This window comes from Sphingorhabdus rigui, from assembly GCF_014196595.1.
Lineage (GTDB): Bacteria > Pseudomonadota > Alphaproteobacteria > Sphingomonadales > Sphingomonadaceae > Sphingorhabdus_B > Sphingorhabdus_B rigui.
Genome location: NZ_JACIEA010000002.1, coordinates 68,538 through 125,085, shown reverse-complemented (window position 1 = coordinate 125,085; position 56,548 = coordinate 68,538). Strand labels below are relative to the sequence as shown.

The following is a 56,548-nucleotide window of genomic DNA, read 5'->3' as shown; positions in this document are numbered from 1 at the left end:
GCGTATCCGTCGCAATGCGCGTCGCACCGAAGTTAATGGCGCACGCGTCAGCCGCATCCGTACCTTCATCAAAAAGGTAGAGTCTGCGATTGAACTCGGTGACAAGTCGGCAGCCGCTGCTGCACTCGCTGCTGCACAGCCTGAATTGGCGCGTGGCGTATCCAAGGGCGTTCTGCATAAGAACACAGCATCGCGCAAATTTGGTCGCCTCACAAAGGCGGTTGGCGGTCTCGCCTAAGCGATGTTTTACAGGCTGGCTGGTCCAGCCTAAAAATTTGAAACCCGCCATAATCCTGGCGGGTTTTTTATTGTCCACTGTCGCAAAGGCAAAGCCGACGGATTTCCCGCGATTCGGAAGATATCCACAGGTATTTTTGGAAAAAATACATTAAAATCAAACGCTTATAAATTAATCAACGGATTTGCTTGGCTGTTGCCGAGTCAATGCCATTTATTTCAGTTTTTTTGCAGCGCTGCACTTGATCGACTCGTTTCGAGCGGTCTAAGAAACTGTTTCCAGCAATGCATGACGACAGTCGGGCAGTGCCTCACATCGAGAATTGGACGGGACGACCGCTGCATTTGGCAACAAATGCACAGGGTTCGTGTGTTCGGTTCGCTTGTGGGCAGATAGCGCGCGGTTGTGTTGATCTGGATGGGGTGGAAAATTGGGGGCAGGCACGTTGGCCGAATATAAATCAGTATCGCAGATCACATTAGATCAACCGCATGGCGAAAATGCCGGCCTGACGTTGAAATCCCGTTTTGATGCCGATTGGCAGACAATATCGTCCGGCTTGCGTCGCGATTTGGGCGCGCAAATATATGGCCAATGGATTCGCTCTATCACCCTTGGCGACTTTTGTGACCTGACGGGTACGCTCGAACTTCTTTTGCCCTCAGATTTTTCTGCAAGCTGGGTGTCTGATCATTATGCCGATCGCCTGCGTTTGGCTTGGTCGAGCACCAATAAAAGCGTTAAGCAGCTTAAGATCCGCACACGCCCCGGTGCACCACGCGTCGAATTGCTCCGTGCTTCGACAAACGCCGAACGCATTGTCGCGCAAGAGGCGAACGATGCTCTGCCGCCACGTTCGGCACTTGATCCGCGGATGACGTTTGCGAATTTCGTTAAAGGCCAAACCAATGTTCTCGCGCTCAGCGCTGCAGAACGCGTCGCGTCGAAAGACAAGCCGCTTTTCAATCCACTGTATCTTCAAGCGGCAACGGGTCAGGGCAAAACCCACCTGATGCATGCCATCGGTCATGCTTATGCCGAAGTGAACCCCGATGCGCAGATCATTTATATGTCTGCAGAAAAATTCATGATGGAATTTGTAACCGCGATGCGGCGCAAGGAAGTCATGGAGTTCAAGGCGCGCTTGCGTGCCGTCGATGTGCTGTTGATTGACGATATCCAGTTCATCATCGGCAAGGTATCGACCCAAGAAGAGTTCCTCCACACCATCGATGCCATCATCGGCGCCGGCAAACGCCTCGTCGTTGCTGCCGACCGCGCGCCGCAAGCGCTTGACGGCGTGGATCAGCGCATCCTGTCGCGTCTGTCGATGGGTCTGGTCGCTGACATTCAACCAGCGGACCTTGAGCTGCGCCGCCTGATCCTCGAACAGCGCCTTGCCAACATGCCTGAAGCGCAAGTTGGTGAAGATGTGATTGAGTTTCTGGCCCGCACCATCAGCCGCAATGTGCGTGAACTCGAAGGTGGCCTGAACAAGCTGCTCGCATATGCCCAGTTGACTGGCAAGCCAGTGACCCGGACCTTGGCGGAAGAGCAGCTGAAAGATATTTTGAGCGCGTGCCGCCGCCGTATCACGATTGACGAAATCCAGCGTGCAGTATGCGAATATTATCGCATCGACCGGAGCGAAATGTCATCGAAGCGCCGTGCGCGCGCCGTTGTCCGCCCGCGTCAGGTCGCCATGTATCTCGCCAAGGTCATGACACCACGCAGCTATCCGGAAATCGGACGCAAATTCGGTGGACGCGATCATTCGACGGTAATTCACGCCGTGCGCTTGGTCGAAGGTTTACGTCAGCAGGACAGCGATATGGACAATGATGTCCGCGCGCTGCTCCGTCAGCTCGAAGCTTAATCCACCCCTTTTCAACCTCCTTTCCAGAGCCTATCCACTGATAGGGAATCGGAAAGGGTGTAATGGGCAATCTTGTGCGTCATGCGGGTCATAAAATGCCTTTCACGCACCATTTTGTGCGCATTGCGGGGCCTCTATGAAAGCGCGACTTGTGTCCCGGGCTGGCGCTAAACGCTCACGGGTGATGCCTGTCGCGGCGCTGTTTATTCTGCTGATTTTCGTTGGTTTGTATTTCTGGCTGTTCGTCCTTGATGACATGCAGAACGGTTCGGCAACGCCAATGGCCGATCAGAGCACAAGCGCGCCTGCCGCAGCCCAGATTTTCTTCACAATGACCGAAGCGAATGTTCGCGACAAGCCGACCACTTCCGACAGCGTGATATTGGGCAAGCTGCCGCGCGGGTCGCAAGTGACGGGTGTCGTTCAGCCGGGTTCACCGCCCGGCGATGGCTGGATTGCATTGAGCGACGGCAATGGCTTCATCGCGATGGTCAATCTTTCACCGTCGAAACCACCCGAGCTTGTCACCTTGTTGAACGATCAATCATGGGTTGTTGATATGCCCGTTGATGTGTGGGCGACGACGGCGCCGGACAGCGCGCTGATCGATCGTGCGCGCGCAGACACCACGCTAAAACTGGTTGGTCTGACCGCCGACAACTTCATTGAGGTGAAGCTTCCCGATAATGGCTATGGCTATCTGGCCGACGGAAAATCCATATTGGCGCGTTTGGGCGGTAAGCCGATTGCCATTGGCTTCAATCCGCAAACATGCGCATTCAGCGGTGAAATTGGCGCGGAATTTACCAAAATTGGCGCGCGGCTTCGGGCGCAATGGCAAGCATTGGAAGCCAAAGAATATGCTGACGAGGCTGCGCGCGAAAAAGCCTATGCCAAGGTCGAAGGCAAAAGCAGCTATGCGCGCATGCGCCGTTCATTTGATGGATTGTCGCTCACGGCGCTTGGCCAGCATTATGAATCGCAGTCGCTGTATTTCGCCGATCCGCCCGCCAAGGTCATCGCCGTTTTCCGCGACAATGGATTTAACATCGGGCCCGATGGCATATTCAAGGCAACTGAACTTTACGCCGGGATATCGGGCACCCGCGGTGAGGGCACGGTCTATGGCCAAACCGAGCTGAGTTGCGGGGTCTGATCCGTAACCTTAGCCGATTTTGCGGCGTGCTTAGTTTAGAAGGTTAGCGCTTTTCCTCTGGCGCAACCGAGATACGGACCGTTTCACCGCCATTGCCGGGGAATCCCGTAAACATCGCCTCAACCAGATTTGGCACCAGATAAGGCAGCTTGTTTGACCGTGACTTGGCTTCCGCCTTGCCTTCAAACAAACGCTTGCCGTCGCCGTTACGGTCAATCTTCATATCGAGATTGGCGGTATACACCGTGAAGCTATCGATTTCATAGGGACGGTTGAAGCCGCTATACAGGAATGGATCATAATAGCCGACGACGTAACGCGCGCCGCGACGGGTGCGCACGACATAGGGCCGATAAAAGCTTCCAAAACCCCAATAAGGGTCATAAAACGGATCTTGGCGAACGATGTCGCGTTCCTTGCCCTGATCAACCGCATAATCGAGCGAGACGGTCATATCTGCATTTGCGCCCGTCGCGGGCACATAACCAATCTCCTGAAGCTCGCTTGCAACCAATGCCGCATATTGGCCAAATTCAATGCCGCCTGCATTGTCTGGGTTGGCCGCGCGGATAACGAATGTCTGGCCCTGCGGCGCGGGCAATTGCTGAAACCGCGAGACATCCGCGTTAAACGGCGTTGCACAGGCACCAAGTGCCAGCAATGCGATGGGGGCAAGAAAAGTTGCGACCTTTTTCATCATTTCACATCCTCAAAGCAGCGACCGAACGCCGTCCATAGCATAACGCGTTTCGTTTAGGATAGTTTCGCTGAACTGTGGTTGAACGGCACCACAGCACAATTTAGCGCAGAAGACCAAGCGCAGCGTAGGCGGCTTTCAACGTTGGTCCGCCAAGTTCACGCGCTTTCGCTGCCCCCTTGGCAAGCGCAGCGTCGATCTGTTCGTGGTCATCCTTCAGAACAGCGAAGCGCTCCGAAATGGGGCGCAGATGTTCAATGACGATTTCTGCCAATGCCGGTTTGAATGCGCCAAAGCCCTGACCACCAAAACGCGATAATGTTGCCTCGACGGTCTCTTCGGCAAAGGCGGCGTAAATGCCGACAAGATTTTTCGCTTCAGGGCGGCCTTCAAGGCCAGCAGGCTCCGACGGAAGTGCTTCAGGATCGGTCTTGGCCTTCTTGATTTTGCTCAGGATGGTGTCGGCATCGTCGATCAGGTTAATCCGGCTCATATCGCTTGGATCGGACTTCGACATTTTCGAACTGCCGTCGCGTAGCGACATGATGCGCGCGGTTTCTTTGGGAATGATGGGATCGGGCAAGGTGAAGATATCGGTGCCGTTTCCGAAGTCCGTGTTGAACTTCTGGGCAATGTCGCGCGCCAGCTCCAAATGCTGCTTTTGATCTTCGCCGACCGGAACATGGGTCGCCTGATACAATAAGACGTCTGCGGCCTGAAGCACGGGGTAGGTGAACAGCGCGATGCTCGCGCCTTCGCGGTTCTTGCCCGATTTGTCCTTGAACTGCGTCATGCGGTTCAGCCAACCCATGCGCGCAGTGCCGGTGAGCAACCACTGAAGCTCCGCATGGGCAGGGACCTGCGCTTGGTTGAACAATATCGCCTTGTCGGTGTCCAGTCCGCACGCGAGCAAGGCCGCGGCCATCTCGCGCGTGTTTGCCGTCAATTCGGCCGGAACATGCGGCATGGAAATCGCGTGTAAATCAGCAAGGAAATACAGGCATTCCATTTCATCCTGCATTTTTACCCAGTTGCGGATCGCACCGAGATAATTACCCAAATGCAGATTGCCGGTGGGTTGAATGCCAGAAACGACGCGCATGATGATTACTCGCTTATATTGGCCGCGGGCGATGCTGCACGCCTGCGGAACAGGGATTTTAATTCTTGAATTCGGTAAGCGCCGAAAAGCAATATGGCCAGCGCATATACAGCGCCGCCAGCGCTGACGAGAACTGACAGCACAGCGATGCGTCGCCACAATCCCGTGCCCAATTGGTCTTCAATGATTTCATTGCCGAAAAACAGTGCGACGCCCATCAATGCTGCGGCCAGAACAATGCGCCATGCCTTTTGCTTGAGCCGCGCATCGACCGCGATATGCCCGCGTTTGCGCAAGGTGAACCATAGCAAGGCGACATTGACCCAGGCTGATATCGCGGTCGCAACGCCAACGCCGATATGTGCGAGCGGCCAAATGAGAATGAGGTTACCGATAAGGTTCACCAACATCGACCACAGCGCCAACCGCAGCGGCGTTTTGGTGTCGCTGCGCGCGTAAAATCCGGGTGTCAGCACCTTAATGAGGACATAAGCCGGTACGCCGGCGGAAAAAGCCATCAGGACAGCGGCTGTCCCCCGCGTGTCGGCCGCGGTGAACGCGCCATGTTCAAATATACCATGGACGATTGGTATCGCCGAAACGATCAGGGCCGCCGTTGCCGGCATGGCAAAGAACAATGCCAGTTCAACGGCACGATTTTGCGTGTCGGACGCTGCCTTGCTATCGGCTCCGGCGATTTGCCGCGAAAGCGCAGGCAGGATCGCGGTACCAATTGCGATGCCAATCAATCCCAATGGCAGCTGGTTCAAACGGTCGGCATAATAGAGCCATGATACCGACCCTTCTGGCAAGAACCGCGCCGCGAGCGATGTTGAGATCAGAAGGTTGAATTGAATAGCGCCTTGGCCAATCGCGGCAGGCGCAATCAAGGCGAGCATCAGTTTTACGTCGGGCGTTAGGCGCGGCCATGCAAGCTTCAGGCTAGCCCCTGCGCGGTGGCACGCCCACATCAGCCACAGCAATTGGAGTGCGCCGGATACCGTAACCGCAATGGCTTGGGTAACCGCCGTTTCAACTTCGCTGTCACCACGGAAGAAGATGAGCGCGATAATCATGCAGATATTCAGCAATATCGGCGCGGCGGCATTGACCCAGAAACGGTTCAGCGAATTCAATATGCCGCCAAGCAGCGACACCAACGAGATGAGCGCGAGATAGGGAAAAGTGATAATCGTCAGATGGCGTGCAAGCGCAAATTTCTCGGGCCCGCCATCGGGAAACCCGCCGGTCATGGCCCAGACAACCGGCCCCGCTGCCAACATCATGACGCCTGTGAACAGCACCAGAAATGGAAACAGCACGGACAGCACTTGGCTCGCGAATGTGCGCGCGGCGGTAAGGCCCGATTGCGCCTTTTCGCGTTCAGCCTCGGTCATTTTCTTGTTGAACAGAGGGACAAAAACGGCAGCAAAGGCGCCTTCGGCGAACAATGCACGAAACAGGTTGGGCAGCCGCCACGCAATCAGAAACGCGTCGGACGCAAGCCCCGCACCGACGTAGCGCGCCATCAACATATCGCGCACAAGACCAAGCACGCGGCTGACCAAAGTCAGCCCCCCAATGGTAATGCTGTTTCGAACCAGGCTCATATGTTCACCTGGTGCCTTCAGCTTCAGGCTTCGCCTGCAGGCTGCGTTTCTGCCATCTGCTGTGCTTGCGTGAGCTGCTGGATATACAATGCGTTGAAATCGATCGGTTCGAGAACGAGCGGCGGATAGCCTGCATCGCGAACGGCATCGGCAACAATCCGGCGTGCAAATGGGAACATCAAACGCGGCGCCTCACCGAAAAGGAACGGGTGCGCTTGCTCGTCGCTGACATTGCGCAAACCAAACAGCGTGCCGTATTCGAGTTCGACCGAGAAATGGACGCCATTGTCGCTTTCGGCTTTGACCGCGAGTTTCAAGGTGATTTCGTGCACTTCATCCGTGATGGCATTGGCCAGAATGTTCACTTGGACGTCGATTTGCGGGGTCACGTCCCAGTTAAAGCTATGCGGGGCATGTGGGTTTTCTACCGACAAGTCCTTGATATACTGGTTCAACATACCCACTGCAGGTGCGGTATCTGCGCCATTGGCTTTTACATTTTCGGAAACGATGGTGCCTGCTTCGTCAGCCATGTGATGTCGTGCTTTCCTATTGATTGTCATAGACGCCAAATGGCGTCCCCTTATGGCCGTCGCGCCTAGCAGGGTGACCGACAAAGGGCAATCATTGTTGCACATGCGGCAAGCCGCACTTTTCTTTGGGTAAAGCCCTTTGAACCCTCGGCATTAGTGCTTATATGGTATTGAGGCGGAGCTGGATGGGCGATATTCCCCAGCATCTAAATTATATGCCGGACTTATTTGGCGCATGGAGGCGTTGTGACGTTCACTATTGTATTGCTTGCTCTTGTTGCAGCGTTCCTCGGCCTTCGGCTTTACTCGGTGCTTGGTAAACGCACGGGTCACGAACAGGAGCCCGTTGCCCGCCGTCCGATTGAAACGACAGCCCAGCCTATGCTGCGCCAGCCTGCGGCAGGCAGTGATGCCGCAGTGGCCATTCCTGTGAATGACATCTCAAATGTCGATATGGCTGCGCAAAGCGGCATCAAGGCAATTGCCAATGCGGACCGGAGCTTTGACCTCGGGCTGTTCGTAGAAGGATCGAAATCCGCCTATAAAATGGTGCTGGAGGCTTATTGGCGTGGTGACAAGGAAGCGCTGCGTTTCCTGTGCGACGATGATGTATTTGACAGCTTTGCGGAGGCCATTGATGGTCGCGAAGCGCGCGGTGAGACATTGGCCAATCGCTTGGTGCGGATCGACGAAGTGCGTGTTGTGGATGCAAGCTACGACCATCCAATGGCACGTGTTACCGTTCGGTTTGATGCAGACATAGCCGCGATGGTGAAGGATGCCGATGGAAACATCATCGGCGGTTCGATGACCGACGCTGTTGAAACGCATGATGTCTGGACCTTTATGCGCGATGTTAAGTCAACCGGCCGCAACTGGAAGCTTGACGAAACCGACTCGGTCTGATTCACCCGGGCGATGAAACGCGCCCTTTTTGCCTTAGGCTTATCCGCTCTTACCCTGTCCGCTTGTTCGGGCGGCCTCATCCCAAATGGGGTGCCGACCGCATCGACGGGCGCATCACGTCCATCGCCTGATGCCCGTCTGCCGGAAAAGGCCGCTAAGCCTATTCCATCCACGCCTGAGGCAACGTTGGCTGCGCCCGTTCCGACAGGCGACGGTTCGACTGCGGCGAGCTTGGGCGTCGTGCGTGGGCCAGAAATTGGATCGCTGCAGGTCGATGCCCGCAAGGCAACGCTTGCCATGGATAGTTTTCGCACCAGCTGCCCCGGCCTCGTTGGGCGGAATGACAGCAGCGGCCTTACGCAAGGTGCCGACTGGGTTCCCGCCTGCGACGCTGTAAAAACATGGACGGGTGACGCGATATCCTTCTTCGCGGCCTATATGGACGCTGTGCAAGTCGGTGACGGCAAGGCGTTCGCCACAGGCTATTATGAACCCGAGATCGCAGGTTGCCGCACGCGGCAGGCCGGTTGTGAAGTGCCGATCTACAAACGGCCATCGGACCTGATTGATGTCGACCTTGGGCTGTTTTCCGATGATTTAAAGGGCAAGAATATCCGGGGTAAAGTCAGTGGCACCAAGTTGGTGCAATATGATGACCGTGCCGCGATTGAAGGTGGCTCTTTGACGGGTCGCGACCTTGAAATCGCATATGCAAATGATGCCATCGAATTTTTCTTCCTGCAAATTCAGGGGTCAGGGCGGCTCAGGCTGCCCGATGGCGGCGTGATGCGTATTGGCTATGAAAGCCAAAACGGGCGTGGTTACACCGGCATTGGCCGGTTGATGAAGGATCGCGGCCTCATCACCGATGGTTCGATGCAGGGTATTGTGGCCTATCTGCGTGCCAATCCCGAAGAGGGCCGCAAAGTCATGCAGGAAAATAAGAGTTTCGTGTTTTTCCGTGAACTGACCGGCGCTGGGCCGCTTGGTGCAATGGGCTATCCGGTCGTGGGCGAAGCAAGCGTCGCCGTCGACGTCAAGTTTATCCCGCTCGGCGCGCCACTGTGGCTGTCGATGGACCGTGCCGAACCAAATGGCATCTGGGTGGCGCAAGATACCGGCGGCGCAATTAAGGGCGCAAACCGGATTGATACATTTTGGGGTGCCGGTGACCGGGCACGTGCCATCGCTGGCGGTATGGCAGCACGCGGCGCGGCGCTGATTTTCCTACCCAAGGCGGCAGTCACCCGGCTTGGACTATAAATTCGCCATGGCGCGGCATTTGGACAGCAATGAAAAGGCGCTGTGGGGGAAAGTTGTCGCCACAGTTAGCCCCATGCACGCAACCAAGCCAAAGGCGCAGCCTGTGGTTGCGGCCGCGTCGGACAAAGCGCTCTTGGCCAAGCATCTGAATGCCAAGCCCAAGCCGATACGTAGCGAACCTGCGAAGATTGCTCCGGCACCGCAAAGCAAGATTGCGCCTGTTCCGCACAATCTGGATGGCCATTGGGACCGACGGATCACGCGCGGCAGTATCATGCCCGATGTCAGTGTGGATTTGCATGACGCGTCATTGTCCGGTGCCTATGCCCGGCTCGACGGGGCGCTTGAACAGGCGATAGCGCAAAGGATGAAGGTCGTCCTGTTGGTGACTGGCAAGCAACGCGCGCATGATCGCGCAAGTGGTCAGGGCAGGGGCGCGATTGCCGCGGTTGTGCGCGATTGGCTGGCGGCGTCACGACACGCAAGGAGCATCTCTGCTGTCCGCAACGCGCATCCCCGGCATGGCGGGGCAGGCGCGCTGTATATCATGCTGAAAAGCTAGGGCCTGACCCTAGCTGCCAAGCATCCGGATCGCGACGCGACGGTAGATTTCCGTAAGCGCGGTGAGGTCCGCAATGGCCACCGCCTCGTCCAACTTATGCATCGTTGCGTTGCACAGCCCGAATTCAACAACTGGGCAGATTTTCGTCAGGAACCGCGCATCGGAAGTTCCGCCCGTGGTCGATGGTTCAGGCGTAATGCCCATAACGCCCTCGACAGCCTCCGAAATGGCCGCGGACAGTTCGCCCGGCGGGGTCAAGAACGCTTCGCCCGAAATCATGGCGGTTAAAGTGCCGCCGCCCTTTTCGACAAGCTCTTGCATCCGCGCAACAAGCGCCTCGCCGTTTTGCAGGTCGTTGAAACGGATCGACAATCGGGCTTCTGCCTTAGCCGGAATGACGTTGGTCGCTTTATTGCCGACAGCCAGGTCCGTGATCTCAATATTGCTTGGCTGGAACCAGTCTGTGCCCGCGTCCAATGAAATCGCTTCGATCTCGGACAATATCGCCACGAGCTTTGGAATGGGGTTATCGGCCAAATGCGGATAGGCGACATGGCCCTGCGTTCCGGCAACCGAAATCCACATATTCACTGACCCACGCCGTCCGATTTTCATCATGTCGCCAAGCCGGTTAACGCTGGTGGGTTCGCCGACAAGGCAGGCATCAGGGATCGTGCCCAGCGCGTGCATATGATCGATTAAGGCCCGGGTGCCGTAAATCGCTGGCCCTTCTTCATCGCCCGTAATGATCAGGCTGATTGTTCCTGCGTCAGCCGGTATCTCGTGCAATGCCGCAACGAATGCGGCGATACTGCCCTTCATATCGACGGCGCCGCGCCCGTGAAGTAAATCGCCCTTTATCTGCGGAACGAAAGGATCGCTTGCCCAGCCAGCGCCCGGCGGCACGACATCAAGATGCCCGGCAAAGGCAAAGTGACGCCCACCGGATTCGCGAATGGCAAACAGATTTTCGACAGGCGCACCATGCGCTGGATTGTCATCACCCGTGCCCGATACAAAACGGTCAACGCGAAAGCCCAACGGCTTTAGCATGTCCTCCAGCGCGTCAAATACGGCGCCCTGCGCTGGTGTCACGCTTTCGCATGATATCAGGCGTTGGGCATAATTAAGGGCAAGGGCGTCAGTCATCTGACCAACGCGTTAAGCATTAATGCCCTGTGAAACAAGTCAGACGTCGGCTTTACGCAATGCCTTTTCGGTGAACATGGCGTCGCCTTGAACTGAGCCGACAATCGCAACGCTACCATCGGCATCGCGGCGGGCAACGAGCAGAACAAATTCGTCGCCTGCGCCCGCAAATTCGCTGAGGTCACGCTTGCGCGCCGAACGCAAACGCCCACGTGGGTCATCGGCTGCCGCCGTGGCCGGTTCGATGCCTGCAGCGATTTTCTTGGCGCGACGTTCGGCGGCGACAATGGCTTTCAAGCCGCCTTCATAGCCAGCGAGAATAGTGGCGAACGTTCCCATCGGAACGGCATTGTGCTGCGCATATTGAAGCGCTGTGGCAAATTCGGTTAAGCGGGTCTTGTCATAGCCTGTGCCAAAAACCAGCTTAACGATTGGCGTAAATGGCGCGCGTTCCTGTGCTTTCAGACCAGCATCATGAAGCAGTTCTGCATAATCGGCAGGGTGATTGGCGGCAATCAAAGCAAAATCGTATGCGCGTCCAATCGCCTGATACAAGGCATCGCGCGTGCGCAGATCCGCATCGCGGGCCTGTTCTGCACATTGCCGTGCGGCATCCAGCCAGTCGGCAAGGCTTGCATTTTCATCGGGCGCTATCGTCTGCAGCAGATAGGGTTCATCGCCCTCAACGTCATCACATGGCGCTGCATCGTCAAGCTGCTCCGCCATCGGGGCATCTGCCCAGATAGGGACATGCCCCTGTCGCGGCGGCAACGCTGCGAGCGCGTGTTCAACTTCGGTCTGCAACGGGCCGCTAATGTCTGCAGGCGCGGCTTCTTTCCAGTTGATGACGCCGTAAATGAAATCAATCGTGTCGTCGTCGGACGAATAGGGCAGCAAAATGCCGCGGTACATGAGGACATTGCCGCTATCGTTCACAAACTCGGCTTCGAAGCCAATGGGCGCGCGGTTGGCAATGATTTGCAGATAATGATCGGTAATGCGCGACAGGAGCGAGCGGCGGGGGACTTCATCCAAATAAGTGATGCCCGCGCTTAAGCCGCATTCGGCGCGCAATTTATCGCCAAGATAGTCAATGGACGGATTTTCGATGCCCGAGGTAAAATCGAGAAGAACGCTATAGTCGCGGAAATCTTCGATGGCCGATGGATCGAGTTCCTCGATGCTTGGGAAATTTCTGTCGTGCAGCTGCGACGTCCAAAAATTATACGCGCGGACCTGCATCCGGCGTTCGTCGCCAGATATGAATGGCGGCGGCTCGATTGCTGCGTCTTCGTCCTCATAGAGGGTGTAAGCGGGCAAATCAGCATCAAGGTCCGATCCAAACGGTTCAAATCCGTGCAAATTATCCATCTTTTCGTCCTGTCGATGTCGTTCGCCACATGGGCGGGTGTACATTGCAGTCAGATGGTTAAGATGTTGTGAACTGCGACTTGGACTATTGAAGAACACGCGCAAGCGCGTTTGACCAACCGGCCAGCCGCGCGTCGCGTGCATGCTTTTCCATATTGGGTATAAAGCGCTGCACGCCGCCGCGCATGACAGCTGCATCCTCAAGCGATTTGTATATTCCGCATCCAACGGCGGCGAGCATTGCGGCGCCAAGTGCCGTCGTTTCGACAAAGGCCGGACGTTCAACATCTATCGCGAGCATGTCGGCGAGGTCTTGTGCCATCCAGTCATTGGCAACCATGCCACCGTCGATGCGCAGTTCCGCCCAATCGGCACCGTCCGCAGCAAATGCTGTTTTCAAGTCATGGGTCTGGTGGGCCATTGCCTCCAGCGCGGCGCGCGCGACATGCGCCTTGGTCGCCGAGAAACTGAGGCCGCTGATGTTTGCCCGCGCATCGGGGCGCCAGTGTGGCGCGCCAAGGCCCGACAATGCGGGTACAAGATATACGCCGCCATTGTCGGCAACGCTGCGCGCCAGTGTTTCGGTGTCCGCCGCGTGTGCAATAAGGCCCAGATCATCGCGCAGCCATTGGACGAGGCTGCCCGCCACAAATACCGATCCTTCCAGCGCGTAATGCCGCTCGCCACCCAATTGATATAAGATCGTCGACAGCAGACGGTTGCGCGACTGGCGCAATGTCGTGCCCGTTTGCGTCAGCACAAACGCGCCTGTGCCAAAAGTTGCCTTGGTCTGGCCAACGGCAAAGCAGCCTTGGCCGATGGTGGCGGCTTGCTGGTCCCCCGCCATACCCGCAATGCGGATGGGTCCGCCAAAATGTTCCGGCAATGTCGTGCCAAGATCGCCTGCGCAGTCGGTTATTTCGGGCAATATGTCGCGCGGCACGCCGAACAGGTCGGTAAGGCCGTCGTCCCATCCGCCGCTGCCAATCGCCATCAACGCTGTGCGCGATGCGTTGGTTGCATCGGTGATATGGCCGCCGCCCGTCAGGCGAAACACAAGATAGCTTTCGACCGTGCCAACCGCGAGATGCGCGCCGACATCCTTTAGCTGTGGCCAGTTTTCCAAGGCCCAGCCGATTTTGGACCCAGAGAAATAGGGATCGAGTAACAGGCCGGTTTTGGCCTGAACAACGGACTCTTCGCCTTGTTCCTTCAGTGCCGCGCATATGTCTGCCGTGCGACGGTCCTGCCATACAATCGCAGGGGCAAGCGGTTTGCCCGTGCGCTTGTCCCAAAACACAATGGTTTCGCGCTGGTTGGTGATGCCAATGCTCGCAATGCGGTCCGCACCGCCTGCTTTTGCAACCATGGTCTGCGCGCATTCCAGCGTCAGTTTCCAGATTTCTTCGGCATCATGCTCCACAAGGCCAGGCGCCGGGTAATGCTGGGTCAGCGGGCGCTGGCAGCTATCCACGGCAGTGCCGTCGGCGGTAAACAGAACGGCGCGGGTTGATGTCGTGCCTTCGTCGATAACAATGATATATTCGCTCATGCCTCAATCGCCGAAAGCCGGCGTCCTTCCTTGCTCCAGATAAATACGGCCCGATTGCCAAAGATGATGCGGTTCACCGTCAATGCGGTCAACACACAGGTCACAAGGACAATCGCCATGACGTCGATATAATGCAGCCAGCCGATTCCCATATGCTGGTAAAATGTTTCGCCAGCATAAAGCGTGTCGGGCACGTACAAAATGAAATTGTGGAACGCATAAAGCGCAACGCCCCAAACCAGTCCGGCAATCGCGGCCCGTGCATCCATATTCCGGAACAGCAGCCCGGTAATGAATGCCGATAGGATTGGCATCGACGACAAGCCGTTGAGCTGCTGCAACAGGTTGATGATGCTTTTTGCATTTTCATAGACCGGAACAAGTAAAACCGAAGTGACGGTCAGGATGATCGACACAATCGCCGCAAGCCGCCAGTGGTTGGCAACAGGGCGGATGAATTTGTCATGAAAATCGACCGCGTATAATGCCACCGAACTGTTCAATATCGCGCTGGTATGCGCGATAACGGCGGCCATCATCATGGCGGCAAACGCGCCGGACATCCAGCCCGGCAACACATGCGCCACAAGCTTTCCATAGGCCGCATCGCCCAAGCTGCCGAACAGCTTATAGGCGACGACACCCGGAATGACGACGATGGCGGGGATGATGAGGATACGGACAATGGCGGCGGCGAGCACGCCCTTTTGCGCTTCCTTGACGGTCGGCGCGGTCATCGCTTTCTGGGTGATATTCTGGTTGGTCGACCAATAGAATATCTGGATGAAAATCATGCCCGTGAACAATGTGTGGAACGGGATGGGGGAATCGATACTGCCAATCATCGATGTGCGCTCGGCCGGCACGGTCGACAGGTCAAACCCGACCGCAGCCAGTGCCAATATGACCACCAAAAACGCAATCGCCAGCACGCCGATACCTGAATACGTGTCCATAACCGCAACTGCGCGTAAGCCGCCGGTGATGGTGTATATGGCCGCGATAATCGCCATGGGCGCGGCAAACCAGATCAGCGACCAGTCCACCCCGAACATCGATTTCAAAAACAGGCTGCCCGAATAGAGCGCAGCGGGAAGGTAGATCAGGATATTGCCCAGCAGAAACAGCGCCGAAATTACGGTGCGTATGCTGCCGCCCTTGTACCGGCGTTCCAGCAATTCTGTCACTGTGGTGCAATTGTTGCGGTAGTAAATCGGTACAAAAACATAGGCCAAGATCAGCAGGCCAACGAAACCCGAAATCTCCCACCATGCGAGCAGCAGCATCTGGTTACCGTTCATACCGACCAGTTGTTCGGTCGACAGGTTGGTCAGCGTAATCGATCCTGCGACGAACAGCCATGTTAGGCCGCCGCCTGCAAGGAACACCTCTTTGGTGGAACCTGCATCCTGCGCCCGCTGGGCACCTTTGCCGTGCACTTTCCAGTATGTGAGGATGGCGATGAGCAGAGTGAGCGACACAAATATGCCAATTTGCGCCGCGCTGTTGGTTGTCTCGAACATCCGCCCCCCGATGATTTTCGTTGCAAAGCTGTGCTTTTGCTTTTTTGATAATATGCCGGTTAAACGGCTATATACAAAACACAAAGTAACAAATGGGTCGCGATGGCCAACGGAATTTCTGGGGAGCATGAGTTGGACCATTTGCGATTTGATGCCCCGGACGCGACATTGATATTGGCCTGTGCCAAGGGCGCGCCGCCGTCGGTGATCTATTGGGGCGCGGCATTGCCCGAAAATGTCGATGCGGCGCAGATGGAAAGCCTGTTTTTTCGGCAGGCTATGCACGGCGTGGCAGATGTTGCGCTGCCGCTCTCCTTCGCCATGGAACCCGGCCTAGGCCACCCCATGGTGCAGGGTTTTGCTGCACATCGCGAGGGCAAGGATTGGTGCAGTCTGTTCGACGTCGGCAAGGTCGAGACGCGACCGCATGGCGCGAAGATCATATGCCGTGATGAACGCACGCGGCTTGGGCTCGTATATGACATTGATTTCGATCCGGCCACCGGCGTTCTGCGTATCCGCACGCATTTGACCAATTACGGCGCGACGGCGCTGGATGTCACTGAGGTGATGACGGCCTGCCTGCCTGTGCCCGAGCACATGACCGAGATTACCGGATTTACCGGCCGCTGGACCCAGGAATTTACCCAAGATCGGGTGAAACGCAGCGCGGGAACATATCTGCGGGAAAATCGTAGCGGCCGCACCTCGCATTTCAGCTATCCCGCCATGCTATTGGCGACGCGCGGCACGAACGAAACTGCGGGTGAAGCTTATGGCTTTCATTTGGCGTGGAGCGGGAACCATCGCCTGCGTGTGGACATGCTCACCGATGGACGGGTGTTGACCAGCCTTGGTGCGCTGTTGCTCCCCGGCGAGGTTCGGCTGGCACCGGGTGAAACATTCGCGAGCCCTGAAATTGTTGCTGCATATAGTGCCGATGGTTTCAGCGCGCTAAGCCGCAAATTCCATGAACATGTGCGGACAAAATTGCTGCGGCCAGCGATGCGCGCCAAGCCGCGGCCGGTGCATTATAACACGTGGGAAGCGGTATATTTCGACCATGATGTCGAGAAGCTGAAAGAGCTGGCAACCCGCGCCGCGGACATTGGCGTTGAACGCTTTGTTCTTGATGACGGATGGTTCGGCGGCAGGCGGCATGACCGCGCCGGGCTTGGTGATTGGACTGTGTCCGCCGATGTGTACCCCGGCGGCCTAAAGCCATTGGTTGATCATGTGACGTCGCTAGGCATGGAATTCGGGCTTTGGTTTGAACCCGAAATGGTCAACCCCGACAGCGAACTATATCGCGCACATCCCGATTGGGTGCTTGGTGTGGAGGGCGTAGATCAGGTGCCGTTCCGATCGCAACTCGCGCTGGACATCAGCCGGACCGAGGTTGCGGACTATATATTCCACGCAATCGATGCGGTGCTGCGCGATCACGATATCAGCTACATAAAATGGGATATGAACCGCGACCTAAGCCATCCGGGGGGTGCATCCGGCACTGCGAAGGCATTCGCACAGGTAACCGCGCTCTACGCGCTGCTGGATCGCGTGCGCGCCGCGCATCCCGATGTCGAAATTGAAAGCTGCTCATCGGGTGGTGCGCGCGCCGATATGGGTGTGCTGGCGCATAGTGACCGCGTCTGGACCTCCGACAGCAATGATGCGCTTGACCGGCAATATATCCAACGCGGCGCAAGCTTCTTCCTGCCGCCCGAAGTGATGGGATGTCATGTCGGGCCAGCGCGATGCCATGTGAGTGGACGCAGGCTGTCGATGGACATGCGCGCTGCGACCGCATGCATGGGGCATATGGGGCTTGAACTCAACCTGTTGACCGAACGGCAGGGCGACCTCGACACGTTAAAGGCTGCCATCGCCTTGCATAAGCGCCACCGTGCGTTGCTGCATGATGGCGATCTGGTCAGGATCGATACGGCACCGCAGATACTGGTAAGCGGCGTGATCGCGCGTGACCGGTCCGAAGCGCTGTATTCCGTCGCTTATGTCTTGAGCGATCCGCAGGTTTTGCCTGAACGCTTGCGGTTTGCGGGTTTGGACCCACACCGAAATTATCTGGTCAAGCTGATCTGGCCGACAATCTGGCAAGCCATTAAGGGACCATCGGCAATCGAGAGGCTTGGGCTAAATCAGGACGGCGCGACGTTGAGCGGTGCCGCGCTGATGCACGGCGGGCTGCAACTGCCGCATGCACATCCCGAAACCTGTTTGCTGTTTTACGTCGACGCCATCTGACGGGCACCGATAGTTTCGTGGGCTTGCGATAGGTCCGCGACGAAGTTGCGGCGTTCGCGGGCCGCCGCTTCGGCATCGGACAGACGCAGCAAATAACTCGGGTGGATGGTGATCAAAACGGGCACGCCTTCCATGCTCTCCAACATTTCCCCCCGGCGTGCGCTAATGGCCACATTCTTGCCCGTAAGGCTGCGCGCGGCCGTAGCGCCGAGTGCGACGATCAGGTCGGGCTGGACCATCTCAATCTCGCGCTTCAGCCACCATCGGCAATGGTTGATCTCCCCGACGTTCGGGCGATCATGAATCCGGCGTTGGCCCTCTTGCTTGAATTTGAAATGTTTGACCGCATTCGTGACGTACGCTTGCGCACGGTCAATTCCGGCCTCGTGCAGCGCGGCGTTGAATATCTGTCCTGCGGGGCCAACAAAGGGGTGGCCCTGCATATCCTCCTGATCACCTGGCTGTTCGCCAACAAACATCAGCTTTGCGCGCTCAGGCCCATCGCCAAAAACGATCTGGGTGGCTGGACCAGATAAGGGGCAGCGACGACACCGTGCCGCCTCTGCCCGCAGCGACTGCAATGTGTCGGCAACGGGGGCAGCGGTCTCTTTTTCGATCATCGCCAGCTCGCGATTTCGGGCGGACTGGATAAGTTCTGACACCAAAGCCGTCTCGGGCATATTGTGCCAATATTTCTTGGGCATTTCTTTCAACATCGCCTTCACCTTCAGGCGGGCGGGATTGAAGGTTGACCCATAATAGGTTTTCCATTGTTCCTCGATGGCGTCTTCGGTGGGCGCATCGTCCTTTTGCGCTGCGGGGCCCTCCAACAATTTGTCTTTGTTCCAATGAATGGACAACTGCGGTGTTAAAATGGACCAGCGCATGCCCGCAAAACGTCGCACAAAGAATGACGCGTTGGCGCGGACAATGTGGTGCTCGGGTTCGAACCACGCGACGAAATGTTCGTCACCATCCTGCTCGATTCTGCGAAAGCGCACGAAGGCGCGCATCTTGTGGATGTCCCGCCGCACGGTTTTGGCCATGACGTCAAGCTTGCGCAGCAAGGGATCTGCGCGGTCGCCCATGTGGCGCTTACCCGCCTTCAGATCGATCAGCAGCTGATACAGCAAGCCAAAACGTTCCGGGTCGGAATGACAGATGACCGAACGCGACAATTCGGCAAAACCCTTTGGAACACCGATGGGTGCAGCCGCAATATTGCTTTCGGGATTTGCAAACAGGTCCGTGCGTTGTTCGCCGATTTGCCACACAATGTCCGCGGGACGCGCGCCGAGACGTAAGAGGCCGCGGCATTGTTCCCGCCAGCCGTCGAAATCATCTTCATGCCCAAGCCGGGCGGTAATCATGCAAACAACTCGAATTGGTGCACCTTGGGCGCAACCGATGCGCGCAGATGCTCCATGTCGGTCAATGCACCGGGGGTCCAGCCTTCAGCGGTGATGAATGGCCGGATTTTCGCGATGGAAACAGTAAGCCTGCCGACATCCTCAAGCCGCAACCGCCGCCAGCGCCGTGCCTTAATAATCGCGTCGACTGCCTTCGTCCCGAGCCCGGGAACCCGCCATAACATGGCCTTTGGCGCGCTGTTCACATCCAATGGAAAGTGCGCGCGATGCTTCAGCGCCCATGCGAGTTTTGGATCAATATCGAGCGGCAGCATGCCATCGGCGTCTGCTGCGTCGACAACCTCCTGCGGGGCAAAGCCATAGAAACGCAGCAGCCAGTCCGATTGATACAGCCGGTGCTCGCGCATCAACGGTGGACGTTGCAGCGGCAACACGGCGCTGGCGTCGGGGATTGGGCTGAACGCCGAATAATAGACACGGCGCAAACCAAAGCGGTCATAAAGGCTGTTGGCGCGCGTTACGATATCGCTGTCGGTCGCGCTGTCGGCGCCTACGATCATCTGCGTGGATTGGCCGGCTGGTGCAAAGTTGGGCGCGCTTCGGTATTTCTTTTTCGCGTCGCGACCATCAAGGATCGATTCTTTCAGGCCCCCCATTGCGCCTTCAATCCGCTCTTCGGATTTTTCCGGCGCAAGCTTTTGCAGGCCAGCGCGCGTCGGCAATTCGACGTTGATCGACAGCCGGTCGGCATGACGTCCAGCTGCCTCCAGCAATTCGGGATCAGCATCGGGAATGGTTTTGAGGTGAATGTAACCGCGAAAGTCATGGTCTTCGCGCAGGCTGCGTGCGACCTCGACAATTTGCTCCATTGTGTAGTTGGAGCTTTTGATGATCCCCGACGAAAGGAACAATCCCTCAATATAATTCCGCTTATAAAAATTCAGCGTGAGGTCGACCACTTCTTTGGGCGTAAACCGCGCGCGGCGAACGTTCGAGCTCTTGCGATTGATGCAATAATGGCAGTCGAAAATACAGCTGTTGGTCAGCAAAATTTTCAGCAGCGAAATGCAGCGGCCATCGGGCGCATAGGCATGGCAAATTCCCATGCCTTCGGTCGATCCGATGCCGCCCGATTTGCTGCTTGACCGTTTCGATGTTCCCGAAGACGCGCAGGAGGCATCATATTTTGCGGCGTCGGCAAGAATCGCGAGCTTTTCTGAAATCTGAAGTTGGGACATTTGTTCTATATATGTTCTTTAAATGTCAGTGTCTATGTGCAATGGTCAAAATCGTTTTTAATTGCGTGTTCGGTTGGCAGGCTTAGCCGCCGGTCGCCATGAACTTTCGCTGATACATGCTGTTTACATCGCGCCTGCCACTGCCCATATCCTGATTACGAAAAGGACAGCCGACATCTCCCGAACCGCCGCCCAACATTGGATAGAGCCGCACGCGCATGGCATTTATGTGAAGCCTGCAGACATGTGGATTGATCCGTCGCGTCCTGCCGAACGCGCGCTTGTCACCCATGGCCATGCGGACCATGCACGCAGCGGTCATGGCGCAGTGTGGGCGACACCTGAAACGCTTGCGATCATGGCGCTGCGATATGGAACCGAAATGGGCACGCCAGTGCCTTATGGCGACGGGTTCGAACATGGCGGCGTGAAGATAAGCTTTCACCCCGCTGGGCATGTGCTTGGATCGGCGCAGATATTGCTTGAACATGCTGGCGAGCGGGTTGTGGTGACCGGCGATTATAAGCGTCGCTTTGACCCGACATGCACCCCGTTTGAGCCCGTTGCCTGCGATGTTTTGATTACCGAAGCAACCTTTGGTCTTCCGGTGTTCACGCATCCGCCGATTGAGGACGAGATTGCTAAGTTACTTGCCGCCCGCGACGCCAATGTTGATGGCTGCATTGTTGTGGGCGCTTATGCGTTGGGTAAGGCGCAGCGCGTTATCGCTGAGCTGCGCAGGGCGGGATACGACGCCCCCATTTATATTCATGGCGCGATGCAGAAAATGTGCGACCTATACGCCGCGCACAATGTGCCGCTGGGCGACCTCATTATGGCAACGGGCCTTGCCAAATCGGAATTGAAAGGCGCGATTGTTATAGCGCCGCCGTCTGCGATGAATGACCGTTGGGCACAGCGCCTGCCCGAACCCATAACCGCCATGGCATCGGGGTGGATGCGCGTGCGCCAACGCGCACGACAGCGCAATGTCGAACTGCCTTTGGTCATTTCAGACCATGCCGACTGGACCGAGTTGACCGATACGTTGCTTGAGCTGCGCCCGTCAGAAACCTGGATTACCCATGGCCGCACCGATGCGCTGGGTCGGTGGTGCGAACTGCATCAGTTAAAGGCGCGCGCGCTGGACCTGATTGGCCGCGAAGACGAGGACGAAGGCTGATGCAAGCATTTGCCGCGCTCATCGATGGCTTGATCTACACGCGGTCGCGCGATTTGAAGATCCGGCTGATCGCGGATTATCTGCGTATAACACCGGACCCCGATCGCGGCTGGGCTTTGGCGGCACTGGCCGGAACGCTGAATATTGCCACGGTCAAATCGGCGGCCATTCGCGCGATGGCAGAGGAACGTTTCGACCCCATGCTGTTCCGCATGAGCCGCGATTATGTTGGCGATACTGCCGAAACTGTCGCGCTGATGTGGCCAGACAAGAGCGGCGGCGATGCCGCGCCCACCGTGTCCGAAGTCATCGACTTGCTGAACAGTACCAGCCGCGCGCGCGCTCCGGCGGTGTTGGCGGAGTTGATGGACCGGTTGGATGCCAATGGCCGCTATGCGCTGCTGAAGCTTGCAACGGGCGGCATGCGGGTTGGCATATCTGCGCGTCTTGCCAAGACCGCTTTCGGGCAAGCCTTTGGCGTGTCCGTCGATGATGTCGAGGAGGTGTGGCACGCGCTTCGCCCGCCATACACCGAGCTTTTTGTATGGGGCGAAGGGCGGACCGAACGGCCCGACCCCGCCGACAGCGCCTTTTTCCGTCCCTTCATGCTCGCCCACCCGCTTGAAGATGGCAGCGTGCATCTTGATGAATTTGCCGCCGAGTGGAAATGGGACGGAATCCGTATCCAGATTGCGTCGACCGGCGGCGAAACGCGGCTATTCAGCCGTGGCGGTGACGAAGTGACGGGGTCGTTCCCCGAAATAGCGGCGGCGTTCAATAATATTGGCGTGGTCGACGGCGAATTGCTGGTGCGCGGCGACGTGCAGGGCGGCGAAGCCGCCAGCTTCAATGCGTTGCAGCAACGGCTGGGCCGCAAGAATGTTACCGCAGCCATGCAGGCGGAATATCCGGTGTTTGTCCGCCTGTACGACATATTGTTCGATGGGTCCGAAGATCTGCGCGGTCAGCCATGGACCGCGCGGCGCGACAGGCTTGAACTGTTCACAGCGAAGCTTGACCCTGCGCGTTTCGATTTGTCTGCGGTCATCGCGGCGCGCGATTTTGAGCATCTGGCCGAAATCCGGGCGGCCGCACGTGAGGCGGCGATTGAAGGCGTGATGCTCAAGCGGCGCGATTCGCTTTATCTGGCGGGGCGTAAGGTCGGTTTGTGGTACAAATGGAAACGCGAACCGCTCGTGGCTGACTGCGTGATGATGTATGCGCAACGGGGCAGCGGAAAACGATCCTCATATTATTCCGATTACACCTTTGGCTGCTGGACCGAAGATGGCAATTTGTTGCCGGTTGGAAAGGCCTATTCCGGGTTCAGCGACGAAGAACTGAAATGGCTCGACCGCTTTGTCCGCAATAACACCGTCGCCCGTTTTGGCCCGGTCCGCGAAGTGGAAAAGTCGCTGGTGCTTGAGGTCGCGTTTGACGCGGTGCACGAATCCAAGCGGCACAAATCAGGTGTGGCCATGCGTTTCCCGCGTATCTCGCGTTTACGCAGGGACAAACCGGCTGAAGAGGCGGACACCATATCCGCGTTGCGCGCGATGTTCGATTAGAGGAACGCCTTTACGTCGGCCATGAAGCGGTCAAACTGGTCATGATGCAACCAATGCCCGGCATTTTCATATTCGACGACTTTTGCCGTGGGAAAATGCGCGATGCGGCCATCTTTTTCGGGATTTGATGCCCAACTGTCGGCACCATACATCATCAACATCGGACAGGTGATCGACTGCCAGATTGCGAGCAAATCTTCGCGTGGCATGTCGAATATTGCCCAGATGTTGAGGTAATTGTCGAACTTCCAGCTCCAGCTGCCATCCTCGTTCCGGCTGATGCCGTGCACGGTCAAATGGCGCGCCTGTTCATCGGTCAAATAGCTGTTTTCCGCCTTCATCCGTTCATAGGCAGCTTCAATATTGGGATAGCGTTTCGGGGTCCGGCCAGCCGCATTGCGCTTATCGTCAATCCACTGCCGGAAACGATTTTGTATGCCAATTGCGTCGCGTTCCGCCTGCATTTTGGGGGAGAGGCCAAGCCCCTCAATATTCACCATCTTGCGGACATTTTCAGGGTAGAGCCCTGCATAACGCGTGGCGATATTGCCGCCCATCGAGTGCGCTATGATGCTCACGGGGGCAAGGTTGAGCTGGTGAATGAGCTGCGCCAGATCATAGACAAAGGCAGACATTTCGTAATTGCCGTCGGGTGACCACGCGCTGTCGCCATGGCCGCGCAGGTCGGGTGCAATAATGTGCCAATCATCGCGCAACTCTTCGGCGACCCAGTCCCAGCTGCGCGCATGGTCGCGACCGCCATGGACCAAAAGCAATGGCGGCGCATCGGGGTTGCCCCAATCGACGTAGTTCAGCCGAAGGCGCTGCGAAATAAAGCTGTTTGTGATCGGGCCATGTAAAGTCATTCGGCAGCCAGTAATTGTTCGGCACCACCAAGGTCAACCGATACCAGCCGGCTGATGCCCTGTTCGACCATCGTGACGCCAAACAGACGGTGCATTCTGCTCATCGTGACGGCGTTGTGCGTGACAATCAGGTAGCGGGTGTCGGTTTCGCGCGTCATCGCTTCCAACAAATCGCAGAAGCGTTCGATATTCGCATCGTCAAGTGGGGCGTCAACTTCGTCAAGGACACATATCGGCGCCGGGTTGGTGAGGAACAATCCAAAGATAAGCGCGACCGCCGTCAGCGCCTGCTCTCCGCCTGACAAAAGGGTCAGCGACTGAAGCTTTTTGCCCGGCGGTTGCGCAAATATCTCAAGGCCTGCCTCAAGTGGGTCTTCGCTGTCGATCAATGCGAGATGGGCCTGGCCGCCGTTGAACAGCGTTGCGAAGAGCCGGCGGAAATGTCCATCGACTGCTTCAAATGCAGCGAGCAAGCGCGCTCTGCCTTCGCGATTTAAGCTGCCGATAGAACCGCGCAGACGGTTAATTGCGAGCGTGAGCTCTTCGCTTTCTGCCGCGCCTGCACCCTGTTGCGCCTCAAGCTCCGCGAGTTCATCAGCTGCGATAAGATTTACCGGCCCAATGCGCTCGCGTTCATTCTGCAGCCGGTCAAGCCGCGCGGACTCTACCGACGCATCTTCCATTGCATGTTCATCGAACCCGAGCTTTTCGGGAAGCACTGGCGGCGGGCATTCAAAACGCTCGCCCGATATCCGTCCCATTTCAACGCGGCGATGTTCCTGATTTTCCGCGCGTGCTTCGGCGCCAGCGCGGGCCTCGCGGGCAACGGAGAGCGCCTCTGCAGCGGTCGCAAGTTCGTTTTCCAGTTCCCGAAGCGTTTTTTCGCAGGCACTTTCGGTGACTTGAAGGCCGTTCAGCTTTTCGGCCAGCTGTTCTTTGTCCGCGCGCAGGCGCGCGATCTCGCGTGCCAGAATATCGGGCCGCCCCTCCATCGCTTCCTGCTCGGCAGCAATATCCGCGCTGCGCTTGTTCATGTCGGCGATCCGGCGTTCCGCTTCGCCAGCGCGTTCTTGCCATCCCCGGATTTCGGCAAGCGCGACGGCACGGCGTTCGCGAATTTGCGCAATGCGCTGTTCAAGTGACGACAAATCCGCCTGATTGCGGGCCAGCAGCTCGCGCGCAGCTTCGTTCGCGACGACGAGCTTTTGCACGAGGTCCGAATGATGCGTGCCATCTGGCAACGCGGCACGGGCGGCTTCTGCGGTGCTTTGTTCGGACTTTGCTTCGGCGAGCTCTTGTTCGCTGGCCGCCATACGGTCCAGCAGCGCGGCCTTTGCAGATTTAAGCCGGGCCAGCGCATCTTCGGCTTGGTCCACGGCACGCAGAGCTTGCCGCAATTGCCCTTCGGTTTCTGCCCGCGCTGCGGCGGCCGCCCGAACAGCATCTTGTGCTGTACCGATAGCATCCGTCATTTGCGCAAGCGCCTCGGCCTGTTCCGCCAACGCCGCTTCGGCGGGCGGAATAAGTGCATTCAGTTCGGCCAGTCGGTTCGCCCGGACCAGCAGCTCAGCGGTCGTCGCGCCGTCGCCATCGGTGGCGAAACCATCCCAGCGGCGCAATTGCCCGGAAAGCGTTACCACGCGCTCACCCGGTGTCAGTGCTGCACCATTATCTTGTTCGACAACCCGCACATGCGAAAGGCGTGCAGCCAGTTCCTCAGGTGCGTCGACATAATGGATCAGGGCATTGTCGGCCAAAGCATCCATCGCGGGCGTCCCGCCCAGCCAACGGCGTCCGGTATCCCCACCAATGGTGGCATCGGCATCATCACCCAGCGCGGTAGCCAATGCGCGTTCGTAGCCTGGCCGAACTGTGATACGGTTAATCGCCTTGTCGCCGTCCCCTTTGGCAAGGGACCGTTCGAGCGCATTTTGCTCGGTCAGCAAACCCGCGAGCTCTGCTTTGGCACTGGCTAGGCTTGCCTGCGCGCCGTCGCGTGCGGCGATCAATTCGGTCCTGCGCGTTTCCGCCGCTACGCTCGCTTCGGTGTTTTCCTGCAAATGCTTTTGTAAGGTGGCAACGCTGGCTTCTGCCGATTTTTTGGCCGATTCACATGCCGCTTCATCGCCCAAGGCGTCCCGCTCGTTCGCCATGCGCGCAACTGCGCCTGCTGCCCGCTCGGCACGCATGGTTGCCGCCGCAACAGCCGCGTCGGCCACGCGCAATTCGGCGTCGGCTCTGGCTTGTTCCGCGGCGGCCTTTGCCAAGGCAATTTCGCTTTCGCGGGCCTGACGTTCAACATTTTCGGCCGCGCGCAACAGGGCAGGGCGTTCTTCTTCCTGTGCTTTGATCTGTTCAGATAAAGCCACGCTCTCGCTCTGAAGGTGCGCGAGCGCATCGGCCGCGTCGTGGGTTAATTTGCCCTCACGCGCGCCATCTTCGGCCATGCGGGACGCTTGCGCAGACAAATCCGACTGCCGCTGCAATATCCGTTCCTGCTCACCCGTTAGTTGGACGAGCTTGTTGGAAACGTCATTGGCGGCATCGCGTGCTGCCATTGCAACGGCGCGGGCGTTTGCCAATTGGGTCACGGCGTCCTGTTGCCGTTCGGTTAAAGCACGCTGCGTGGCGGCGGCGCTGTCTACGGCGGCAGTCGCGGCATTGGCCTCAGCCCGCGCAGCATCAGCCGCAGCCTTGGCTTCGCGCCAACGCACGAAAATAAGCCGTGCCTCGGCCTGCAATATGTCTTTTGACAAGGTGCGGTAGCGTTCGGCCTGTTTGGCCTGCCGCCGCAATTGCCCCGCGCGGGCGTCCATGTCGGCGAGGATGGTTGCCAGCCGTGCAAGGTTGCTTTCTGCGGCGCGAAGTTTTTGTTCGGCGTCTTTACGCCGCACATGCAGTCCGGAGATGCCGGCCGCTTCCTCGAGCATTTGCCGCCGTTCCTGTGGCTTTGCAGAGATGATCGCGCCAATCCGGCCCTGACTGACGAGCGCAGGCGAATGCGCACCTGTAGCCGCGTCTGCGAAGATGAGGGCGACATCTTTGGCGCGCACGTCCCTGCCGTTCGAGCGATAGGCCGATCCAGCGCCGCGTTCAATCCGCCGGGTAACTTCCAGTTCCTGATCACCGTCCGTTGCAGCGTCACCATCATCGCTACGTTCCGCCAAGATGGTAACTTCGGCAAAGTCACGCGGTGGGCGGGACGCTGTACCCGCAAAGATCACATCTTCCATGCCGGCGCCGCGCATGGATTTTGCGCTGCTTTCGCCCATGACCCAGCGGATCGCTTCCAGCAGGTTGGATTTGCCGCAACCGTTCGGCCCGACGATGCCCGTCAGGCCGTTTTCGATCCGCAATTCGGCGGGCTCGACAAAGCTTTTGAAGCCGACCAGTTTCAGCTTCTTTATACGCAACGGGCTGCTCCTGTTGCGTATGAGGCGATGTCAGTGCCCCCCCGAGCCATACTTAGCGCGCGCCAGCCTCGATCAGCTTGGTCTTCACCTGGTTCCACGAACTGGCGTCCAGCTTTGCCCCGTTGAGGATGAAGAATGGCGTTCCCGTTACGCCGTCATCCTTTGTACCGCGCTCTGTGGTCTTAATCAGGGCATCGATTGCGGCTTTGTCCGACAGACATGCCTTGGCTTGGTCTTCGCTAATACCACGCGACTTTACGAATTCGATCAGGCCCATCTTCGTTCCCAGCAGGGTTGCAATTTGCCCCGGCGACATTTTCTGCATGGCTTGCTGATCTGCCTCCGTCACCGTGCTGATTTTGCTCAGCCAGGTGGGCTGTTCGGCATACAGCTGATCGGTCAGTGGGAAAAATGCCTCAGGACCGCTGCATTGCGCCAGCAGGAAACCGGGAACGTCCTGAATACCATGGATCAGAAAGGGGCGGAATTCCAACGACACGCGGCCGCTGTTGACGATTTCGTGCAGTTGTTCCGATGATTGTACAGAGAATTGCGCACAACCGGGGCATGTGATTGCGCCATATTCGACCAGCTTCAATGGCGCATCCGGATTGCCCATTTTATAGCCACCGAGTTCGGTTTTGCTAACGACATCGACCCATGCCGTGCCGGCGGGGGCTGCTACCTTAGCGATCGGTTCGCCTTTCGGGGCACCCGCTGTGTCACCGCCGCTGCAGGCTGCGAGCGCCAAAACCGCTAGTGTTGTCGAAATGAGTGTCTTGATACGCATGGGATATCCTTCAATGTTGGATGTCGAGTTATTTCAATGCCGCTTTCAGTTCGGCCGCATTATGGACGTGGTCTTGCAAGACGCCGTTGACCATGAATGACGGTGTACCGCGCACGCCCAGCGCAGCTCCGGCCTCCGTCATATCGATGACCGCCTTCAGTGCGGCTTTGTCCGCCAGGCAGACTTTTGCTTGAGCAGGCGTGATGCCGCGCTGTTGCATGATTGGCCCAAGCCCGAGTGCGTCAAACGCGCCAATCATGAAACCAGCATAATCTGCGGATTTAAGCTTTGCCTGCGTTTCAGCATTGATATTTTTGGTCTTGCCCAACCAGACGGATTGGGTCGCGAACAAATGCCGCTGATTGCCAAAGAATTTGCCCTTGCCACCACAACGCGCAAGCATCGCAGCGGTGAGGTCAACCGAGTTCAAAACCATATTTCGAACTTCGTAGCTCGCTTTGCCAGTTGCAACCGACTCCGCCTTGAATGCAGGTGCCTCGTTCAACTCAAAATCCGCACAATGGCTACATGTGTAGCTAAGATATTCGACAACCTTATTGGGCGCTGCCGGATTGCCTAAAACATGCGCGCCCTTGTCGGTCATCGTAACGGTGGAAAGCCATTTGCTTGGCGCAGGTGCCGCGGCCAGAGTCGTGGAAAGCGCAGCAGCGCCCAACAAGATGAAAAACAAGGATTTTTTTGCACGCAACATCAACATAGCCTTAGCCATTGAAACCATCCCGTGCATCTGGAATCACTCGCTGCCTTTGGCAAGGCTTTTTGCAAGACTTTCGAGCACGGCAAACAGTTCGGGATCACCGATTTCGCGCAGAGATTCGCCCAGTTCCATCGGTATAGGCTTTAGCGAAGGCGGCGCTATTGGTTGCCGTGCGGGCGGCTTTGCCACCGGCCCTTGGCGGACCTTCACCCGCGCGACCGCGCCATAGCCGAAGAAGCGGTTCACCCGGTCGATAATCTCGGGAAGCACATGCTGGATCATCGTGGCATGCGCGCCTTCAACGGTAAGTTCAAGCGTGCCGTCGGATTTCTTACCAATGGGAAAACGGATCGCCTCCGGCGCAGACACAGCGGCGTAGCGCGCGCCAACAATTTCGTCCCAACGGCTGACAACCGAACTTTGCACAAAGCCAAAGCGTCGGAACGCGGCCCTGCCGATTTCGGGCATCAGTGCGGACACCGCTTTGGCCTCACCGCCGCGTGGACGCTGAAACGTCTTGGGCGTTACCGGCTTTTTCGGGTCCTTTGGCGCTGTTGGTGGCTTGCCTTTATCCATCACCTAATCCATGCCATTTTACATGCCTGCCGTCCAACAGACTGACCAGAATTCTGGGGATATCGCCGAGCGTCTGCTGGCGCATTATGATGTTCATGCCCGAACCTTGCCATGGCGGAAACTGCCGGGCCAGGGTTTCGCGGACCCATATCATGTCTGGTTGTCGGAAATCATGTTGCAGCAGACCACGGTCGCCGCCGTTGGTGCCTATTTCCGCACATTCACCCAGACGTGGCCCAATTTTTCGGCACTGGCTGCGGCCGATGATGCGGATGTTATGGCCGCATGGGCCGGGCTTGGTTATTATGCCCGCGCCCGCAATCTGTTAAAATGCGCACGCGTGGTCGTTTCCGAATATCAGGGGCAATTGCCGTCTTATGAAGCAGATTTGCTGAAGCTGCCGGGCATCGGCCCCTACACAGCAGCGGCGATTGCCGCGATCGCATTTGGGCGGCGTGCAGTGGTAGTCGACGCCAATGTTGAGCGGGTGGTGTCGCGGCTATTTGCGATATCAACGCCACTGCCGCAGGCAAAGCCAGACATTCGCGCGGCTACCGATAGCATCACGCCAGACCTAAGGGCAGGCGATTTTGCGCAGGCGATGATGGATCTGGGCGCGGGTATTTGCTCGGTACGGTCTCCTTCGTGCCTGATTTGTCCCATCCAATCCGCATGTGCCGCCTTTCGTGCAGGCAACCCTGAAATATATCCTGCAAAACTGCCGAAAAGCCCGAAACCGCAACGGGTGGGGCATGTGTATTGGATTGAACGTGATGGCCATGTCTGGCTGCTGCGCCGGGATGATCGCGGTTTGCTTGCGAGCATGCGGGCATTGCCGGATGACGGATGGACAGCGCGCATCGACGGTGATGCAATCCCGCCCGCCGCAGCCAATTGGCAAAATTTGTCGGTGCAGGTTGCGCATATATTCACGCATTTTTCCCTGACCGTAAACATTGCCGTTACGTCATGGCCAGCAGACGCAGACGGCCCCGGTGAGGGCGAATGGTGGCCGCTAAAATCGCTCGACAATGCTGGTCTGCCGACCCTATTCAGAAAAGTGAGTGAGGCGGTTTTGAACGCAGGAGAGAGATGATGGACGTACAAGCAACAGGCCAGATCATGTTGGGTCGGCGCGGATTACTCGCATGGGGCGGGCGACTGGCAGGCGCTGGAGCCGTTGGTGCGTTCCTGCCCGGCATGGCTTGGGCGCAGGCTGCCGAAAAATATCCGACGATTAAAGCCGAATTCGACAGCTATGTTTCGTCGGGCAAGCTTCCGGGTGTTTTGGCAACGATTGGCCGGGCGTCTGGTCTGCCAGACGTCATTGCCGTTGGTACGCAAGGATTGGGCGAGAAAACGCCTGTCAATATCGACTCATTATGGCGCGTCTATTCGATGACGAAGCCTATCACGGGCATGGCCGCGATGATTTTGGTTGGTGAAGGCAAGATGAAGCTCGACCAACCCATTTCCGAATTTCTGCCTGAATTCGCCAATATGACGGTCCTGACCGACCCTGAAAAAAGCATGGATGCGGTTCCGGCCAAGAACCAGATTACGGTTCGCCACTTGTTGACGCATACTGCGGGCCTTGGATATTCCATCATCACCAAGGGTCCGTTGTTGCAGGCCTATCTGGACAACGGCATTACGCCGGGCATCGTCAGCCGTTTTCCTATTCCCGGTCAGCCAACCAGCAAGCCGACCCCTGATCTGAAGACATTTTCGGAACGGCTTGCAAAATTGCCGTTGATTGCAGAACCCGGAACCAAATGGAGCTATTCAATCTCGCTCGATTTGTTGGGTCGCGTTATTGAAGTTGCCAGCGGTATGGATTTTGAGGCCTTCCTCAAGACACGCATTTTCGAACCGCTGAAAATGAACAGCAGCTATTTCCAAGTGCCAAAGTCGGAAACGCCGCGATTGGTTTCAAACTATGCGCCCGTGAACGGCGTCCTGTTCCCAATCGATCCGGCGGCGACGAGCATCTATCTCGACAAGCCCGCCTTTGCCTTTGGTGGTGCAGGAGTGGTCTGTTCGGCGCGCGATTATGACCGGTTCCTCAACATGCTTGCCAATTATGGTGAGCTGGATGGCGTGCGGATTATGTCGCCAAAAACGGCTGCGCTCGCAATGTCCGACCTGTTGCCCCCTGCTGTGTCAACCGACGGTACGTATGCGGATGGCGCAGGCTTTGGCGCGGGCGGACGCGTTGGCAAGGGCGCGAACGAGGGTGTGTACGGCTGGGGTGGTGCTGCCGGCACCGTTGCGTTCGTCGACCCGAAGCGCAAGCTGCGCGCCGTTTGCATGGCGCAGTATATGCCAAGCAACGCCTATCCATTCCACGAGAATTTCGCAAAATGGGTCCTGAAGGACCTTGGCCTGCCAGCCTGATCCGATGATGTCGCCGGGATTTACGGGCTCACCGCTCGATCGCGCTGACCGCGTACGCAATGATGCAGAAGCCTATGGCGCTTTGCTGGCTGACTGGCGTGCGCGGGTTTTGGGTCTCGATGGCCTAGATCCGCGCGTCAGCGATGCAGGCGGCTTGCATTGGCATTCGATGGCAGAATTGGATGGTTCGGAAGAACTTATCTTACTTGGCCTTTCCGATGATAAGCCGCATTTTGTCGCCGTCGTTGAGGCAACTGGGGACGCATTTCGTTCGCCCGCTATCTGGCGTGCCTTGTCCATGCTGCCTGCCGAAGATGCTGCAATTTACGGCACCGCGCGCAGCTTGATCGAATGGCACAATAACCATCGTTTTTGTGGACGTTGCGGGCACGCCACTTTGCTGTTCCGTGCAGGCTGGGGCCGCAAATGCGGCAATTGCGCAAAGGAGCATTTTCCACGCACGGACCCTGTGGTCATCATGCTCGCCGAATATGAAGGCAAAGCGCTCGTGGGACGCCAATCGCGCTTCCCGCCCGGCAATTACTCGGCGCTCGCTGGCTTTTTGGAGCCCGGTGAAAGCATGGAGGAAGCGGTGCGTCGTGAAATCCATGAAGAGGCCGGCGTCACCTGCGGCGCTGTGCGTTATGTCACCAGCCAGCCATGGCCATTTGGTGGGTCGCAACTGATGATGGCGTGTATCGCCGACGCGCAAGGCGACGCGCTGGTCCTCGACACCACTGAAATAGAAGACGCCATGTGGGTCACAAAAGAAGAAGCCCGTGCTGCGCTGGAGGGTGCTTCGGACCGCCGTTTCAACGCGCCGCCGCCCTTTGCGATTGCGCATAGCCTATTGAAATATTGGGTTTCACAATGACCACGTCCGCCGTTCCGCTGCGTATTGATATTGTGTCCGATGTCGTGTGCCCATGGTGCATCATCGGTTTAAAGCAGGTGGAAAAAGCGCTGACGCTGCTAGGCCGCGATCTGGCTGTCGAAACCCATTGGCATCCGTTTCAACTAAACCCGAATATGCCCCCTGAGGGCGAAGACACCGCCGAACATATTGCCCGCAAATATGGCAGTACGCCCGAACAGAGCCGCGCCAACCGGCAACGGCTGAGCGATATTGGCGAAAGCTTGGGTTTTGCGTTCAACTATGGCGAGGGCATGCGCATCTACAATACGTTCAATGCGCATAAGCTGCTGACGATTTTCGGGATCGAACGCGGCTGGAAAGCGCAAACGGATCTGAAAATGGCACTGTTCAAGGCCTATTTTCAGGACCGGCGCGATGTGAGCGACACCGAAGTCTTGTGCGACATTGCGGAGGCGCAGGGGATGGATCGCGCAGTGGCCGCCGCGTGGATTGCCGACGCGGCGTTGACCGAAAGCGTGCGTGCGGAAATGGCGCATTGGACCGACCAGAATATCACCGGCGTCCCCGCGATCATCTTTGACCAGAAATTCATGGTTCCGGGCGCACAAAGCGCCGAGACGTTTGCAGATGTGATTTCAAAGGTGCTCGCGAAACGCGAAGCGGCTTAAACCAGCCCCATCTTCATAAGTTCGCCCAGCATCTTTGGTGACATTTCGTCACGGCCATCGGTTTCGACAGAATCGAGATCCGGCGGGGTGTTCACTTCCTCAAGATAGCGCCAGCCCTGATGCGCCCTTTTTGGCGTTGAACGCACCGCGATCAGGCGCGGTTGCAGCCGGATCCAATGGCGACCGGCGCCATTTTCTATAAAGCCCAAAATGGGGCTTCGGCCGATGATGGTGTGCGTGTGAATCCAGAACAGCGATCCACCTGCCATTTCGTCAACGCGCTTGGGCAAATAACGCGTGGTCAAGCGCACTTCACCATCCTGCGCATAAGCCGCGAGACGCTCGCGCAAATGCTTCGGGCTTTCCGCGCCGAACGCGATTTTGGTCATGTTAAGAGGCATGGGCGCGATTTGGGGACTGTGCGGCTAACCGGCAAGGCCGCTGAAGACCGCAAGGCCAAGAAAGATGAGAAAGCCCATCGAATCGGTGATCATCGTGACAAAAATCGAGCTTGAAACTGCGGGGTCTTGATCCAAGCGGTCCAGCAGCACCGGAATGGCGACGCCAGACAATCCCGCGAGCGAAATATTGCACAATATTGCCGCAGCAATGACGCCCGCGAGCAGCCAATTGTCGAAAATTACACCCGCGCCGACGCCTGCAATCACCGCAATCGTTGCGCCAATGAGCAAGGCTACGCGAATTTCGCGCCAGATCGACCGCATCGTGTTCGATTGCGTAAGCTGATTGGTTGCCAACGCGCGCACCGTAACCGCAAGCGTCTGCGTGCCTGCATTACCGCCGATGGAGGCAACAATCGGCATAAGCACAGCCAATGCGACCATGGTTTCAATCGCTGCACCAAATTGCGCGATGATGAAACTGGCCACCATCGCGGTGCCCAAATTGGCAATCAACCAACGCACGCGTGCTTTGTAACTGTCCGAAATAGGTTCGTTAATGTCACCTTCACCGGCACCGGACAGGCGCAAGATATCCTCGTCCGCTTCTTCCTGAATGATGTGCACGATGTCATCGGCCGTGATGACGCCGACGAGCCGTCCCGCGCCATCCACAACAGCGGCAGAAATAAGTGCGTATTTCTGGAACCGAAGCGCGACTTCTTCCTGATCCATGTCCACAGGAATCAGCGTCTGTTCGTGCTTCATAATGTCGCTGACAGGAACCTTGCGCTGGCTTCGCATGATCCAGCTGAGCTTGCACGTACCCACGGGCTTATGCTGCGGGTCGACGACGAACACTTCCCAGAACTCTGTGGTCAGTTCATGATGGTCGCGCAGATAGTCGATCAGCTGGCCCACGGTCATATGCTCGGGCACCGCCACAAGCTCGCGCTGCATGATACGACCAGCGGATTCTTCGGGGTAGGACAGCGCGTCTTCGATGACGGCGCGGTCTTCGGGGTCCAGTTCGGCAAGAACGGCCTGCTGGTCCTCTTCCTCCATATCCTCGATGATCGCAACCGCGTCATCGGTGTCCAACTGTCCAGCCAGCCCGGCAACTTGCGCTGCGGGCAAGGCGTCGATGATATCCTCGCGGACATAATCATTGACCTCGGCCAGCACTTCGGCGCTCATCAACTCGCCCATGCTGATGGCAAGGTCACCGCGCCGTTCAGATGGCGTTAGCTCGAGCAGATCGGCAATGTCGGCTTCGTGGAGCGGTTCAACAAGCCGGTAGACTTCTTGGGCGTCGCCCGCTTCCATCGCGTCGAGCACGCGATCGACATAATCGCGGGTCAGACGGTTGTCTTCGTCCAGCGTCTCCAAAATTTCAGTGTCGATGGTCAATGGGTCGGCGATATCGCTTGTCATGTGCGGGCCTCCCATTCGCAATTTTGTGCCTGAACGTTGTAATTGCGCCCCTCCTAAGCGTGCAGCGTTAAATTGCAATGATTTTGGCTTTGCACGCGCGCAATGCATCCCCTAGGGCACCGTCAACATTTCCCCAGCCTAAAGGATTATATATATGGCCGATGAAACGCTTACCCTTTCGCTCGACAGCGGCGACGTTGTTATCAAACTTCGCCCTGATCTGGCGCCAAACCATGTTGCCCGTATCAAAGAACTGGCTGGCGAAGGTTTTTACGACGGTGTGAAGTTCCACCGCGTTATTCCCGGATTCATGGCGCAGGGCGGTTGCCCGAACGGCACTGGCATGGGCGGTTCGTCCAAGCCAAATCTGGCGCAGGAATTCAACGCTGAACCGCATGTGCGCGGCGTATGCTCCATGGCGCGTACCAATGACCCGAACACGGCCAACAGCCAGTTCTTCATCTGCTTTGATGATGCGACCTTCCTTGACCGCCAGTATACGGTCTGGGGCCAAGTCACCAGCGGCATGGAACATATCGATGCTTTGCCAAAGGGTGAGCCACCTGCGAATCCAGGCGTCATCCGCAAGGCAACTGTCGCCTGACATTAAAAACGCGCGGGAAGCCCGATGGCTGCCCGCGCGTCTTATCCTAATATTTTAGGATAGTTTATTTGCCTTCGGTCTGGCCTTGCGCAGGCTCAGGCGGACGCATTGCTTCCATAGCGGTCTTTAGCTCGACCATCGAAATCTTGTCGTCCTTATCGGTATCGATCATCCCGAAATACTGGACCAATGGTCCCTGTGCTTCGTCCTTAGCGATGAAGCCGTCTTTATCTGCATCGAGAAAAGCAAAGATTTGCTCGGGCTGCGGCACACCACCGGCGGGTGGCGGCGGAGGCGCGTCCTGAGCCATCGCAACTGGGGACAGGACGAGTGCAGCCAAAATGGCCAATGATGTACGCATGAATAATCCTTTGAACAATGGAATGACTGTGATGGTCAGCCCAAGCTGAACATACCCTTTACTACCGTAAAACAATGGCCTGACAACCACACACGTTCGCCATCAAGGCGGCAACCAAGATAACCGCCGCGCGCCGATGCCTGATAGGCGGTAAAATTGTCACATCCCAGCTCGGCAGCCCAATAAGGCGTCAGAACCGCATGGGCACTGCCGGTAACGCTGTCTTCGTCCACGCCCGCACCTGGAACGAAAACGCGGCTGACAATGTCGGTGTCCTCCCCGCGCGCCGTGGCGGTGAAGCTGTCATCGCCAAGTGCCGCAAGCGCCTTCATATCGGGCTTCAGCGCCAAAATTTCTGCCGCTGTGGCATAAACGAACATATTATAGCTGTCGGGGTTGCTGCGCATTGACAGGGGGTTGCCGCCCATGGCCTGCATCATTTCTGGGTTATTCACCGGCTCTGTCGGGATTGCCGGCAATGCGACGGCATAGCCATCACCTTCGCGGCGCACTTCCAATATGCCCGCTTTGCGCGTCCGGAACGTCACGCGGTCAAGCGCAGGGTTTTCGCTCAGGACGATATGCCCACTCGCAAGTGTCGCATGGCCGCAGAGGCGGATTTCAACCTCTGGCGTGAACCAGCGCAATTCGTAGTCGGCGGCACCGGTTTCATCAGGGATGTAAAAAGCGGTTTCGGCGAAATTGTTTTCCTCACCAATGGCCTGCAGCACGGCGTCATCCAGCCAGTGCGTAAGCGGCATGACGGCGGCCTGATTGCCGGTGAACGGCCGCTGCGCAAAGGCGTCTACGTGATAATATGGCAAATCAGTCATGTGGATGCTCGTGATGTTCGATGGTTTCGGACGGGATATAGCCCATTTCGTCTTTATGGCCTTCGGGGTCGGGGTGGATCAGCACTTCGACGCCGGGGAATTCATCCATCAACGCTTGTTCGACTTCGTCCATGATATGGTGGGCCGCCGCGACCGTCATGTCGGGGTCGACCCAGACGTGAAACTGGCAAAAGTCATGTGCGCCGCTTGAACGGGTGCGCATATCGTGAATGCCGCGCAGTTCCGGGTGGCGCATGGCAACTTCGATGAAGCGCTGGCGCTTTTCGTGCGGCCATTCGCGATCCAGCAATTGGTCCAACGCCAGACGCGCCGCCTTGTAAGCGCCCCACAACAGCCATGCTGCAATCGCGATGCCGAACAATGGGTCGGCACCGCGCACGCCCAACATTGTATCAAGGACGATTGCGACAATAACCGCAATGTTGAGCAAAAGGTCGCTCTGATAATGCACATGGTCGGCTTGAATCGCGACCGAGCCGGTTTTGCGGACAACATAACGCTGATAGGCAAGCAGCCCGAGCGTTGCCACAATCGCGATGAGTGAGACCCCAATGCCATATTCCGGATGGGACGTCGGTTCCTGCGTGCCGAGCCGCACAATCGCGCGCCATGCAATCAGAATGGCCGACAGTATGACGAGCACAACCTGCACCAAAGCGGACAATGCCTCCGCCTTGCCATGGCCGAAACGGTGGTCGTCATCGGCGGGCATCGCGGCGTAACGGACACTGAAAAGCGTGAGCAACGAGGCGAGAACGTCGAAGCCTGTGTCCGCTAATGACCCAAGCAGCGCAACGGACCCTGTCTCTGCCGCCGCAAATATTTTAAGTGCAAGCAGGAACAGCGCCATGGATACGCTGGCGATGGCCGCACGTTTGGTGAGTTCACCATGCGCATGGTGATGGTGGCTATGCCCAAGGCTCATGTGCGGTGCCTCATGGATACAACATGCCCGTCGTCCAGCCGTCGCCGTCGCGTTCATATACCCAACGCTCATGCAGGCGGAATTCGCGGTCTTGCCAGAATTCGATGCGGTGCGGGCTGACCATCCAACCCGACCAATGCGGCGGGCGCGGAACATCTTGGCCTTCAAAGCGGGCTTCTACCTCGGCAAAACGCGCTTCGAATGTCGCGCGGTCGGCCAACGGACGCGACTGGTCCGACGCCCATGCGCCGAGCTGCGAATTGCGCGATCGGGTGGCGAAATAGGCATCTGCGGTCGCGTCGTCGACGGGGTTCGCTTCCCCCTCAATCCGTATTTGCCGCCGCAGCGATTTCCAGTGAAACAGCAACGCGACCTGCGCATTGTCGGACAATTGCATCGCCTTTCGGCTTTCAAAATTCGTATAGAAAACAAATCCACCATGGTCGCCAAGGTCTGGGCCATGGCCTTTCAACAGCACCATGCGGACCGAAGGCTGTCCATCCGCGCCTGTGGTCGCCAATGCCATTGCGTTGGAGTCGTTGATTTCGGTGGTCCGCGCTTCGGCAAACCATGCGTCGAACAGGCTAAAAGGATCAGGTCTTTCCATAGCCCACCGATAGGCTAGACTGATGCGTGTTAAAAGGGGCTAGAATATAAAATGAACTGGGAAATGATATTCGGTGTCGCAAATGCTTGTGCGCTGCTCGCTTGGGTGGTTTTGGCGCTCAGCCCGAAGCGCGAACGGGTTGTGCCATATGTATTTTTCGCAGGAACGGTGTTGCTCGCCTGCCTATATGCGGGTCTTATCATTCCGTTGATGGCGGGACTCATCTCCGATGGCGGTCCCGCAGGCCGACCTTCTGCCGACTTCACAACCTTAGCGGGGGTCATGGCGTTGTTTGACTCGCCGGGCGGCGCAACGATTGGCTGGATCCATTATTTGGCGTTCGATTTGTTTGTCGGCATCTGGATTGCGCGAAATGCAGACCAGCACCAGATTGCGCGTTGGCTTCAGGTCCCGATACTCTTCTTTACGCTGATGGCGGGGCCGATTGGCCTGCTGCTATATCTTCTGCTACGCCTGATTACCGGTAAAAAACAGGATGACGCCCTGCTTCCGAGTTGACTTGGGGCACTGTAATACCAATGTAAGACGGATAAGCAGGGTAAACAGGGACAAGAATGGCTGATCCTTATTCGATATTAGGCGTATCCAAAGGCGCGGACGAGAAAGCGATTAAATCCGCTTATCGTAAGCTTGCGAAGGAATTGCATCCCGACAAGAACAAGGACAATCCGAAAGCTTCGGAGCGCTTCAGCGAAATTACGCAGGCGTATGATTTGTTATCGGACCCCAAAAAGCGCGGGCAATTTGACCGCGGCGAAATAGACGAAAACGGCCAACCCCGCTTTGCCGGTGGCAACCCCTTTGGCGGCGGCGGATATAGCCAAGGCGGACCCGGCGGTGGCAATTTCGACTTTGGCAGCGGTGGCATCGACCTTGGCGACATTTTTGATGGCTTGTTTGGCGGCGGCGGAGGCCGTCCCGGTGCTGGCCCACGTCCGCAGCAAGCGCCGCCACCCAAGGGCGCGAATATTGCGTACGAACATTTGGTGTCCTTCACCGACGCGGCAACGCTCGCGCCGCAGCGCATTACGCTGGGCGATGGCAAGACCGTTGAGTTCAAACTGCCTGCCGGCCTCGTCGCTGGACAGCAGATCCGCATTCCCGGCCGTGGTCAGCCGGGGCCTGGCGGCAATGGCGATGCCATGGTCACGCTAAAGCTAGGCAAACACCCCGATTTGGCGCGCGACGGCGACCATATCCGGATTGACCTGCCGATCTCGATCAAAGAAGCGGTCGATGGCGGCAAGGTGAAGGTTCCGACCGTCGATGGCGCAGTCATGCTGACTGTTCCGCCGCGTACCAATTCCGGAGCCGTTCTGCGGATAAAGGGCAGGGGGTTCACAACCAAATCGGGTGGACGCGGTGACCAGTTGGTCACGCTGATGATTCACTTGCCATCGGACCCTGTGGAACTTGCGCGTCTGTCGGGTGTCCTGTCGGACAGTAATGTCCGGGAAAATCTTGGTGTCTGAAATTTCGCCTCTGTCACCGGAGGCACGGGCACATCTTCCTGAGACGACACATTCCGAGGAAAGCGAAGCGACATGGTTTGCGCATCTCGGGTTGACGGGTCAGGTAGTGGAAGTGACCAAGCGTGTTGCCGTCGGTGTGTATAGCGACGGGTTTATTCACGCGGGCAATTTCGCATATCTGTCGTTGGTATCACTTTTCGCATTCTGCATTGTGGCCGCTGCCATCGCTGGCGCATTTGGACAAACCGAGTCCGGGCTGGCGCTGATTGAAGCGTTTTTGACGACGGTCCCGCCAAGTGTCGGAGCCGCGCTTAAAGAACCCATCGAGTCCGCCATGACCGCACGTTCGGGGCCATTGCTATGGCTAAGCGCTGCGGTCAGTCTTTGGACCGCGGCCAGCCTTATCGAAACCTTTCGCGATGTGCTTTATCGGTCTTATGGTGCGGCACCCAGCCGTGCGTTCTGGCATTATCGATTGGGTTCGCTCGGGGCGATCATCGCCTCGGTTATTCTGGCGATGATTGCCTTTTCGGCGCAGGTTGTGGTGACCGCGGTTGAGGATCTGGTGTACCGATACATTCCCACCGCGCAGATGGTTTCAGGCTATTTCGCGTGGGGCCGTATCATTCCATTCATTACATTGTTTGTCGCAATCTATGTCATCTTTGCGGGGCTAACCCCGTCCAAATATCGGTCATCCGCCTTTCCCAAATGGCCAGGGCCAGCCTTGGTGAGCATGTGGTGGCTTGGCCTCACGGCGCTTTTGCCGGTTTTCCTGTCGAGCGTCAGCAATTATGACCTAACCTATGGCAGCCTTGCCGGTGTTATGGTGGCGCTCATTTTCTTCTATCTTATTGGGCTGGGATTGGTGACAGGAGCGCAATTAAACGCAGCACTGGCCAACGCCCATGAAAATGGACTAAAGCAGTGGGAACAAAATTCACCTGACGAATGAGGATTTTATGACAGGATTGATGGCGGGCAAACGCGGGCTGATTATGGGGCTCGCCAATGACAAATCTCTGGCGTGGGGCATTGCGAAGCGTTTGCATGCCGAAGGCGCGGAATTGGCGTTCAGCTATCAGGGCGAAGTCATGGAAAAGCGCGTCCGGCCATTGGCGGAACAACTGGGTTGTGACTTTCTCATCGATTGCGACGTTGCCGACATGGACAATCTTGATCGCGCCTTTGACACGCTGGCGGCCAAATGGCCTACCATTGATTTTGTGGTCCACGCGATTGGCTTCACCAACAAAGAAGCACTGCGCGGCAAATATTTCGACGTAGGCTTGGACGACTTCCTGATGACGATGAACATCAGCGTCTACAGCTTTACCGCCGTCGCCAAGCGCGCTGCGGCGATGATGAAGCCGCTTGATCCCGAAACCGGTGAAGGTGGCGGATCAATGCTGACACTCAGTTATTATGGCGCAGAAAAGGTGATGCCGCATTACAACGTCATGGGTGTGGCCAAGGCTGCGCTGGAAACGTCCGTAAAATATCTGGCGAATGATGTCGGGCCACAGGGCATTCGCGTGAACGCGATATCGGCTGGACCGATCAAAACGCTCGCTGCGTCGGGCATTGGTGATTTCCGGTATATCCTGAAATGGAATGAACTGAACACGCCGTTGCGCCGCAACGTGACCATTGATGACGTTGGTGCGTCGTCGTTGTATTTCCTGTCCGATCTGGGCGCAGGTGTTACCGGCGAAATCCACCATGTTGATGCGGGTTACCACACCGTCGGCATGAAGCAGGAGGATGCTCCTGATATTGACACTGCCAAATGATCGCGGGGCATCGCAACGGGCTGGTGCACTATCGTTCGGTACATATGAAGAAGTCGGAATTAGCAGATGAGCTTTAATACTTTCGGACGCGTTTTTCGCTTCACCACTTGGGGAGAGTCCCACGGTCCGGCGCTTGGCGCGGTGGTCGATGGTTGCCCTCCCGGACTTGCCTTGTCCGAAGCCGACATTCAGCCATTTCTGGACAAGCGCCGTCCCGGGACATCGCGCTTCACAACGCAGCGGCAGGAGCCCGATGCCGTTCGGATTTTGTCGGGCGTTTTTGAAGGGCGGACCACGGGAACACCGATTTCGCTGATGATCGAAAATGTTGACCAGCGGTCCAAAGATTATTCGGACGTGGCCAAGGCCTATCGCCCCGGCCATGCCGATTACAGCTATGACGCGAAATATGGCTTTCGCGATTATCGCGGTGGCGGACGTTCGAGTGCGCGTGAAACGGCTGCACGTGTGGCCGCCAGTGCGGTGGCAAGGGCGGTCATGCCTGACGTAAACATCATCGCATATGTTGCGGAGATCGGCGGAGATGCCATCGACCGCAACAATTTTGAAGCCGCACAAATCGACAAAAACCCCTTTTTCTGCCCGGATGAAGCCGCTGCCGGTCGGTGGGAAAAACTGGTGGATGAGGCGCGCAAGGCGGGATCATCGCTGGGTGCCGTCATTGAATGCGTCGCCACCGGCGTACCGCCCGGTTGGGGCGCACCTTTATATGCGAAACTCGACAGCGAACTTGCGGCGGCGATGATGAGCATCAACGCGGTTAAAGGCGTCGAAATTGGCGCAGGCTTTGGTGCAGCGCGTTTGCGTGGCGAAGAAAATGCCGACCGGATGCGGCCCTCTTCGGAAGGATCAAACCATCCCGAATTCCTAGCCAATAATGCAGGGGGAATTGCCGGTGGTATCTCCACAGGACAACCCGTGCTGGTGCGGGTCGCGTTCAAGCCGACCTCCTCAATCCTCACGCCCGTGGAAACAGTCACCCGCGACGGCGATGCGACCGACATCATTACAAAGGGCCGCCACGATCCCTGCGTGGGCATACGCGGTACGCCAGTGGTTGAGGCTATGATGGCGCTTGTGCTGGCCGACCAGAAGCTGCTGCACCGCGCACAATGCGGCTAGGGGTGGCCTGTGCCTAAACTCAACCTCGATGCAATCGCCCAAAGCAATGCAACGGGTTATCCCGCTCCATATGACCGCGAAGTTGAGGGCAGGTGGTGGCGAAGATTGGCACCGGCAGCGGGTCTAACACAACTGGGTGCAAGTCATGTCGTACTGACACCAGGTGGATGGTCATCGCACCGGCACTGGCACCATAAAGAAGACGAAATCGTCATCATGCTTTCGGGCGAAGCCGTATTGATTGAGGATGATGCCGAAACGCTTCTGCGGGCAGGCGACATCGCGGCGTGGGCGGCGGGCGAACCAAACGGCCATCATCTGATTAACCGCAGCGATTGCGATTGTGTTTTCATTGCCATTGGCGCTGGCGATCGCGGTGCAGGTGGCGTCTACGCCGATATTGACATGACATTCGGCGATGTGGGCTATTTCCACAAAGACGGGACGCCTTATCCCACGGAGCGGATTACGTAACCGCGTCCTCAATCCGCTGGATCGTCCATGGCTCCTTTGCGGCGGCGGCGTACCATTCTTCCATCCATGGATGCGCCATAATCGTTTCTGCATAGCTTTCGGCAAAGCCGGGCAGGGTGAAACCGTACGTCACAAAACGCGTCACGACAGGTGCGAACATGATGTCCGCTGCACTGAAGGTGCCAAACAGATATGGCCCGTCTTTGCCAAAGCGCGAGCGGGCTTCGGCCCATGTTTGCAATATGCGGACCGCGTCTTTCCGGGTCTCTTCGGATATCGTGACGTCGTGAAAGGTCTTGCGCGTATTCATCGGAAATTCGCGGCGCAGGGCGGTATAGCCCGCATGCATTTCCGCCGCCATGGACCGCGCCATGCCGCGCGCGACTTCATTTTTGGGCCAAAAACGGTCGCGCCCCACTTTGTCGGCGAGATAATCGATGATCGCAAGGCTGTCCCAGACCACAGCCTCTCCATCCCACAAGGTCGGCACCTTGCCCGATGATGGCGCAAGGTCGTCTTCGCGTTTGCGTTCTTCCCAGCCGTCGGCAAACAAAGGAACAATGATTTCGTCAAAATGCAGACCGGATTGCTTGGCCGCAAGCCAGCCGCGCAGCGACCAGCTTGAATAGGCTTTATTCCCGATAATCAGTTTCATAGGTCTTGACCCTAAGAAGCGACGGCTTCCAACACAGCCGCGCGCAGTTCATCAATGCCCCCGCGCTTTTCCGCCGATGTCACCGAAAGCTCGGGATAGGCGGCAACATGTTTGCGCAGCTTTGCCATGGTGTCCGCCTCAACCGCCTCGCGTTCGGACGCTTTGATCTTGTCGGTCTTGGTCAGCACAATCCGGTAGCTGATCGCAGCCGCATCGAGCATTTTCATGATTTCATGATCGACTTCTTTAATGCCATGGCGGCTGTCGATCAGCACAAACACGCGCTTTAACACCGCGCGGCCACGCAGATAATCGTTAATCAGATAACGCCATTGCTGCACCGTCTTGATGGGGGCTTTGGCATAGCCATAGCCCGGCATGTCGACGATGCGGAACAACGCCGGTTCACCAACATCGAAAAAGTTCAGCTCTTGCGTGCGGCCCGGTGTGTTGGACGCGCGCGCAAGGTTATTGCGGTTCACCAGCGCGTTAATCAGGCTGGACTTACCGACGTTCGACCGACCCGCAAAGGCAATTTCTGGGACCGTTGGGTCCGGCAGAAATTCAAGCTTCGGCGCTGATTTCAGGAACGTAACCGGACCGGAGAATATCCGGTTCGGTTCTATTATTCCCGCGATGACATCCGCGCTCACGACCCCGCCTTGGCTTTCGCTGCCGCTTTCTCTTGCGCATCACGCGCCATCTGCTCCCGCAACGCCGGGTGACGAGAATAGAGCCACTTTTGCTGCGCAATCGACACGAGGTTCGACATGACCCAATAAAGCTGAAGTCCAGCGGCAAATGGCGCCATGATGAACATCAGGAACCATGGCATCACGGCGAATACCTGCTTTTGCACGTCATCCATAGGTTGCGGATTCAGGCGCTGCATCAGCCACATCGTCACGCCAAGCAATATCGGCAATATGCCAATGGCAATGAACGATGGCGGGTCAAAAGGCAGTAGTCCAAACAGGTTGATCGGTGTCAGCGGATCTGGTGCCGACAAATCCTTCAGCCACAGCACGAACGGCTGGTGCCGCATTTCGATCGACAGCAGCAGAATTTTGTACAGCGCGAAGAAGATAGGAATCTGCAACACGATAGGCAGGCAGCCCGCGAGCGGATTTACCTTTTCATCCTTGTACAGCTTCATCATTTCCTGCTGCAGCCGTGGCTTGTCATCCTTCCAACGTTCTTGCAGCGCCTTCAGCTTAGGCTGAACAGCACGCATCTGCGCCATCGAGGCAAATTGCTTCTGCGCCACGGGGTACATGAACCCGCGCACAACAATGGTGAGACCAATAATGGCTAAACCAAAGTTTCCGAAAAGGCCGAACAGCCAATGCAGGATCCAGAAGAACGGAATGGCGATGAACCAGAACCAGCCCCAATCGATGGCATAATCGAGATAGGGAATGCCGAGCTTCTTTGAATAGGCGTCAAGAACGGCCATCTCTTTAGCGCCAGCGAACAGACGCGAGCCGCTGTTGAGGACCGCACCTGGCGCAACGCTGGTATAGCGTGTTGGAATGACTTGCGCCTGATAGACATCGCCGCTGGCACGGAACTTGGCCGATACGGGCGTTTTTTGGTCAGGAATAAGCGCGCCGAGCCAATATTTGTCGGTGAAGCCAAGCCATCCACCCGTGCTGGTGAACGATGTCTCGCCTTTGTTTTCCGCGACGTCGACATAGCCCCAATCATAATTGGGCTTGTCGTCAAAAACGCCCATTGGACCGATGTGGATATGCGTAAATATGGACCCACCAGATGTCGCGTCGGCAGGTTTTCCGGTGCGGCTCAGCAAGGCAAAATTTGCGATCTCAACTGGCGCAGTGCCGCCATTGGTGAACGTCTGCTTTGCCGTAATCATGTAGTTTTCGTCAATCGACAGCGCGATATCAAACTTCTGATTAAGGCTGTTGGTCCAGCTTAATGTGACGGGCGTTGTTGGCGTCAGCTTATTGCCGCTTGGCGTCCAGACGGTTTTATCATCGGGCACCGTTACGCCGGTGCCAGCCCAACCAAAGCGCGCAAAATAGGCATCTTTTGTGCCCGATGGCGCGAACAGGCGCACTGGCGCCGAATCCTTGGCGAGTGCGGTGCGGTGGGTAAGCAACAAAAGGTCGTCAATTTTTGCGCCTTCAAGATTGATCGAGCCCTTCAACTTTGGCGTTTCCACCACGATGCGGGCTGTGGACTGAAGCGCGCTGCTCAGCGGAACAGCCTGCGTTTTTGCAGGGGCCGCCTCGACCTGTACATCCGACGTTGCCGCGCCAGCGGGGCTGGTGGCGGTCTTCGCGCTGCTGGTCACAGGGGCGGGGGTTGGAAAGAAATAGCTGGCGACATAAGGCCATCCGAACAGGATAAGGCCTGTCAGCAAGACTGCAAAAATCAGGTTGCGTTTATCGTCCACGTGTAAATCCCCGTTAATCAATCAATTGGGCGTCATGGCACTGGATCATATCCATGCCCACCCCAAGGTTGGCAGCGCAATAGCCGTTTGATGGCCAGCCAGCCACCCTTAATTGCGCCATGCTTTTGAAGTGCCGTTATTGCATAGGCCGAGCAGCTGGGGCTGTATCGGCAGGTCGGCGGTAAAATGCGTGAAGGGCCAATTTGCCACGCCCGTGCGCATAAGATGAGCAGCTTTGCGATCACGCGCACAGCTTTCCCAACGCCTTGACCATATCGGCCCTCAAGGCGTCGAAATCGCGCTCGATGCCGCTGTCGCGACCGATCAGAATATGATCCGCGCCTGCCTTGCCCTTATCGGCGAGCATTTCCTGTGCAAGCGCGCGAAAGCGGCGGCGCATGCGGTTGCGGATAACGGCGTTACCAACTTTTTTGGTGATGGTGATGCCCAACCGGATCGCCGGGCTGTCGTCCCGCCTGTCGCGAACCAGCAAAACAAAACCGGGAGTTGCATATCGCTTCCCCCGGTTGGCGGCCAGAAAGTCTGACCTTTTTTTGATAACGCTGTAACCGCGCATTTCGCGGTCCGCCTGCTCGGGGATTAAGCCGACAGTTTCTTGCGGCCGCGTGCGCGACGTGCGTTCAGGATGTTGCGGCCAGCGGCGGTTGACATACGGAGACGAAAACCGTGGCGACGGGCACGCACGAGATTGCTCGGCTGAAAAGTGCGCTTCATGACTGTAATCCTTAAATTTTTTGCGTCTTGAAATGAAAAGGGCCGCCGAATCTGCGCAGCGACCGCTTCTGTTGCAGTGGCCGATACGGTCCGAAAGGTTAAAAGTCAACACAGGTCAGGGCATTTTCATGTCTATGTCGTCGCGGCGGAACAGGTGCATGAAATCACCTTTCACATCCGGAAACGCGGGGCGGTGGGTAACCTTGCTCCGCCGCAGTGCCCAATTGGCCCATCGTGCATATTCGGGATGCTGCCGCGAAAGCCGCGCATAGCGCTTTTTGGCCCAAAGCGAGTTTTTCAGGATGAACGCAAGGCCAATGGGTAAAATGATCAGCGGTCCCGGACCGGGGATTGGGCCTAATAAAGGAGATCCCAAAACCAATATCCACCCAATTGTCAGCATCGTCCAGCGAAAGGCGTTGGTTTGTCGCCAATATGTCCATCCAGATTCACGCATGTCGATAATGTGGGGAACCAAAAATCCCGCGGCAAGTCATGACAGCGAATTTTTGCGATGAATGCATCTATTTATTCCGGTTTAATCCGCAATGGGGATGTAATTTTCGGGCTTAAGACTATCTTGGAAGCATCATGACAAAAGCGCTCTCCCACCTTCATCAAATAGGCGTATTGCCTGCAGACATCGACTTTATGGGGCACGTAAATAACGCGCGCTATTTGAACTGGGTGCAGGATGCGGTTTTGGCGCATTGGCACAAGCTTGTGCCGCCTGAGGCTGCTGCCAAATATCTGTGGGTCGCGTTGAAGCATGAGATTACCTACAGGAAGCCGGCGTTTCTCGATGATGTCGTCATCGCGTCCGTCGTTCTTGAAAAAGTGCAGGGTGCCCGGTCGTTTTACGAAACGGTCATCAAGCGCGGTGAAGACGTGTTGGCTGAGGTTAAATCCAGCTGGTGTTGCATCGACGCCGAAACACTTCGTCCGGCGCGTATTGCGGCGGACATTCAGGCCTATTTTTTCCAGAAGGATTGAATGCGATCGCTTGTTAAAAGATCGGGTCGTTTGCGCTGTCATCCAGCGGCGTAACGGCCGTATGTATTCCGCACTCAACCTTGTCCCAGCCTTTCCAGCGACCTGAGCGTGGGTCTTCGCCTGGCGCAACCTTGGTGGTGCAGGGTGAGCAGCCAATCGACGGATAGCCCTGTTCCACCAGAGGGTGCACAGGCAGCGCGTGTTCGGCCATATAGGCTTCGATTCTAGCCTTGTCCCAATCTGCAAGCGGATTGACCTTCAGGCGGCCCTCCTCGATCTCGAACCGCGGCAGCGCTTTGCGGGTTGCGGACTGAAAGGCTTTTCGGCCCGTAAACTGGGCATCAAACCCGGCCAGCGCAGACTTTAGCGGAAGGACTTTGCGAATTTCGCAGCAGCCATCGGGGTCATAAGACCAGCGCAGGCCCGTTCCGTCCTTTTGCGCCAGATGCGCGGGGTCGGGGGCGATGATGCGCAGGTCCAATAGGCCAAGCATATTCCGCAGTTCCTCACGATAGCTAATCGTCTCGGGAAAATGCTTCCCGGTGTCGAGGAACAATATAGGCGTTGTGGGATCAATGCTGGCAATCAGATGCAGCAAAACGGCGCTCTCTGCGCCGAAGCTGGAGACTATCGCCGCATCACCCAACATATTTTCACGCAGCAAGACGGTCAGCATCTCGACAGTATCACGCCCACGGAACATGTTGTTGAGGCGAACGGCGTCCGCCTCCGTGTAACGTGGTGCGGTGTTGATACGGTCCGCGATGCGAACCTGTTCACCCATGCCGTAGCTTCCAAACGGGAGCCGCGGAGTCCGCCGCCTTTTGGTAAAATTGGTCATAGGTTGAAAGCGCGCGCGCGACGGCTTCGGGATTTAACGATGCTTCGGGTGCAAAGCTGTCAAAACCACAGCGCCGCATGAACGCAATTTGGTCGACCAGAACATCGCCTTGTGCGCGCAGTTCGCCTGTATACCCCGCTTCACGCAAGATGCGCGCGGAACTGTAGCCACGCCCGTCACGATATTTTGGGAAGGCAACTTCGATAAGCGTCAGCCGATCCAGAAACGGGATCAGTGCGCGTGCATCATCATCGGGTTCAAGCCGGACTGCGGTGGCGTTTGACTGATCCAAAAAGGCATCGAGCGTAACCGATGGCTGTTCAGTGACTTCGTCCGTGCGATAGCGAAACTCAACCATAGATCGCCTCCTTAAATGGTTCGAGGCCGACACGGCGATATGTGTCGATGAAACGTTCATCGCCTTCACGCAGGGTCTTGTAGACTTCGGTGGCCTTTTCGACCGCGTCGACAACGCCGTCTTCATCAAAGCCGGGGCCAATGATTTTCCCGATGCTGACGTCTTCCGCGCCAGAGCCGCCGAAGGTCAGCTGGTAATTTTCCACACCCTTCCGGTCGACACCCAATATGCCGATATGCCCCGCATGGTGATGCCCGCACGCATTGATGCAGCCGGAGATTTTAAGCTTCAGTTCGCCCAAATCGCGTTGCCGGTCCATGTCGGCAAAGCGCGTCGCAATTTTCTGCGCGACGGGGATCGAACGGGCGTTGGCAAGGCTGCAATAATCGAGACCGGGGCAGGCGATGATATCGCTGATCAGGTCAAGATTGGCATGTGCCAAATCGGCCTCGCGCAATGCTTGCCAGACGGCGTGCAGATCCCGTTTGGCCACATGTGGCAGGACGATGTTCTGCGCATGGGTGACGCGCAATTCGTCAAAGCCATATTGCTCGGCAAGATCAGCCATCACGTCAATTTGCGCCGATGTTGCATCGCCCGGAATACCGCCAATGGGCTTCAGGCTGATGTTGACGATTGCGTAGCCGGCTTGTTTATGTGGCTTCACGTTTTGATCGAGCCAAACTGCAAAATCGGGGTCGCTGCGATCGGGCTCTACGTCGGCTGCATCAAATGCAGGCGGTGCAAAGAAGGCGCTGATGCGTTCCAGCTCTGCCAGCGGCGGATCGATGCCCAGCGTTTTGACATGGGCGAATTCTTCCGCAACCTGACGGCGATATTCGTCTGCACCAATTTCGTGCACGAGTATCTTGATACGGGCCTTGTAGATATTGTCGCGGCGGCCGTAGCGATTGTACACGCGCAAGCAGGCTTCGATGTAGCTGAGCAGGTCGTCGGCTTTGACGAACGGATTGATCTCTGGCGCAATCATTGGCGTACGGCCCATGCCGCCACCTACGAATACGCGCGCACCCAATTCGCCGTTTTGGCGGACAAGCTCTAGCCCGATGTCATGCAAGCGCATGGCGGCACGATCTTCGGGGGATGCGATGACCGCAATCTTGAACTTGCGTGGCAAATAGCTGAATTCAGGATGGAATGTGGACCATTGGCGCAGCAATTCTGCCCAAGGACGCGGATCAGCAACTTCATCCGCCGCCGCCCCTGCATATTGGTCCGACGAAATGTTGCGGATGCAATTGCCGCTGGTTTGAATGGCATGCATTTCAACCGTCGCCAGTTCTTCCAACAGATCCGCGCATTCCTCAAGCTTGATCCAGTTATATTGGATATTCTGACGCGTGGTGAAATGGCCGTAATCGCGGTCATATTTGCGGGCGATATGCGCGAGCATCCGCATCTGCCGGCTGTCGAGTGTGCCATAGGGAATGGCGACGCGCAGCATATAGGCATGCAACTGCAGATACAGACCGTTCATCAGCCGCAATGGCTTGAACTGGTCTTCCGTAATCTCACCGGCGATGCGCCGGTTTACCTGATCACGAAATTCGGCAACGCGCGCATCGACGATCGATTGGTCGAAATGGTCATATTTATACATATCAGATTATCCAGTCGCCTGCCGCTGGGTCAGCGGGTTTCAATGTAAGGTCTGGCCGCACCGTTGGCCCAAGCGCACGGACCCTGTCCTTGATATGCGCTGGGCGTGGCCCTTGGGGCGTTGCAACCGCGTCGATGATGTACGGCGCGTTCACACGGCGCGCGCCTTCCTCGGCATGCAGCACGGCTTCGCCATGTTCACCGACATCAACCGCATCTTCAACATGGAGCGACCAGCCGCTGCCCGTCCACCAGGTCACAGCGCCAGAGCGCAATTCATTTCCAGTCAGTAACTTCACGCAATTTTCTCCGCCTGTTTGGCAAAATGTTTGAGCCGGTTTTCGGCATCGGATTTCAGGACAACGTCGCCGACAACGATGATCGCGGGCGATTGGACGCCCTCACGCTTAATCATGTCGCCCAAATCGGTGAGGATCGTTTGCATCGCGCGCGCATCGGGCCGCGTTGCGCGTTCGAGCACGGCAACGGGCGTATCGGGTGACAGGCCGTCGGAAATCAGCTTTTCGGTAATATCCGCAGCTGTCGCAACGCCCATGTAAATGACCAGCGTGCGACCTTTGCCGGCAAGGCCAGCCCAATTCTGGTCGGTCAGGCCTTTGCACTGGCCAGCAACGAAGGTGACGGCGCTGGAGGCATCGCGGTGGGTGAGTGGCAGCATAGTCGCCGCAGCGCCGCCCATGGCCGCAGAGATGCCGGGCACAACCTCAACATCTATTCCGGCATCACGGCACGCTTCGGCTTCTTCGCCGCCGCGTCCAAAAATAAACGGGTCGCCACCCTTTAGCCGGACGACCACCCGGCCAACCTGCGCCTCACGCACCAGAATGTCGTTAATGCCGTCCTGCGGCACAGAATGGCGCGACCGGCTTTTTGCGACTGAAATCAGCCGTGCGGAGGGGCTAATCAGCGCCATAATCGCGGCGTCGACAAGGCCGTCATGCACAACGACGTCGGCCGACGCGATCAGCCGCGCAGCTTTCACCGTCAGCAGGTCGGGGTCACCGGGGCCAGCGCCCACCAAATAGACTCGTGCTTTTTCCATGACGCCAAAATGGACGGCCGCCGTCCAAGCTTCAAAACAGGATTAGTTGGCCATGGGTTAGAAGAACTTTATCGGTGCCAATTTTTTAAGCGGTACGTTCACTCGCCACAGCAGCTTGCCCGTTTCGCGCGCAATCAGGTCCGCAGACTTTTTCAATTGTCAGCCTTCATGCTTCAAAGCTTTCGCCAAGTCCTGAATATGCGCCAGTTTTTGATATAAAGGCAGCCAGTCATCCTTTTCGGCAATGGCATCCCAAATCATCTCGACCTCATTGATCAACATCGCGCAGACGGGGTTGCTTAGCCAATAATCGTCCGATGCGTGGGCTGGCGCATAACCGCGCAAGATGTCTTCAAAGGTGGCTTGGTCTGCCCCCTTGGACGCGAATGCGCCCGTCCGTCCACCTCTGTAGCCATGGAAGAATGTGGCGATCGGAATTTGATCGCGGACCATCGCGCGTTCGGCGGCTTCGACAAGGCGCTTATCCTCGTCTTCGCCCGTCGGCACAACGCCCAGTCGCCATAAAAATCGGCGAATAACCGATTGTTGATAGAGGTCGGGAAAGCGTTCTAGTGCGGCAATCAGCGGCGGTGCGTCCGACACCAATCGCAATGCCACCGCAAGCTGGCCAAGGTTCCAATGTAATGCTTCGGCTTGCCGTCCGAACGCATAAAGTCCGGATTGGTCGAAATAGGCTGCGGTAAAGCTTGGGTCCCATTTTTCGGTGAAGCGCCACGGGCCATAGTCAAAGCTTTCGCCCGTGATGTTGATATTGTCGGTGTTGAGGACGCCGTGGACGAAGCCTGCGACCATGTATGAACCGGCAAGGTCGGCCACGCGATCGACCGCGAGCCCCAATAACTGAGCCGCAGGGTTGTCGGAAACCTCGACGCCGTAAAGATGTTCGAGGCAATAATGGATGAGCTTGTGCATCAGCGCCTCATTGCCCTCCGCCGCGATGCGTTGGAACGTTCCGAAACGTATATGGCTATGGCTGAGCCGCACCATGACGGCGGATCTGGTCGGCGAGGGCTCATCCCCGCGGATCAATTCTTCGCCGGTTTCAATCAACGAGAATGTTTTGGAGGTGTTGACCCCAAGCGCCTCCAGCATTTCGGTCGCCAATATCTCACGCACGCCACCTTTCAGTGTCAGCCTTCCGTCGCCGCGCCGGCTGTACGGGGTGGTGCCCGAACCTTTGGTGCCAAGGTCCAACAGCCTGTCATAGCCATCGCGCAGCTGCGCGAACAGAAATCCCCGTCCATCGCCAATCTCCGGATTGTACACGCGGAACTGGTGTCCGTGATACCGAAGCGCCAAAGGTTCGGGCATGTTATCGGGCAGCGGTTCAAAGCGCCCGAAATGGTGGACCCACGCCGCGTCGTCATATCCATCCAGCCCAACAGTTGCCGCCCAACGGTCGTTGCGAAAACGCAATTTTGTTTCGGGGAAGTTGGCCGCGCGCACGGGATCACCAATTTTTTCGCCCAGACTGGCGATTTGCGGATCAGGACGGTAGGGAGAGGGCATAGGTTCGATAATCATTCAAAGCATCTGGGCGGTGCGAGAAGGAAAGGCAAGTATGGCGGCGGTCCGCATCCTCCATTTGCATAGCAGCTTTAACCTTGGCGATCAGGAATCGCGCACGGTTCGTCTTATGAACCATTTCGGCGATCAGGCAGAGCATAGCGTTTTGTCGGCGGTTGATGACGCCTTTGGCGCGGCCGATGCGATTGACCGGCGCGTCAAAGTCCAGTTCCCCAAAGATGCGGCACCCTCGCTGAAAGGCATGCCAGCGATTGGGCGCTATCGTCAGCTTGCCCAATATATGAAGAAATTCCATCTTGTTTTGACATATAATTGGGGCGCGATGGATGGGGTGATGGCGCATACGCTGTTCACTCGCAGCATGAACTTGCCGCCACTGATCCACCATGAAGACGGGTTCAACGATGATGAAGTCGACCGGCTGAAAACGCGGCGCAACTGGTTTCGCACGATTGCGTTGCAGCGATCGAATGCGCTGGTCGTCCCATCGAAAACGCTTGAGCATATCGCCCGAACCATATGGCATCAGCCGCTGGACAAGATTTGTCGGTTCCCCAATGGCATCGATACCGAACATTTTAACCGGCGTCCGCAGCGCGGATCTTTCCCAGGTTTCCAGAAACGCAATGGTGAGATTGTGGTCGGCACGATCGCAGGACTGCGCACGGTCAAAAATCTTCCGCGGCTTGTGCGTGCAGTTGCGGCCGCCGGGCCAAATGTCCGGCTCGCGATTGTTGGTGACGGGCCAGAGCGGGGCGCAATCATGGCGGAGGCAGAGCGGGTTGGCATCGCAGACCGTGTAATGATGCCGGGCTTCTTACGTGACCCGGCGCGCTATATTCGCCTGTTCGATATTTTTGCATTGTCGTCGGATAGCGAGCAATATCCGATTTCCCTTATAGAGGCGATGACCAGTGCCCTTCCGGTGGTCTCTACCGACGTTGGAGACGTACGACATATCGTCGCACGTGAAAACCGTCCGTTCATCGTCCCGCGCACGGACGAGGCGGCTTTGGCGCAAGCCATTAGCGAACTGGCATATGATGCCGGACTTCGGGAAAAACTGGGCACAGCCAACCGCGCGCTGGCCTGTGCATTATATGATGAAGAGACAATGTTTGCGCGTTATCGGCAGCTATATGGTTCTGCCATGAAACGTGCCGATTTTGCGCGACAAAGCTAGATAATTGCGATAGCGCGCCTGCAGGGAAGCGCGCTGAACGGCGCTTTTGACATAGATATTAGGGGTTGTAATTGTGTTCAAGGGTCTGAAACCCATAATATATGGTGGCCGCGAAGTGTGGCCATTGGTCGAAGGTGGCAAGGGCGTTGCCGCTACCAATCACGCAAGTTCTGGCGCATGGGCTGCTGCCGGGGGCATTGGCACTGTGTCGGCGGTTAATGCCGACAGCTATGATGAAAATGGCGAGATGATCCCGCAGGTTTTTCACGGGAAAACACGTGCGGAACGTCACGAAGAGCTGGTGGAGTACGGCATCCGTGGCGGCATCGCGCAGGTTCGCCTGGCGCATGAAATGGCCAATGGCAAAGGCGCCATCAATATCAACGTGCTTTGGGAAATGGGCGGATCGCAGCGCATTTTGCACGGCATATTGGAAGCGACCAAGGGGATGGTTACCGGCGTCACCTGCGGCGCGGGCATGCCTTACAAGCTTTCGGAAATTGCGGCGCAATATGGCGTATATTATCTGCCTATCGTCAGCTCCGCGCGTGCATTCCGTGCATTGTGGAAACGCGCTTATCACAAGGTGCCCGAATGGTTGGGTGCGGTGGTTTACGAAGATCCATGGTTGGCGGGTGGCCATAACGGCCTTTCCAACGCGGAAGACCCGCGCAGCCCCGAAGACCCCTATCCGCGCGTAAAAGCACTACGCGATGTCATGCGCGTCGAAGGCATTTCGGACGACGTGCCCATCGTGATGGCGGGCGGCGTATGGTTTTTGCGCGACTGGAACAACTGGATTGATAATCCAGAGCTTGGGCAAATCGCATTCCAACTGGGTACGCGGCCATTGCTCACGCAAGAAAGCCCCATTCCACAGGGTTGGAAAGACGCGCTGACGAAAATTCCTGAAGACGGCGTGCTGTTGCATCAGTTTTCGCCAACAGGTTTCTATTCAAGCGCGGTCATCAATCCGTTCCTGCTTGAGTTGCAGGCCCGTTCAGAACGCCAGATTGCCTATGTGCAGACCGCCGATGCGGAACATAGCGCGCAGCTGGATGTCGGCGTGAAGGGTAAGAATTTCTGGGTGAAGCCTGCGGACCTGATGAAGGCACGCGAATGGGATGCACGCGGGTTTACGGTCGCTTTGAAGACGCCCGACAACACCTTGGTCTTTGTGACGCCGCCGTCGGGCGAAGTCATTCGCAAGGATCAGAAGGACTGCATGGGCTGTCTGTCGCATTGCGGATTTTCGTCGTGGAAAGACCATGACAATAATTCAACTGGCCGCCTCGCCGATCCGCGCAGCTTCTGCATTCAAAAGGCATTGCAGAACATCGCGCACGGCGCGCCCATCGATGAAAACCTGATGTTCGCAGGGCACAGTGCTTATCTGTTCGGTAAGGACCCGTTCTATTCGAACGGTTTCGTTCCGACGGTGCAGCAATTGATGGACCGCATCCTGACGGGCGATTGACGCCGGGTTTCTTTGCCGGAAATTGCCCTTGGTCGCGTAGCAACGCGATCAAGGGCTATGTAGCATTACGTTGCCGTCAGGACCAGCTTAATCCAAATCC

The 56,548-nt window shown here is 57.1% G+C and carries 58 protein-coding genes (2 of these 58 only partly in view); 23 read left to right on the top strand and 35 right to left on the bottom strand.

Annotated features, from left to right (window positions below):
- The 3 genes from rpsT to GGR91_RS08105 form a co-directional block, all read left to right on the top strand.
- Positions 1-238, top strand: partial view of a 30S ribosomal protein S20 gene (gene rpsT / locus GGR91_RS08115; RefSeq protein ID WP_183941705.1) — the 3' portion only. The gene continues 26 nt to the left of window position 1, outside the view; only the last 238 of its 264 coding nucleotides appear in the window; its start codon lies beyond the left edge, outside the window; it ends in the stop codon at positions 236-238.
- A gap of 514 nt (positions 239-752) precedes the next feature.
- Positions 753-2,114 carry a chromosomal replication initiator protein DnaA gene (gene dnaA, locus GGR91_RS08110; RefSeq protein WP_407698408.1) on the top strand — a complete coding sequence of 454 codons (1,362 nt, stop codon included), beginning with the start codon at positions 753-755 and terminating at the stop codon, positions 2,112-2,114.
- Between the two features lie 181 nt (positions 2,115-2,295).
- Entirely contained in the window at positions 2,296-3,270 is a 975-nt protein-coding gene (locus tag GGR91_RS08105; protein ID WP_183941704.1) for an SH3 domain-containing protein, read from the top strand.
- Positions 3,271-3,313: 43 nt separating this feature from the next.
- Here the strand turns inward: GGR91_RS08105 and GGR91_RS08100 are convergent, their stop codons facing one another.
- The 4 genes from GGR91_RS08100 to secB all read right to left on the bottom strand — a co-directional run bounded on the left by GGR91_RS08100 (position 3,314) and on the right by secB (position 7,212).
- A complete protein-coding gene (locus tag GGR91_RS08100) occupies positions 3,314-3,970 on the bottom strand; it encodes a DUF4136 domain-containing protein (protein WP_322788792.1) in 657 nt (218 codons plus the stop codon).
- 100 nt (positions 3,971-4,070) lie between these two features.
- Complete coding sequence (gene trpS, locus GGR91_RS08095) at positions 4,071-5,069, bottom strand: tryptophan--tRNA ligase (protein ID WP_183941703.1); 999 nt, start codon at positions 5,067-5,069, stop codon at positions 4,071-4,073.
- Between the two features lie 5 nt (positions 5,070-5,074).
- The gene (gene murJ, locus GGR91_RS08090) at positions 5,075-6,679 is read right to left on the bottom strand and encodes a murein biosynthesis integral membrane protein MurJ (protein WP_183941702.1); all 1,605 of its coding nucleotides are present in this window, start codon (positions 6,677-6,679) and stop codon (positions 5,075-5,077) included.
- A 23-nt stretch (positions 6,680-6,702) separates the two neighbouring features.
- Positions 6,703-7,212, bottom strand: a complete 510-nt coding sequence (gene secB / locus GGR91_RS08085; protein ID WP_183941701.1) for a protein-export chaperone SecB — start codon at positions 7,210-7,212, stop codon at positions 6,703-6,705.
- Between the two features lie 246 nt (positions 7,213-7,458).
- Between secB and GGR91_RS08080 the strand changes: the two genes are divergently transcribed.
- From GGR91_RS08080 to GGR91_RS08070, 3 genes are read left to right on the top strand one after another with little or no spacing between them, the layout of a single operon-like run.
- Positions 7,459-8,118, top strand: a complete 660-nt coding sequence (locus GGR91_RS08080; RefSeq protein ID WP_183941700.1) for a Tim44/TimA family putative adaptor protein — start codon at positions 7,459-7,461, stop codon at positions 8,116-8,118.
- A gap of 12 nt (positions 8,119-8,130) precedes the next feature.
- Positions 8,131-9,381, top strand: coding sequence for a murein transglycosylase A (gene mltA, locus GGR91_RS08075; RefSeq protein ID WP_183941699.1), 1,251 nt, complete (start codon positions 8,131-8,133; stop codon positions 9,379-9,381).
- Complete coding sequence (locus GGR91_RS08070) at positions 9,371-9,943, top strand: Smr/MutS family protein (protein ID WP_246337120.1); 573 nt, start codon at positions 9,371-9,373, stop codon at positions 9,941-9,943. Before mltA ends, GGR91_RS08070 begins: the two co-directional genes overlap by 11 nt.
- 9 nt (positions 9,944-9,952) lie before the next feature.
- Here GGR91_RS08070 and dapE read toward each other — a convergent pair whose 3' ends face one another.
- From dapE to GGR91_RS08050, 4 genes are all read right to left on the bottom strand, one after another.
- Positions 9,953-11,092, bottom strand: coding sequence for a succinyl-diaminopimelate desuccinylase (gene dapE, locus GGR91_RS08065; RefSeq protein WP_183941698.1), 1,140 nt, complete (start codon positions 11,090-11,092; stop codon positions 9,953-9,955).
- A gap of 39 nt (positions 11,093-11,131) precedes the next feature.
- Positions 11,132-12,463 carry a PAS domain-containing protein gene (locus tag GGR91_RS08060; RefSeq protein ID WP_246337119.1) on the bottom strand — a complete coding sequence of 444 codons (1,332 nt, stop codon included), beginning with the start codon at positions 12,461-12,463 and terminating at the stop codon, positions 11,132-11,134.
- Positions 12,464-12,548: 85 nt separating this feature from the next.
- The gene (gene glpK / locus GGR91_RS08055) at positions 12,549-14,015 is read right to left on the bottom strand and encodes a glycerol kinase GlpK (RefSeq protein WP_183941697.1); all 1,467 of its coding nucleotides are present in this window, start codon (positions 14,013-14,015) and stop codon (positions 12,549-12,551) included.
- Positions 14,012-15,538 carry a sodium:solute symporter family transporter gene (locus tag GGR91_RS08050; RefSeq protein ID WP_183941696.1) on the bottom strand — a complete coding sequence of 509 codons (1,527 nt, stop codon included), beginning with the start codon at positions 15,536-15,538 and terminating at the stop codon, positions 14,012-14,014. The genes glpK and GGR91_RS08050 overlap by 4 nt, the downstream gene beginning before the upstream one ends.
- A 102-nt stretch (positions 15,539-15,640) precedes the next feature.
- Here GGR91_RS08050 and GGR91_RS08045 point away from each other — a divergent pair, with 102 nt between their 5' ends.
- Positions 15,641-17,803: an alpha-galactosidase gene (locus tag GGR91_RS08045; protein ID WP_183941695.1), complete on the top strand. Its 2,163-nt coding sequence runs from the start codon at positions 15,641-15,643 to the stop codon at positions 17,801-17,803.
- Here the strand turns inward: GGR91_RS08045 and GGR91_RS08040 are convergent.
- Positions 17,785-19,173, bottom strand: a complete 1,389-nt coding sequence (locus GGR91_RS08040) for a UdgX family uracil-DNA binding protein (protein ID WP_183941694.1) — start codon at positions 19,171-19,173, stop codon at positions 17,785-17,787. The two genes, GGR91_RS08045 and GGR91_RS08040, sit on opposite strands and share 19 nt — an antisense overlap.
- A complete protein-coding gene (locus tag GGR91_RS08035; protein WP_183941693.1) occupies positions 19,170-20,411 on the bottom strand; it encodes a putative DNA modification/repair radical SAM protein in 1,242 nt (413 codons plus the stop codon). Before GGR91_RS08035 ends, GGR91_RS08040 begins: the two co-directional genes overlap by 4 nt.
- A gap of 175 nt (positions 20,412-20,586) precedes the next feature.
- On the opposite strand from GGR91_RS08035, the gene GGR91_RS08030 reads away from it, so the two are divergent.
- A complete protein-coding gene (locus tag GGR91_RS08030) occupies positions 20,587-21,594 on the top strand; it encodes a ligase-associated DNA damage response exonuclease (protein ID WP_322788800.1) in 1,008 nt (335 codons plus the stop codon).
- On the top strand, positions 21,594-23,162 hold the full coding sequence (locus GGR91_RS08025) for a cisplatin damage response ATP-dependent DNA ligase (RefSeq protein WP_183941692.1): 1,569 nt from the start codon (positions 21,594-21,596) through the stop codon (positions 23,160-23,162). Before GGR91_RS08030 ends, GGR91_RS08025 begins: the two co-directional genes overlap by 1 nt.
- Here GGR91_RS08025 and GGR91_RS08020 read toward each other — a convergent pair.
- Genes GGR91_RS08020 through GGR91_RS08000 form a run of 5 tightly spaced genes read right to left on the bottom strand, consistent with a single transcriptional unit; the run spans position 23,159 to position 29,525 of the window.
- On the bottom strand, positions 23,159-24,028 hold the full coding sequence (locus tag GGR91_RS08020) for an alpha/beta fold hydrolase (RefSeq protein ID WP_183941691.1): 870 nt from the start codon (positions 24,026-24,028) through the stop codon (positions 23,159-23,161). The two genes, GGR91_RS08025 and GGR91_RS08020, sit on opposite strands and share 4 nt — an antisense overlap.
- Complete coding sequence (locus GGR91_RS08015; protein WP_183941690.1) at positions 24,025-27,441, bottom strand: chromosome segregation SMC family protein; 3,417 nt, start codon at positions 27,439-27,441, stop codon at positions 24,025-24,027. The genes GGR91_RS08020 and GGR91_RS08015 overlap by 4 nt, the downstream gene beginning before the upstream one ends.
- 52 nt (positions 27,442-27,493) lie before the next feature.
- Positions 27,494-28,231, bottom strand: a complete 738-nt coding sequence (locus GGR91_RS08010) for a thioredoxin domain-containing protein (RefSeq protein ID WP_183941689.1) — start codon at positions 28,229-28,231, stop codon at positions 27,494-27,496.
- 28 nt (positions 28,232-28,259) lie between these two features.
- Complete coding sequence (locus tag GGR91_RS08005; RefSeq protein ID WP_183941688.1) at positions 28,260-28,943, bottom strand: thioredoxin domain-containing protein; 684 nt, start codon at positions 28,941-28,943, stop codon at positions 28,260-28,262.
- 42 nt (positions 28,944-28,985) lie between these two features.
- Positions 28,986-29,525, bottom strand: coding sequence for a DUF721 domain-containing protein (locus GGR91_RS08000; RefSeq protein WP_183941687.1), 540 nt, complete (start codon positions 29,523-29,525; stop codon positions 28,986-28,988).
- 22 nt (positions 29,526-29,547) lie between these two features.
- Between GGR91_RS08000 and GGR91_RS07995 the strand changes: the two genes are divergently transcribed.
- Genes GGR91_RS07995 through GGR91_RS07980 form a run of 4 tightly spaced genes read left to right on the top strand, consistent with a single transcriptional unit; the run spans position 29,548 to position 33,467 of the window.
- Positions 29,548-30,621, top strand: coding sequence for an A/G-specific adenine glycosylase (locus GGR91_RS07995; RefSeq protein WP_183941686.1), 1,074 nt, complete (start codon positions 29,548-29,550; stop codon positions 30,619-30,621).
- Positions 30,618-31,922, top strand: a complete 1,305-nt coding sequence (locus GGR91_RS07990; protein WP_246337118.1) for a serine hydrolase domain-containing protein — start codon at positions 30,618-30,620, stop codon at positions 31,920-31,922. The genes GGR91_RS07995 and GGR91_RS07990 overlap by 4 nt, the downstream gene beginning before the upstream one ends.
- A 4-nt stretch (positions 31,923-31,926) precedes the next feature.
- Positions 31,927-32,796, top strand: coding sequence for an NAD(+) diphosphatase (nudC, locus tag GGR91_RS07985; RefSeq protein WP_183941685.1), 870 nt, complete (start codon positions 31,927-31,929; stop codon positions 32,794-32,796).
- Positions 32,793-33,467, top strand: a complete 675-nt coding sequence (locus tag GGR91_RS07980) for a DsbA family oxidoreductase (RefSeq protein WP_183941684.1) — start codon at positions 32,793-32,795, stop codon at positions 33,465-33,467. The genes nudC and GGR91_RS07980 overlap by 4 nt, the downstream gene beginning before the upstream one ends.
- Here GGR91_RS07980 and GGR91_RS07975 read toward each other — a convergent pair.
- Positions 33,464-33,868 (bottom strand): DUF1489 domain-containing protein, encoded by a 405-nt coding sequence (locus GGR91_RS07975; protein WP_183941683.1) that lies wholly within the window; start codon positions 33,866-33,868, stop codon positions 33,464-33,466. The two genes, GGR91_RS07980 and GGR91_RS07975, sit on opposite strands and share 4 nt — an antisense overlap.
- Positions 33,869-33,892: 24 nt before the next feature.
- Complete coding sequence (gene mgtE / locus GGR91_RS07970) at positions 33,893-35,302, bottom strand: magnesium transporter (protein WP_246337117.1); 1,410 nt, start codon at positions 35,300-35,302, stop codon at positions 33,893-33,895.
- 154 nt (positions 35,303-35,456) lie between these two features.
- Here mgtE and GGR91_RS07965 point away from each other — a divergent pair, with 154 nt between their 5' ends.
- Positions 35,457-35,906 carry a peptidylprolyl isomerase gene (locus GGR91_RS07965; RefSeq protein WP_183941681.1) on the top strand — a complete coding sequence of 150 codons (450 nt, stop codon included), beginning with the start codon at positions 35,457-35,459 and terminating at the stop codon, positions 35,904-35,906.
- Between the two features lie 64 nt (positions 35,907-35,970).
- Here the strand turns inward: GGR91_RS07965 and GGR91_RS07960 are convergent, their stop codons facing one another.
- From GGR91_RS07960 to pdxH, 4 genes are read right to left on the bottom strand one after another with little or no spacing between them, the layout of a single operon-like run.
- Entirely contained in the window at positions 35,971-36,267 is a 297-nt protein-coding gene (locus tag GGR91_RS07960) for an EF-hand domain-containing protein (protein ID WP_183941680.1), read from the bottom strand.
- A gap of 35 nt (positions 36,268-36,302) precedes the next feature.
- Positions 36,303-37,100, bottom strand: coding sequence for a PhzF family phenazine biosynthesis protein (locus tag GGR91_RS07955; RefSeq protein WP_183941679.1), 798 nt, complete (start codon positions 37,098-37,100; stop codon positions 36,303-36,305).
- Entirely contained in the window at positions 37,093-38,046 is a 954-nt protein-coding gene (locus GGR91_RS07950) for a cation diffusion facilitator family transporter (protein ID WP_183941678.1), read from the bottom strand. The genes GGR91_RS07955 and GGR91_RS07950 overlap by 8 nt, the downstream gene beginning before the upstream one ends.
- A gap of 10 nt (positions 38,047-38,056) precedes the next feature.
- Positions 38,057-38,653 (bottom strand): pyridoxamine 5'-phosphate oxidase, encoded by a 597-nt coding sequence (pdxH, locus tag GGR91_RS07945; RefSeq protein WP_183941677.1) that lies wholly within the window; start codon positions 38,651-38,653, stop codon positions 38,057-38,059.
- Positions 38,654-38,704: 51 nt separating this feature from the next.
- Between pdxH and GGR91_RS07940 the strand changes: the two genes are divergently transcribed.
- The 6 genes from GGR91_RS07940 (at position 38,705) to GGR91_RS07915 (ending at position 43,556) form a co-directional block, all read left to right on the top strand.
- On the top strand, positions 38,705-39,172 hold the full coding sequence (locus GGR91_RS07940; RefSeq protein ID WP_183941676.1) for an ABA4-like family protein: 468 nt from the start codon (positions 38,705-38,707) through the stop codon (positions 39,170-39,172).
- Positions 39,173-39,228: 56 nt separating this feature from the next.
- Positions 39,229-40,146 carry a DnaJ C-terminal domain-containing protein gene (locus GGR91_RS07935; protein ID WP_183941675.1) on the top strand — a complete coding sequence of 306 codons (918 nt, stop codon included), beginning with the start codon at positions 39,229-39,231 and terminating at the stop codon, positions 40,144-40,146.
- Entirely contained in the window at positions 40,139-41,101 is a 963-nt protein-coding gene (locus GGR91_RS07930; RefSeq protein ID WP_322788791.1) for a YihY/virulence factor BrkB family protein, read from the top strand. The genes GGR91_RS07935 and GGR91_RS07930 overlap by 8 nt, the downstream gene beginning before the upstream one ends.
- A 7-nt stretch (positions 41,102-41,108) precedes the next feature.
- Positions 41,109-41,939 (top strand): enoyl-ACP reductase FabI, encoded by an 831-nt coding sequence (gene fabI / locus GGR91_RS07925; RefSeq protein WP_183941674.1) that lies wholly within the window; start codon positions 41,109-41,111, stop codon positions 41,937-41,939.
- 66 nt (positions 41,940-42,005) lie between these two features.
- Complete coding sequence (aroC, locus tag GGR91_RS07920) at positions 42,006-43,082, top strand: chorismate synthase (protein ID WP_183941673.1); 1,077 nt, start codon at positions 42,006-42,008, stop codon at positions 43,080-43,082.
- A 9-nt stretch (positions 43,083-43,091) separates the two neighbouring features.
- Positions 43,092-43,556 carry a cupin domain-containing protein gene (locus GGR91_RS07915; RefSeq protein WP_183941672.1) on the top strand — a complete coding sequence of 155 codons (465 nt, stop codon included), beginning with the start codon at positions 43,092-43,094 and terminating at the stop codon, positions 43,554-43,556.
- Here GGR91_RS07915 and GGR91_RS07910 read toward each other — a convergent pair.
- The 7 genes from GGR91_RS07910 to GGR91_RS07880 all read right to left on the bottom strand — a co-directional run bounded on the left by GGR91_RS07910 (position 43,549) and on the right by GGR91_RS07880 (position 47,822).
- The gene (locus GGR91_RS07910; protein ID WP_183941671.1) at positions 43,549-44,211 is read right to left on the bottom strand and encodes a glutathione S-transferase family protein; all 663 of its coding nucleotides are present in this window, start codon (positions 44,209-44,211) and stop codon (positions 43,549-43,551) included. The two genes, GGR91_RS07915 and GGR91_RS07910, sit on opposite strands and share 8 nt — an antisense overlap.
- An 11-nt stretch (positions 44,212-44,222) precedes the next feature.
- Complete coding sequence (yihA, locus tag GGR91_RS07905; protein WP_322788790.1) at positions 44,223-44,864, bottom strand: ribosome biogenesis GTP-binding protein YihA/YsxC; 642 nt, start codon at positions 44,862-44,864, stop codon at positions 44,223-44,225.
- Positions 44,861-46,630, bottom strand: coding sequence for a membrane protein insertase YidC (yidC, locus tag GGR91_RS07900; RefSeq protein ID WP_183941670.1), 1,770 nt, complete (start codon positions 46,628-46,630; stop codon positions 44,861-44,863). The genes yihA and yidC overlap by 4 nt, the downstream gene beginning before the upstream one ends.
- A 32-nt stretch (positions 46,631-46,662) precedes the next feature.
- A complete protein-coding gene (gene yidD / locus GGR91_RS07895) occupies positions 46,663-46,875 on the bottom strand; it encodes a membrane protein insertion efficiency factor YidD (protein ID WP_183942032.1) in 213 nt (70 codons plus the stop codon).
- Complete coding sequence (gene rnpA, locus GGR91_RS07890) at positions 46,872-47,207, bottom strand: ribonuclease P protein component (protein WP_221204274.1); 336 nt, start codon at positions 47,205-47,207, stop codon at positions 46,872-46,874. Before rnpA ends, yidD begins: the two co-directional genes overlap by 4 nt.
- A gap of 23 nt (positions 47,208-47,230) precedes the next feature.
- A complete protein-coding gene (rpmH, locus tag GGR91_RS07885) occupies positions 47,231-47,365 on the bottom strand; it encodes a 50S ribosomal protein L34 (RefSeq protein ID WP_125230634.1) in 135 nt (44 codons plus the stop codon).
- A gap of 115 nt (positions 47,366-47,480) precedes the next feature.
- Positions 47,481-47,822, bottom strand: a complete 342-nt coding sequence (locus GGR91_RS07880; RefSeq protein ID WP_183941669.1) for a hypothetical protein — start codon at positions 47,820-47,822, stop codon at positions 47,481-47,483.
- A gap of 134 nt (positions 47,823-47,956) precedes the next feature.
- On the opposite strand from GGR91_RS07880, the gene GGR91_RS07875 reads away from it, so the two are divergent.
- A complete protein-coding gene (locus tag GGR91_RS07875; RefSeq protein ID WP_183941668.1) occupies positions 47,957-48,358 on the top strand; it encodes an acyl-CoA thioesterase in 402 nt (133 codons plus the stop codon).
- 13 nt (positions 48,359-48,371) lie between these two features.
- On the opposite strand, the gene GGR91_RS07870 is transcribed toward GGR91_RS07875, so the two are convergent.
- From GGR91_RS07870 to GGR91_RS07845, 6 genes are all read right to left on the bottom strand, one after another.
- Positions 48,372-49,142 (bottom strand): phosphoadenylyl-sulfate reductase, encoded by a 771-nt coding sequence (locus GGR91_RS07870; protein WP_183941667.1) that lies wholly within the window; start codon positions 49,140-49,142, stop codon positions 48,372-48,374.
- The gene (locus GGR91_RS07865) at positions 49,135-49,557 is read right to left on the bottom strand and encodes a DUF934 domain-containing protein (RefSeq protein ID WP_183941666.1); all 423 of its coding nucleotides are present in this window, start codon (positions 49,555-49,557) and stop codon (positions 49,135-49,137) included. The genes GGR91_RS07870 and GGR91_RS07865 overlap by 8 nt, the downstream gene beginning before the upstream one ends.
- Complete coding sequence (locus GGR91_RS07860) at positions 49,550-51,178, bottom strand: nitrite/sulfite reductase (RefSeq protein WP_183941665.1); 1,629 nt, start codon at positions 51,176-51,178, stop codon at positions 49,550-49,552. The genes GGR91_RS07865 and GGR91_RS07860 overlap by 8 nt, the downstream gene beginning before the upstream one ends.
- Position 51,179: 1 nt before the next feature.
- Complete coding sequence (locus GGR91_RS07855) at positions 51,180-51,476, bottom strand: DUF2849 domain-containing protein (RefSeq protein WP_183941664.1); 297 nt, start codon at positions 51,474-51,476, stop codon at positions 51,180-51,182.
- A complete protein-coding gene (cobA, locus tag GGR91_RS07850) occupies positions 51,473-52,240 on the bottom strand; it encodes a uroporphyrinogen-III C-methyltransferase (RefSeq protein ID WP_183941663.1) in 768 nt (255 codons plus the stop codon). The genes GGR91_RS07855 and cobA overlap by 4 nt, the downstream gene beginning before the upstream one ends.
- A 159-nt stretch (positions 52,241-52,399) precedes the next feature.
- Positions 52,400-53,785, bottom strand: a complete 1,386-nt coding sequence (locus GGR91_RS07845; RefSeq protein ID WP_183941662.1) for a protein adenylyltransferase SelO family protein — start codon at positions 53,783-53,785, stop codon at positions 52,400-52,402.
- 37 nt (positions 53,786-53,822) lie between these two features.
- Here GGR91_RS07845 and GGR91_RS07840 point away from each other — a divergent pair, with 37 nt between their 5' ends.
- Both GGR91_RS07840 and GGR91_RS07835 read left to right on the top strand, forming a co-directional pair.
- The gene (locus GGR91_RS07840) at positions 53,823-54,971 is read left to right on the top strand and encodes a glycosyltransferase family 4 protein (RefSeq protein ID WP_183941661.1); all 1,149 of its coding nucleotides are present in this window, start codon (positions 53,823-53,825) and stop codon (positions 54,969-54,971) included.
- 70 nt (positions 54,972-55,041) lie between these two features.
- Entirely contained in the window at positions 55,042-56,448 is a 1,407-nt protein-coding gene (locus GGR91_RS07835) for an NAD(P)H-dependent flavin oxidoreductase (RefSeq protein ID WP_183942030.1), read from the top strand.
- 87 nt (positions 56,449-56,535) lie between these two features.
- On the opposite strand, the gene GGR91_RS07830 is transcribed toward GGR91_RS07835, so the two are convergent.
- A protein-coding gene (locus GGR91_RS07830; RefSeq protein WP_183941660.1) for an ammonium transporter crosses the window boundary here: on the bottom strand, positions 56,536-56,548 show its final stretch. It continues 1,298 nt past the right edge of the window; 13 of the gene's 1,311 nt are visible here — the last part of the coding sequence; its start codon lies off the right edge, out of view; its stop codon occupies positions 56,536-56,538.

Coding starts and splice junctions, on each gene's coding strand:
- GGR91_RS08035 (WP_183941693.1), bottom strand. CDS start 20,411: ATGTCCCAACTTCAGATTTCAGAAAAGCTCGCGATTCTTGCCGACGCC.
- GGR91_RS07875 (WP_183941668.1), top strand. CDS start 47,957: ATGACAAAAGCGCTCTCCCACCTTCATCAAATAGGCGTATTGCCTGCA.
- mltA (WP_183941699.1), top strand. CDS start 8,131: ATGAAACGCGCCCTTTTTGCCTTAGGCTTATCCGCTCTTACCCTGTCC.
- pdxH (WP_183941677.1), bottom strand. CDS start 38,653: ATGGAAAGACCTGATCCTTTTAGCCTGTTCGACGCATGGTTTGCCGAA.
- GGR91_RS07840 (WP_183941661.1), top strand. CDS start 53,823: ATGGCGGCGGTCCGCATCCTCCATTTGCATAGCAGCTTTAACCTTGGC.
- GGR91_RS07965 (WP_183941681.1), top strand. CDS start 35,457: ATGGCCGATGAAACGCTTACCCTTTCGCTCGACAGCGGCGACGTTGTT.
- GGR91_RS07995 (WP_183941686.1), top strand. CDS start 29,548: ATGCCTGCCGTCCAACAGACTGACCAGAATTCTGGGGATATCGCCGAG.
- GGR91_RS07880 (WP_183941669.1), bottom strand. CDS start 47,822: ATGCGTGAATCTGGATGGACATATTGGCGACAAACCAACGCCTTTCGC.
- GGR91_RS08005 (WP_183941688.1), bottom strand. CDS start 28,943: ATGTTGCGTGCAAAAAAATCCTTGTTTTTCATCTTGTTGGGCGCTGCT.
- GGR91_RS07910 (WP_183941671.1), bottom strand. CDS start 44,211: ATGAAACTGATTATCGGGAATAAAGCCTATTCAAGCTGGTCGCTGCGC.
- GGR91_RS08020 (WP_183941691.1), bottom strand. CDS start 24,028: ATGACTTTACATGGCCCGATCACAAACAGCTTTATTTCGCAGCGCCTT.
- nudC (WP_183941685.1), top strand. CDS start 31,927: ATGATGTCGCCGGGATTTACGGGCTCACCGCTCGATCGCGCTGACCGC.
- GGR91_RS07980 (WP_183941684.1), top strand. CDS start 32,793: ATGACCACGTCCGCCGTTCCGCTGCGTATTGATATTGTGTCCGATGTC.
- GGR91_RS07990 (WP_246337118.1), top strand. CDS start 30,618: ATGATGGACGTACAAGCAACAGGCCAGATCATGTTGGGTCGGCGCGGA.
- rnpA (WP_221204274.1), bottom strand. CDS start 47,207: ATGCGCGGTTACAGCGTTATCAAAAAAAGGTCAGACTTTCTGGCCGCC.
- GGR91_RS08100 (WP_322788792.1), bottom strand. CDS start 3,970: ATGATGAAAAAGGTCGCAACTTTTCTTGCCCCCATCGCATTGCTGGCA.
- GGR91_RS08060 (WP_246337119.1), bottom strand. CDS start 12,463: ATGGATAATTTGCACGGATTTGAACCGTTTGGATCGGACCTTGATGCT.
- trpS (WP_183941703.1), bottom strand. CDS start 5,069: ATGCGCGTCGTTTCTGGCATTCAACCCACCGGCAATCTGCATTTGGGT.
- glpK (WP_183941697.1), bottom strand. CDS start 14,015: ATGAGCGAATATATCATTGTTATCGACGAAGGCACGACATCAACCCGC.
- fabI (WP_183941674.1), top strand. CDS start 41,109: ATGACAGGATTGATGGCGGGCAAACGCGGGCTGATTATGGGGCTCGCC.
- GGR91_RS07975 (WP_183941683.1), bottom strand. CDS start 33,868: ATGCCTCTTAACATGACCAAAATCGCGTTCGGCGCGGAAAGCCCGAAG.
- GGR91_RS08045 (WP_183941695.1), top strand. CDS start 15,641: ATGGCCAACGGAATTTCTGGGGAGCATGAGTTGGACCATTTGCGATTT.
- GGR91_RS07950 (WP_183941678.1), bottom strand. CDS start 38,046: ATGAGCCTTGGGCATAGCCACCATCACCATGCGCATGGTGAACTCACC.
- murJ (WP_183941702.1), bottom strand. CDS start 6,679: ATGAGCCTGGTTCGAAACAGCATTACCATTGGGGGGCTGACTTTGGTC.
- GGR91_RS07940 (WP_183941676.1), top strand. CDS start 38,705: ATGAACTGGGAAATGATATTCGGTGTCGCAAATGCTTGTGCGCTGCTC.
- GGR91_RS07960 (WP_183941680.1), bottom strand. CDS start 36,267: ATGCGTACATCATTGGCCATTTTGGCTGCACTCGTCCTGTCCCCAGTT.
- GGR91_RS07870 (WP_183941667.1), bottom strand. CDS start 49,142: ATGGGTGAACAGGTTCGCATCGCGGACCGTATCAACACCGCACCACGT.
- GGR91_RS07860 (WP_183941665.1), bottom strand. CDS start 51,178: ATGTATAAATATGACCATTTCGACCAATCGATCGTCGATGCGCGCGTT.
- mgtE (WP_246337117.1), bottom strand. CDS start 35,302: ATGACAAGCGATATCGCCGACCCATTGACCATCGACACTGAAATTTTG.
- GGR91_RS08025 (WP_183941692.1), top strand. CDS start 21,594: ATGCAAGCATTTGCCGCGCTCATCGATGGCTTGATCTACACGCGGTCG.
- GGR91_RS08010 (WP_183941689.1), bottom strand. CDS start 28,231: ATGCGTATCAAGACACTCATTTCGACAACACTAGCGGTTTTGGCGCTC.
- GGR91_RS08040 (WP_183941694.1), bottom strand. CDS start 19,173: ATGATTACCGCCCGGCTTGGGCATGAAGATGATTTCGACGGCTGGCGG.
- GGR91_RS08050 (WP_183941696.1), bottom strand. CDS start 15,538: ATGTTCGAGACAACCAACAGCGCGGCGCAAATTGGCATATTTGTGTCG.
- dapE (WP_183941698.1), bottom strand. CDS start 11,092: ATGACTGACGCCCTTGCCCTTAATTATGCCCAACGCCTGATATCATGC.
- GGR91_RS07935 (WP_183941675.1), top strand. CDS start 39,229: ATGGCTGATCCTTATTCGATATTAGGCGTATCCAAAGGCGCGGACGAG.
- GGR91_RS07955 (WP_183941679.1), bottom strand. CDS start 37,100: ATGACTGATTTGCCATATTATCACGTAGACGCCTTTGCGCAGCGGCCG.
- cobA (WP_183941663.1), bottom strand. CDS start 52,240: ATGGAAAAAGCACGAGTCTATTTGGTGGGCGCTGGCCCCGGTGACCCC.
- GGR91_RS07865 (WP_183941666.1), bottom strand. CDS start 49,557: ATGGTTGAGTTTCGCTATCGCACGGACGAAGTCACTGAACAGCCATCG.
- secB (WP_183941701.1), bottom strand. CDS start 7,212: ATGGCTGACGAAGCAGGCACCATCGTTTCCGAAAATGTAAAAGCCAAT.
- rpmH (WP_125230634.1), bottom strand. CDS start 47,365: ATGAAGCGCACTTTTCAGCCGAGCAATCTCGTGCGTGCCCGTCGCCAC.
- aroC (WP_183941673.1), top strand. CDS start 42,006: ATGAGCTTTAATACTTTCGGACGCGTTTTTCGCTTCACCACTTGGGGA.
- GGR91_RS07845 (WP_183941662.1), bottom strand. CDS start 53,785: ATGATTATCGAACCTATGCCCTCTCCCTACCGTCCTGATCCGCAAATC.
- GGR91_RS08000 (WP_183941687.1), bottom strand. CDS start 29,525: ATGGATAAAGGCAAGCCACCAACAGCGCCAAAGGACCCGAAAAAGCCG.